The 57,671-nt window shown below is 38.4% G+C and carries 60 protein-coding genes and 1 pseudogene (1 of these 61 running past the window's edge); 47 read left to right on the top strand and 14 right to left on the bottom strand.

From position 1 onward, the window contains the following. Window positions 1–96: IS3 family transposase (locus MMB68_RS13330; RefSeq protein ID WP_251400393.1), on the top strand; the 96-nt coding region annotated here is incomplete at its 5' end. A 57-nt stretch (window positions 97–153) separates the two neighbouring features. Here MMB68_RS13330 and MMB68_RS13335 read toward each other — a convergent pair. Continuing rightward, window positions 154–828, bottom strand: a complete 675-nt coding sequence (locus MMB68_RS13335; protein WP_221786051.1) for a class I SAM-dependent methyltransferase — start codon at window positions 826–828, stop codon at window positions 154–156. A gap of 131 nt (window positions 829–959) precedes the next feature. On the opposite strand from MMB68_RS13335, the gene MMB68_RS13340 reads away from it, so the two are divergent. Together MMB68_RS13340 and MMB68_RS13345 are read left to right on the top strand one after the other, a co-directional pair. After that, window positions 960–1,829 carry a LysR family transcriptional regulator gene (locus tag MMB68_RS13340; protein WP_277548981.1) on the top strand — a complete coding sequence of 290 codons (870 nt, stop codon included), beginning with the start codon at window positions 960–962 and terminating at the stop codon, window positions 1,827–1,829. A 32-nt stretch (window positions 1,830–1,861) separates the two neighbouring features. Beyond that, window positions 1,862–2,215 carry a DUF4181 domain-containing protein gene (locus MMB68_RS13345; protein ID WP_277548983.1) on the top strand — a complete coding sequence of 118 codons (354 nt, stop codon included), beginning with the start codon at window positions 1,862–1,864 and terminating at the stop codon, window positions 2,213–2,215. A 37-nt stretch (window positions 2,216–2,252) separates the two neighbouring features. On the opposite strand, the gene MMB68_RS13350 is transcribed toward MMB68_RS13345, so the two are convergent. After that, entirely contained in the window at window positions 2,253–3,185 is a 933-nt protein-coding gene (locus tag MMB68_RS13350; protein WP_045293165.1) for an aldo/keto reductase, read from the bottom strand. Between the two features lie 184 nt (window positions 3,186–3,369). Then, on the bottom strand, window positions 3,370–4,083 hold the full coding sequence (locus tag MMB68_RS13355; RefSeq protein WP_221786055.1) for a suppressor of fused domain protein: 714 nt from the start codon (window positions 4,081–4,083) through the stop codon (window positions 3,370–3,372). 824 nt (window positions 4,084–4,907) lie between these two features. On the opposite strand from MMB68_RS13355, the gene MMB68_RS13360 reads away from it, so the two are divergent. The 6 genes from MMB68_RS13360 to MMB68_RS13385 all read left to right on the top strand — a co-directional run bounded on the left by MMB68_RS13360 (window position 4,908) and on the right by MMB68_RS13385 (window position 9,706). Next, a complete protein-coding gene (locus tag MMB68_RS13360; RefSeq protein ID WP_221786056.1) occupies window positions 4,908–5,084 on the top strand; it encodes a hypothetical protein in 177 nt (58 codons plus the stop codon). A gap of 153 nt (window positions 5,085–5,237) precedes the next feature. Further along, entirely contained in the window at window positions 5,238–6,020 is a 783-nt protein-coding gene (locus MMB68_RS13365) for a hypothetical protein (RefSeq protein ID WP_221786057.1), read from the top strand. Then, window positions 6,020–6,286 carry a PqqD family protein gene (locus MMB68_RS13370; protein WP_221786058.1) on the top strand — a complete coding sequence of 89 codons (267 nt, stop codon included), beginning with the start codon at window positions 6,020–6,022 and terminating at the stop codon, window positions 6,284–6,286. The genes MMB68_RS13365 and MMB68_RS13370 overlap by 1 nt, the downstream gene beginning before the upstream one ends. Continuing rightward, window positions 6,276–6,722 (top strand): S24/S26 family peptidase, encoded by a 447-nt coding sequence (locus MMB68_RS13375; RefSeq protein WP_221786059.1) that lies wholly within the window; start codon window positions 6,276–6,278, stop codon window positions 6,720–6,722. The genes MMB68_RS13370 and MMB68_RS13375 overlap by 11 nt, the downstream gene beginning before the upstream one ends. 25 nt (window positions 6,723–6,747) lie before the next feature. Further along, window positions 6,748–8,550, top strand: coding sequence for an ABC transporter ATP-binding protein (locus tag MMB68_RS13380; protein ID WP_264408952.1), 1,803 nt, complete (start codon window positions 6,748–6,750; stop codon window positions 8,548–8,550). Window positions 8,551–8,578: 28 nt separating this feature from the next. Further along, entirely contained in the window at window positions 8,579–9,706 is a 1,128-nt protein-coding gene (locus MMB68_RS13385) for a nucleotidyltransferase family protein (RefSeq protein WP_221786061.1), read from the top strand. A gap of 308 nt (window positions 9,707–10,014) precedes the next feature. Here the strand turns inward: MMB68_RS13385 and MMB68_RS13390 are convergent, their stop codons facing one another. Beyond that, window positions 10,015–10,725, bottom strand: a complete 711-nt coding sequence (locus MMB68_RS13390; RefSeq protein WP_221786062.1) for a M50 family metallopeptidase — start codon at window positions 10,723–10,725, stop codon at window positions 10,015–10,017. Between the two features lie 203 nt (window positions 10,726–10,928). On the opposite strand from MMB68_RS13390, the gene MMB68_RS13395 reads away from it, so the two are divergent. Together MMB68_RS13395 and MMB68_RS13400 are read left to right on the top strand one after the other, a co-directional pair. After that, complete coding sequence (locus MMB68_RS13395; protein WP_264408953.1) at window positions 10,929–12,128, top strand: amidase; 1,200 nt, start codon at window positions 10,929–10,931, stop codon at window positions 12,126–12,128. Further along, window positions 12,125–13,009: a fumarylacetoacetate hydrolase family protein gene (locus MMB68_RS13400; protein WP_277548990.1), complete on the top strand. Its 885-nt coding sequence runs from the start codon at window positions 12,125–12,127 to the stop codon at window positions 13,007–13,009. The genes MMB68_RS13395 and MMB68_RS13400 overlap by 4 nt, the downstream gene beginning before the upstream one ends. A gap of 26 nt (window positions 13,010–13,035) precedes the next feature. Here the strand turns inward: MMB68_RS13400 and MMB68_RS13405 are convergent, their stop codons facing one another. Continuing rightward, window positions 13,036–14,064 carry an acyltransferase family protein gene (locus tag MMB68_RS13405; RefSeq protein WP_277548992.1) on the bottom strand — a complete coding sequence of 343 codons (1,029 nt, stop codon included), beginning with the start codon at window positions 14,062–14,064 and terminating at the stop codon, window positions 13,036–13,038. Window positions 14,065–14,303: 239 nt separating this feature from the next. Here MMB68_RS13405 and galE point away from each other — a divergent pair, with 239 nt between their 5' ends. The 7 genes and pseudogenes from galE (at window position 14,304) to MMB68_RS13440 (ending at window position 20,879) form a co-directional block, all read left to right on the top strand. Then, entirely contained in the window at window positions 14,304–15,284 is a 981-nt protein-coding gene (gene galE / locus MMB68_RS13410; RefSeq protein WP_264408955.1) for a UDP-glucose 4-epimerase GalE, read from the top strand. 230 nt (window positions 15,285–15,514) lie between these two features. Then, complete coding sequence (locus MMB68_RS13415; RefSeq protein ID WP_013055747.1) at window positions 15,515–15,697, top strand: DUF3973 domain-containing protein; 183 nt, start codon at window positions 15,515–15,517, stop codon at window positions 15,695–15,697. Between the two features lie 205 nt (window positions 15,698–15,902). Next, entirely contained in the window at window positions 15,903–16,292 is a 390-nt protein-coding gene (locus MMB68_RS13420; RefSeq protein WP_277548995.1) for a PepSY domain-containing protein, read from the top strand. Between the two features lie 257 nt (window positions 16,293–16,549). Then, window positions 16,550–17,222, top strand: a pseudogene (locus MMB68_RS13425) (hypothetical protein). Window positions 17,223–17,475: 253 nt separating this feature from the next. Then, window positions 17,476–17,640 (top strand): hypothetical protein, encoded by a 165-nt coding sequence (locus MMB68_RS13430; protein ID WP_277548996.1) that lies wholly within the window; start codon window positions 17,476–17,478, stop codon window positions 17,638–17,640. A 267-nt stretch (window positions 17,641–17,907) separates the two neighbouring features. Continuing rightward, window positions 17,908–18,681: an EAL domain-containing protein gene (locus MMB68_RS13435; protein ID WP_277548998.1), complete on the top strand. Its 774-nt coding sequence runs from the start codon at window positions 17,908–17,910 to the stop codon at window positions 18,679–18,681. A 224-nt stretch (window positions 18,682–18,905) separates the two neighbouring features. Next, a complete protein-coding gene (locus MMB68_RS13440) occupies window positions 18,906–20,879 on the top strand; it encodes a sensor domain-containing diguanylate cyclase (RefSeq protein WP_221786071.1) in 1,974 nt (657 codons plus the stop codon). 23 nt (window positions 20,880–20,902) lie between these two features. Here the strand turns inward: MMB68_RS13440 and MMB68_RS13445 are convergent, their stop codons facing one another. Beyond that, window positions 20,903–21,217, bottom strand: a complete 315-nt coding sequence (locus MMB68_RS13445) for a winged helix-turn-helix transcriptional regulator (RefSeq protein WP_014461264.1) — start codon at window positions 21,215–21,217, stop codon at window positions 20,903–20,905. A 289-nt stretch (window positions 21,218–21,506) separates the two neighbouring features. On the opposite strand from MMB68_RS13445, the gene MMB68_RS13450 reads away from it, so the two are divergent. Both MMB68_RS13450 and gdh read left to right on the top strand, forming a co-directional pair. After that, window positions 21,507–22,358: a GRP family sugar transporter gene (locus MMB68_RS13450; protein ID WP_014461263.1), complete on the top strand. Its 852-nt coding sequence runs from the start codon at window positions 21,507–21,509 to the stop codon at window positions 22,356–22,358. A 62-nt stretch (window positions 22,359–22,420) separates the two neighbouring features. Next, a complete protein-coding gene (gdh, locus tag MMB68_RS13455) occupies window positions 22,421–23,206 on the top strand; it encodes a glucose 1-dehydrogenase (protein WP_013055759.1) in 786 nt (261 codons plus the stop codon). Between the two features lie 171 nt (window positions 23,207–23,377). On the opposite strand, the gene MMB68_RS13460 is transcribed toward gdh, so the two are convergent. After that, window positions 23,378–24,340, bottom strand: coding sequence for a bile acid:sodium symporter family protein (locus MMB68_RS13460; protein ID WP_277549001.1), 963 nt, complete (start codon window positions 24,338–24,340; stop codon window positions 23,378–23,380). Between the two features lie 201 nt (window positions 24,341–24,541). Here MMB68_RS13460 and MMB68_RS13465 point away from each other — a divergent pair, with 201 nt between their 5' ends. The 7 genes from MMB68_RS13465 (at window position 24,542) to MMB68_RS13495 (ending at window position 31,090) form a co-directional block, all read left to right on the top strand. Continuing rightward, entirely contained in the window at window positions 24,542–24,742 is a 201-nt protein-coding gene (locus MMB68_RS13465) for a DUF3311 domain-containing protein (protein WP_013055761.1), read from the top strand. After that, complete coding sequence (locus tag MMB68_RS13470; protein WP_277549002.1) at window positions 24,739–26,202, top strand: sodium:solute symporter family protein; 1,464 nt, start codon at window positions 24,739–24,741, stop codon at window positions 26,200–26,202. The genes MMB68_RS13465 and MMB68_RS13470 overlap by 4 nt, the downstream gene beginning before the upstream one ends. 85 nt (window positions 26,203–26,287) lie before the next feature. Beyond that, the gene (locus MMB68_RS13475; RefSeq protein ID WP_277549003.1) at window positions 26,288–26,572 is read left to right on the top strand and encodes a hypothetical protein; all 285 of its coding nucleotides are present in this window, start codon (window positions 26,288–26,290) and stop codon (window positions 26,570–26,572) included. 483 nt (window positions 26,573–27,055) lie between these two features. Further along, window positions 27,056–28,363 (top strand): sensor histidine kinase, encoded by a 1,308-nt coding sequence (locus MMB68_RS13480; RefSeq protein WP_277549005.1) that lies wholly within the window; start codon window positions 27,056–27,058, stop codon window positions 28,361–28,363. A gap of 1 nt (window position 28,364) precedes the next feature. Continuing rightward, window positions 28,365–29,288 (top strand): response regulator, encoded by a 924-nt coding sequence (locus MMB68_RS13485; RefSeq protein ID WP_277549006.1) that lies wholly within the window; start codon window positions 28,365–28,367, stop codon window positions 29,286–29,288. A gap of 217 nt (window positions 29,289–29,505) precedes the next feature. Then, window positions 29,506–30,777, top strand: a complete 1,272-nt coding sequence (locus tag MMB68_RS13490; protein WP_028407730.1) for a cation:dicarboxylate symporter family transporter — start codon at window positions 29,506–29,508, stop codon at window positions 30,775–30,777. Window positions 30,778–30,910: 133 nt separating this feature from the next. Continuing rightward, window positions 30,911–31,090 carry a YfhD family protein gene (locus tag MMB68_RS13495; protein ID WP_013055768.1) on the top strand — a complete coding sequence of 60 codons (180 nt, stop codon included), beginning with the start codon at window positions 30,911–30,913 and terminating at the stop codon, window positions 31,088–31,090. Here the strand turns inward: MMB68_RS13495 and MMB68_RS27525 are convergent. Beyond that, window positions 31,036–31,302, bottom strand: coding sequence for a hypothetical protein (locus MMB68_RS27525; protein WP_080564780.1), 267 nt, complete (start codon window positions 31,300–31,302; stop codon window positions 31,036–31,038). The genes MMB68_RS13495 and MMB68_RS27525 overlap by 55 nt on opposite strands. A 287-nt stretch (window positions 31,303–31,589) precedes the next feature. Here MMB68_RS27525 and MMB68_RS13505 point away from each other — a divergent pair, with 287 nt between their 5' ends. The 8 genes from MMB68_RS13505 to MMB68_RS13540 all read left to right on the top strand — a co-directional run bounded on the left by MMB68_RS13505 (window position 31,590) and on the right by MMB68_RS13540 (window position 38,669). Beyond that, on the top strand, window positions 31,590–31,760 hold the full coding sequence (locus tag MMB68_RS13505) for a hypothetical protein (protein ID WP_277549008.1): 171 nt from the start codon (window positions 31,590–31,592) through the stop codon (window positions 31,758–31,760). Window positions 31,761–31,782: 22 nt separating this feature from the next. Further along, window positions 31,783–32,037 carry a C40 family peptidase gene (locus tag MMB68_RS13510; protein WP_277549170.1) on the top strand — a complete coding sequence of 85 codons (255 nt, stop codon included), beginning with the start codon at window positions 31,783–31,785 and terminating at the stop codon, window positions 32,035–32,037. Window positions 32,038–32,234: 197 nt separating this feature from the next. Next, window positions 32,235–33,110 carry an N-acetylmuramoyl-L-alanine amidase family protein gene (locus MMB68_RS13515; protein ID WP_277549009.1) on the top strand — a complete coding sequence of 292 codons (876 nt, stop codon included), beginning with the start codon at window positions 32,235–32,237 and terminating at the stop codon, window positions 33,108–33,110. Between the two features lie 218 nt (window positions 33,111–33,328). Beyond that, on the top strand, window positions 33,329–36,643 hold the full coding sequence (locus MMB68_RS13520; protein WP_277549011.1) for an Ig-like domain-containing protein: 3,315 nt from the start codon (window positions 33,329–33,331) through the stop codon (window positions 36,641–36,643). Between the two features lie 128 nt (window positions 36,644–36,771). Beyond that, the gene (locus tag MMB68_RS13525; protein WP_277549013.1) at window positions 36,772–36,930 is read left to right on the top strand and encodes a hypothetical protein; all 159 of its coding nucleotides are present in this window, start codon (window positions 36,772–36,774) and stop codon (window positions 36,928–36,930) included. A gap of 130 nt (window positions 36,931–37,060) precedes the next feature. Next, window positions 37,061–37,903, top strand: coding sequence for an aldo/keto reductase (locus tag MMB68_RS13530; RefSeq protein ID WP_277549015.1), 843 nt, complete (start codon window positions 37,061–37,063; stop codon window positions 37,901–37,903). 345 nt (window positions 37,904–38,248) lie between these two features. After that, complete coding sequence (locus MMB68_RS13535; RefSeq protein ID WP_075421395.1) at window positions 38,249–38,416, top strand: Fur-regulated basic protein FbpA; 168 nt, start codon at window positions 38,249–38,251, stop codon at window positions 38,414–38,416. A gap of 49 nt (window positions 38,417–38,465) precedes the next feature. Beyond that, window positions 38,466–38,669: an IDEAL domain-containing protein gene (locus tag MMB68_RS13540; protein ID WP_016766443.1), complete on the top strand. Its 204-nt coding sequence runs from the start codon at window positions 38,466–38,468 to the stop codon at window positions 38,667–38,669. A 528-nt stretch (window positions 38,670–39,197) separates the two neighbouring features. On the opposite strand, the gene MMB68_RS13545 is transcribed toward MMB68_RS13540, so the two are convergent. From MMB68_RS13545 to MMB68_RS13560, 4 genes are all read right to left on the bottom strand, one after another. Further along, complete coding sequence (locus MMB68_RS13545) at window positions 39,198–40,553, bottom strand: arsenic transporter (protein ID WP_221782110.1); 1,356 nt, start codon at window positions 40,551–40,553, stop codon at window positions 39,198–39,200. 430 nt (window positions 40,554–40,983) lie between these two features. Then, complete coding sequence (menC, locus tag MMB68_RS13550; protein WP_269870556.1) at window positions 40,984–42,093, bottom strand: o-succinylbenzoate synthase; 1,110 nt, start codon at window positions 42,091–42,093, stop codon at window positions 40,984–40,986. Then, the gene (locus MMB68_RS13555; RefSeq protein WP_277549016.1) at window positions 42,090–42,917 is read right to left on the bottom strand and encodes a GNAT family N-acetyltransferase; all 828 of its coding nucleotides are present in this window, start codon (window positions 42,915–42,917) and stop codon (window positions 42,090–42,092) included. The genes menC and MMB68_RS13555 overlap by 4 nt, the downstream gene beginning before the upstream one ends. Window positions 42,918–42,943: 26 nt before the next feature. Beyond that, window positions 42,944–43,750 carry a MurR/RpiR family transcriptional regulator gene (locus tag MMB68_RS13560; RefSeq protein ID WP_277549017.1) on the bottom strand — a complete coding sequence of 269 codons (807 nt, stop codon included), beginning with the start codon at window positions 43,748–43,750 and terminating at the stop codon, window positions 42,944–42,946. Window positions 43,751–43,940: 190 nt separating this feature from the next. Here MMB68_RS13560 and MMB68_RS13565 point away from each other — a divergent pair, with 190 nt between their 5' ends. The 9 genes from MMB68_RS13565 to MMB68_RS13605 all read left to right on the top strand — a co-directional run bounded on the left by MMB68_RS13565 (window position 43,941) and on the right by MMB68_RS13605 (window position 54,555). Continuing rightward, the gene (locus MMB68_RS13565) at window positions 43,941–45,311 is read left to right on the top strand and encodes a sigma-54 interaction domain-containing protein (RefSeq protein ID WP_155017038.1); all 1,371 of its coding nucleotides are present in this window, start codon (window positions 43,941–43,943) and stop codon (window positions 45,309–45,311) included. A 73-nt stretch (window positions 45,312–45,384) separates the two neighbouring features. Then, window positions 45,385–46,701: an aspartate aminotransferase family protein gene (locus tag MMB68_RS13570; RefSeq protein ID WP_277549019.1), complete on the top strand. Its 1,317-nt coding sequence runs from the start codon at window positions 45,385–45,387 to the stop codon at window positions 46,699–46,701. Window positions 46,702–46,764: 63 nt separating this feature from the next. After that, a complete protein-coding gene (locus MMB68_RS13575; RefSeq protein WP_277549020.1) occupies window positions 46,765–48,171 on the top strand; it encodes a sodium:solute symporter family protein in 1,407 nt (468 codons plus the stop codon). A 130-nt stretch (window positions 48,172–48,301) separates the two neighbouring features. After that, the gene (locus tag MMB68_RS13580) at window positions 48,302–49,639 is read left to right on the top strand and encodes an MFS transporter (RefSeq protein WP_277549021.1); all 1,338 of its coding nucleotides are present in this window, start codon (window positions 48,302–48,304) and stop codon (window positions 49,637–49,639) included. Between the two features lie 331 nt (window positions 49,640–49,970). After that, window positions 49,971–53,000, top strand: coding sequence for an efflux RND transporter permease subunit (locus MMB68_RS13585; protein WP_277549023.1), 3,030 nt, complete (start codon window positions 49,971–49,973; stop codon window positions 52,998–53,000). Between the two features lie 119 nt (window positions 53,001–53,119). Next, window positions 53,120–53,386, top strand: coding sequence for a hypothetical protein (locus tag MMB68_RS13590; protein ID WP_277549025.1), 267 nt, complete (start codon window positions 53,120–53,122; stop codon window positions 53,384–53,386). After that, window positions 53,374–53,547: a Fe3+ hydroxamate ABC transporter substrate-binding protein gene (locus tag MMB68_RS13595; RefSeq protein ID WP_221782120.1), complete on the top strand. Its 174-nt coding sequence runs from the start codon at window positions 53,374–53,376 to the stop codon at window positions 53,545–53,547. Before MMB68_RS13590 ends, MMB68_RS13595 begins: the two co-directional genes overlap by 13 nt. 105 nt (window positions 53,548–53,652) lie before the next feature. Next, window positions 53,653–53,916 carry an autorepressor SdpR family transcription factor gene (locus MMB68_RS13600; protein WP_013082079.1) on the top strand — a complete coding sequence of 88 codons (264 nt, stop codon included), beginning with the start codon at window positions 53,653–53,655 and terminating at the stop codon, window positions 53,914–53,916. Beyond that, on the top strand, window positions 53,917–54,555 hold the full coding sequence (locus tag MMB68_RS13605) for an SdpI family protein (protein WP_277549027.1): 639 nt from the start codon (window positions 53,917–53,919) through the stop codon (window positions 54,553–54,555). A gap of 148 nt (window positions 54,556–54,703) precedes the next feature. On the opposite strand, the gene MMB68_RS13610 is transcribed toward MMB68_RS13605, so the two are convergent. Then, window positions 54,704–55,696 (bottom strand): DUF3231 family protein, encoded by a 993-nt coding sequence (locus MMB68_RS13610; protein ID WP_277549028.1) that lies wholly within the window; start codon window positions 55,694–55,696, stop codon window positions 54,704–54,706. A 152-nt stretch (window positions 55,697–55,848) separates the two neighbouring features. Beyond that, window positions 55,849–56,364: a cupin domain-containing protein gene (locus tag MMB68_RS13615; RefSeq protein WP_277549030.1), complete on the bottom strand. Its 516-nt coding sequence runs from the start codon at window positions 56,362–56,364 to the stop codon at window positions 55,849–55,851. Window positions 56,365–56,626: 262 nt separating this feature from the next. Between MMB68_RS13615 and MMB68_RS13620 the strand changes: the two genes are divergently transcribed. The 3 genes from MMB68_RS13620 to MMB68_RS13630 all read left to right on the top strand — a co-directional run. After that, a complete protein-coding gene (locus MMB68_RS13620; RefSeq protein WP_277549032.1) occupies window positions 56,627–56,845 on the top strand; it encodes a hypothetical protein in 219 nt (72 codons plus the stop codon). Next, window positions 56,842–57,102 carry a hypothetical protein gene (locus tag MMB68_RS13625; RefSeq protein ID WP_277549033.1) on the top strand — a complete coding sequence of 87 codons (261 nt, stop codon included), beginning with the start codon at window positions 56,842–56,844 and terminating at the stop codon, window positions 57,100–57,102. The genes MMB68_RS13620 and MMB68_RS13625 overlap by 4 nt, the downstream gene beginning before the upstream one ends. Before the next feature lie 282 nt (window positions 57,103–57,384). Further along, window positions 57,385–57,671: the start of an EAL domain-containing protein gene (locus tag MMB68_RS13630; RefSeq protein WP_277549035.1), read on the top strand. The gene runs 2,245 nt beyond the window's last position; 287 of the gene's 2,532 nt are visible here — the first part of the coding sequence; its start codon is at window positions 57,385–57,387; its stop codon lies beyond the right edge, outside the window.

The following is a 57,671-nucleotide window of genomic DNA, read 5'->3' on the forward strand; positions in this document are numbered from 1 at the left end:
GCCTATATCCTCTATTACAACCATCTGCGAATAAAAGAAAAATTAAAAGGATTGACCCCTGTAGAATACAGAATTCAATCCTCATTAGCTGCCTAAATAACGTGTCTAACTTTTTGGGTTCAGTTCACAAAGAGACAAGTAGTTTTTAAACCGTTATTTTTGAGCATACATTACAACAAAATTAAAAAATTTATAGATGCAATCCACTGTGCTGAATCCGCTTGCTTTTAACCAATTTAACTGATCATGTAGGGTTGCCATTTTATCTAACTTCGTACGTTCATGAGCAGCCTCAATTTGCTCATGAGTTAATCCGCTTGCGGCAATTCTTTTGCTCCAGTCTTTTTTATATAACTCTTCAATAATAGAAGAATGGCCTAATACTTGATCGGCATTAATAAATATTCCTCCTGTATGCAGCAAATCGTAAATTTGTTCATACAGCTTTTGTTTTTGTTCGTCTTCTAAATGATGAATAGCAAGTGAAGAAATCACAATGTCAAATGAGTGCTCAAATTTGTAGCTTGTTATATCTGATACGATAAATTCTATATGCTGTTCGTTTTTAAAGCGCTCCTTAGCTTTTTCAAGCATTTGATCTGACACGTCAATCAACGTGAAATGAGCATCTGGGTATTTTTCTTTGACAAAAGAAGAAAACAATCCTGTACCTGCTCCGATATCAAGTACGCGAAGCGGCTTGTTTGAAAAGTGAAGAAGAGAAACGGGAATGGAATAAAAATCAAAAAAACAAGGAATAAGTTTGCGGCGCTGCTCATCATACTGAGAAGCATGAGCATTAAATTTTTCTTTCACATTATTTTTCATTTTTACAGCTCCTTTATTTGGTAATATTGAGATACATATATCGTATAGAAGTTTGGTAGAAAAGAAAATAAACAAAAATAAGCAGTATTGATTCCAGTTTGTTATGAATAGAAAGAGATGGAGAGAAGAAAATGGAGATCAAATGGTTAAAAACATTCATCATAGCGGCTTCTTATGAAAATTTCAGGCAAGCGTCTGAAGATTTATTTTTAACACAGCCTGCTGTATCAAAGCATATTCAGCGACTGCAGCAAGAGCTAGGCGCTGAGCTTTTTGAAAAAAAAGGTAAATATATCACGCTGACTGAGACAGGACGCTTTTTTTTGCCTCATGCTCAAAAAATGGTGAGGGCATATGAAGAAGGAGTAGGAAATTTTAAGTTATGGAAGCAAGGATATAACCGAAAACTGACTATATCCGCTGCTCCTCAAATAGCAGCATCTGTTTTGCCGATTCTAATCAAACAATTTGTAGAGAGATATCCCCATATTGAAGTCACGGTTAATATTACAAATTCGTTTCAAGTGGGAAAAGACATCAGCGACAGAAGGTCAGATATTGGATTAACAAGGATGCTTCCGGGTCAGGCAGACGTTTTTTATGAGTTAATACATAAAGAAAAAGCAGTCTTAGTTGCCCCGTTTTCTGCAGGGGCACGTACGGAACAGGAGCTGTTATCTTCCTACCGGCTGCTTACGAATAATCATCCTGTTTATTGGGAAGATTTACTCCTTCAAATCAAGGCTTGTTATCCTCACATTCAGCTGCTTCCTGTGACGCAAGTAGAAATTACAAAGCGCTTTATTGAAGAAGGTTTAGGCGTATCTTATTTGCCATTTTCCATGGTGAAAAAGGAAGTTGAAAATCAAACGTTAAGCGTAATTTCACAGCAAAAAATTATCCGGCCTTCTTCGCATACGTATATCGTAACAGAAGGCGAAACAGAAGAAATAAAGCAGTTTAAGCACTTTGTAGCTGAGACCTTAACAGAAACGAGCTGAAATGATACCATAAAAAGGAAGGAGAGATGACAATGTATATATTAATCATGCTAGTAGCAGCAGCAGTCGTAGTAGATTTTATTTTAAGAAAAGTGCTTGATATACCTCGCAGCAAATTTTGGGGCAAATATGAGTATGAAAGTCTAGCCTTAGGCCGATGGGATAAGTATGTGACGATAGCTTTTGTTCTTTTTCTGTTCCTCGATATGATCTTTATGTTTGTGGAGCCTTATATCGTATCTTTCCTATTTTTAGTCGTGAATATTTTGTTGAAAAGTATAGATGAATGGAAATATAAACAAGAAACGAAAGAGTACATCACAAGCTTTGTACAGCTGGGATTCTTCTTTACAGGATTTGTTTTATTAGCCGGCGGAATTGTATAGAAAAAAGAGCTTTACCTATGGTAAAGCTCTTTTTATATTATTTAAAAATATGATCAATGTCTTTAATTTCGGAAGAAGTGAGCTGAACATCTAATGTTTTTAAATTATCGAGTACTTGCTCAGCGCGTTTTGCCCCCGGAATTAATACATCAATTGAATCGCGCGTTAAGTACCAAGCCAGAACAAGATGAGCTACTTCTACGCCTTTTGCGCTAGAGATTTGACGGAGACGCTCTACTTTTTCTAGATTTTGCTGAAATGCTTCGCCGATAAAATGAGGCATATCTTCGCGAAGGTCATTAAACTTTGTATTTTTATCATATTTCCCAGCAAGTAAACCAGCAGCTAGCGGAAAGTATGGAATAAATGAAATGCGGTTTGCAGCAGTATAAGGTAAAATATCGTTTTCTGCTTCTCGCTGAATTAAGTTATATTGGCCTTGTACCACGTCTACATAACCATCTTTATTTGCTTCTTTTAACTGATCTAATGTGAAGTTTGATACGCCAATAGAACGGATCTTTCCTTCATCTTTTAATTCTTTTAACGCACCGACCGCTTCGTCTTTAGGTGTGTTTTTATCTGGAAAGTGAATATAATACAAATCGATATAATCTGTTTGAAGGCGTTTTAAGCTATCTTCAACCGACTGTTTTAAAAACGCAGGAGAATTGTCTAGCAGTACCTCATCTCCAACAATTTTATGTGCTCCTTTTGTAGCGATAACCGCTTCTTCACGATTCCCGCGTTCTTTTAGCACTTCACCAATTAGTTCTTCAGAACGTTTTGGACCATAAATGAACGCTGTATCAAGTAGGTTTATGCCATTATCTAGCGCCTTATGAACAAGGTCTTTGCCGACTTCTTCGTTTAGGTTAGGATATAAGTTATGTCCTCCTACAGCGTTTGTTCCAAGTCCAATAGGGTTAACGTATAATTCGGATTTTCCAATCTGCACTTTTTCTGCCATGTCTAACGTCCATCTCCTTTTTTATATCTTCTTTTTTACTATAGCAAAATATACCATGAATCAAAAATAGTACGCTCATATGAAAAGCAGCCTTAAAAAAGTATGTGAACTTGAGTTACACGTAAATAAGGAGTATATTCTACAGGGCTCTATTTCAATAGCAGAAACAAAAAAAGAACCTCTTTTAAATAAGAGACTCTCTTTTAGTCATGGTAATATGATAACTTTTTGACAGCTGAAATGTTTCAGCGAGCTGCCTGCGTCCTTGCGCTCCTTGTTCGCGCACATAATCTAATTCGTTTGGTGTAAGAAGCTTCATGCTAATCAGTTTAATAGATTCGTAAGGTAAAGAGAGGCTAGTTGAAACAGAAGGAGACTGAACTCCTAGCAATACACCAATATCTCCATTTTTATTTACAAAATGAGGCGGTACGTCCAAATCCGTAAATTCAATTGAAAGAACATCATGCTTCATGAATAGTTCTAGCATATTAGGATGAGCGGCAGCATTTTGACTCATTTGATAAAGAAGGTCAAATGCCCAGTGATCCTGAATATCAGATAAAGGCCCGCGCAGAGATTCATCATCGCATTCGATATAGAATTCTAACCCTTTTCCTTGCTTTCGGCTCTTTTCTTCAGGGGATTGAAACGGATCGGACAAGCCGTCGCTTGCGAGAATAACCGTCTCTGTTTTTTGAACACGAATAAATGTTTGACGTCCAGATGGCCAAGCAGGTCCGCCAAAAAACATGGGATTTAACAAATGAGTTAATACGTCTCCGTCTACATGTCCAATTGTGTTCCAGTAGTCTTTTCTTTTTGAGATTGATTCCTCAAGAACACGCTCTGCTTCTTTTTCCTGCTTCTTTTGCTTCCACTTTAAAAATAATGACAAGTATCCCACACCTCTTTACGACTTCATAGTACCCAATATATACCTCATTTAGGGAACTGGTAAACCACTATTTAACAATAGTGTATAAATTATTATATATTTACTTTCAACTAACCAGCTTAGAACCTTTTAGCCCTTAATTGTTTTAAGTGTACTTATGTCTACTAGAAGGGGTGTTTTTTTATACATAATAAGCGTAACCAACTAGGTTGAAAATTTATATATTTATAGTTGCTAGATACATATACGATGGTTTACTACTTTCACTCATCTACCACATAAATTTGCTTCTATTCCAATAATAAGCAAAGATAAATAAAATAAAAAAAAGTGATGTTCTTAATAAAGGTACGAATTTTGTAAAAATTCATATCTTTTTGTTCTTAATAAAGGTTTACTATTTTTATTTTGTTCTTTATAATAGAAAACAACTAGTTATTAAGTATTATGATTCCGGGTTTAATAGGTTTAAATGACTAGTCAGGGATATCTGTTGAAGTTTTGTTCTTTATAATGAACGTTATTATGAAGTATGAAAGGAAAGCGAGTAGTGTCACAACTGTCTTTTATCCCCTTGTCTAAAGGACATATAAAAATTTTAAAAAGAATGTATAGAAGCGTGAAATTCATGTGAAACAAATTACTTTTTGTGAAGTGTTTTTCTAGTTACTAGGTTAATAGTTGAGGGGAAACCTTATCACTTTGCTTCTAGGAGTTGAGGTATAGTAACCTCTTTAATCCTCGAGGTCAAGGAGTTAAAAAAGAACCCTCAAATTATTATATATAATCTGAATAATATGACGAATTGGAAGGAGGACTACATTATGAAAATGACAAAAAAACAACCAGGCGTATCATCTAAGCGCCCAATGGTTATGGATCATCAGCCTATTAGATTTGAAACTGCTCAAAGTTGGAATCCTGGAAAAGGTAACCAAGACCACCCTGGACATGGTAATGGGGGTGTTAATTTTCCACCAAACAATCCAAATAGACCGTAAAAAAGGATATAAAAAGAGGTTCTAAACCCACTTGTTAGGCATCTTAACAAAATCTATTATTTTTAAATCAATGTTGAATGCTACATATAGATGATTGTATAGATGCCTAACATTTACTTGTTTTTCTCTATTTAAAAATTGAAGGAGCATATTATGGAAAAAGTTACAATGAGAATTGGAGAGCATCAAGCTTTAATTGTTTGTCATTCATTTCAGATTTTAAATTTAATTCAAAAAAACTACGAGCCTTTTTTTTCTAAAATTGAATGCCCAGATATGGTTATACATATAGAAAGTGGATATGGAATTCCTTTTGTAGACTATCAAGTAGAAGTCGAACAAGAGGCAGATACTATATCTTTTCAAAGAGCTGATTATAGAATTCAAGCAAATTTGAGCGAGGGAAAGGCTCAAATTCAAATTTATGATGAATTAGCTTTAAAGCATGCGCTTATGAATTTTTATAGTTCTTATATTGTTTATCACAACTGGGGGCTGCTTATTCATTCCTCATGTGCAACTGAAAAAGGAAAGGCCCATTTATTTGCTGGCCAATCCGGAGCAGGAAAATCAACTTGTGCACAATTGTCCGCTCCAAGACCTGTTCTTTCTGATGAAGCAACTCTTCTAAAGGTTGAAAAAAATAAAATTACTGTGTTTAATTCTCCATTTCGGAGTGAGCTCTCAGCTCCATCTATTGAAGGAACTATTCCACTAGCAAGTATTCAGCTGCTGCATCAATCTTTGAACAACGAGAGAATAAAGCTGGGTAAAGCAAGTGCTTTGCTTCAAATAATGGATAAGGTCTTTTATTGGAATAAAGACCGAGAGGAAACAAAAAAAATTGTACAAATGATAAAAGAGGTATTAGATCATGTACCTGTATATGATCTTTACTTTCAAAAAAATAATACGTTTTGGGAGTTGATATCCTAATGAAGCAGTTTGTTCGAAATCAAGATATGGAGGCCGTTCAGCTTGACAGTGAATGGGTGATTTTAAATACAGAAGCGTATACAGTAACAAAAATTAACGAATTGGGAGGTTACTGCTGGTCTTTACTTGAAAGGCCTTGTACAATTCCTTCGCTGATTAAATCTTTGCAAACGGATTATCGAATAGAAGACGAACTTTCGTTTGAAGATATGGAAAGCTTTCTATCTGAGTTGATAAAATATGGATTGATTGATCATGTCAATTAACCAAGAAAGCGTACTATTGTTGAAGAATGTTATAGAAAAAAAAGGGTATGTTCATTTTCCTTCTGAGGGGTTCAGCATGTACCCTTGCATTCGTCAAAATGACCTTTGCACCTTTGAAAAAGCAACTGTTTTAAAAAAAGGTGATATCGGTCTCTTTCATACGGAAAGCGGGCAATTGATTGCTCATCGATTAATTAAAACAGGACACAAGAACGAGCAGTTGCACTATATATTTAAAGGAGATACTAATCTTTACTGTGATGAGCCTGTAATGAGAGAACAAGTTATTGGGAAATTGACGGCAATCTCTAGAAAAAATCAAAAAAAAGTTTATATGGCTGCTCCTTTTGACTATATATGGTGCTGGTTAATGCTTTTTTTTCCTTTTAGCTCCCGTTTCTTAAAAAAATATATCAATCAAAAAATAGTTAATTAAGCTAATCGCTTATTTTTGGAGTGTTATGATGAAATTAAACCGAGCTGATATAAAGCAGTATTTTGACAGAGAGGAAATGATAAGCGCTTTTTCAATTGTATCCCCTTTACTTAAAAAACATTGGAAAGCTTACGCAGGGCTAATGCTTTTTTTATTGACGGACATTTTAATTACTCTTGTCTCCGCATGGTTTCTTGGAGATCTTTCAGACGCTGCCGTTCAAGGGGACTTTACCCGCGTTAAGCACTTGCTGCCACTTGCTTTTGGTCTAATACTAATAAGCTTTCTTACCATCTATTATGATACGTATATTGAAACGATTGCAACATCTTCTATTAAACGAGATTTAAAAGAGCAGCTGCTAAGGCAACTGTTACTTTCTCCCGTTCATAAAATTCATAGAACCCACTCTGGAGAATTTATTTCTCATTTTACCAATGATATTAACAGCATAGACGGAATGATTGGGCGCAATCTTATTAACCTTATAAAACTACCGTTATTATTTATTGCGATCTTTCTTTATCTATCCCATATCAGCCTATTACTTTCATTTGTAGGTTTATTTATTATACCTATTGCTGTCATTGCAGGTGGTATTTTTGGTTTTTTATTACGCAACAGCAGCAGGGAAATTTTGAAGCTAAACAGTGAAATGACCAGTAGTTTATCTGAAATCTTTCAAGGGTTTATTGTCATTCGATCTTTTTTATTAGAAAGATCTTTCTTTAGTAAATACCGTCAGCAAAACCAGCAAGCTTTAGCATTAGATTTGTATAATGGAAAAATGAAGGGGTTATTTTATGCAGGAGGCGAAGCTATTGCATTAATAGCCTTTCTAGTCACTCTCTGCTTCGGCGCCTTAATTGTTTCAAAAGGGATGTTAACGGTCGGTTCCCTTCTAGCGTTTGTAAGTCTCAGCAACCGTCTAATTTATCCATTAAATGGACTGGCAGGACAGTGGGCTGCATTTCAACGGTCTATATCAGCAATTGAACGAATAGCCCATATACTAAAGCAGCATGAAACTATTGATTTTCCTGAGTTTTCTCAAGAGAAGCCAAAGCAAAAAGCTATTTATTTTCAAGATATAACCTTTAGCTATGACGGGATAAGGTGTATTTTTGAACATTTTAATTTACAAATACCGGCAGGGAAAAGTATAGCTATCGTTGGAGCGAGCGGTGCTGGTAAATCGACTCTATTTAACTTATTACAAGGTTTTTATCACCCTCAAGCCGGAAAAATTTATATAGATCAAACACCGCTTAGTGCTCTTACTGCATCTGAACTGCAGAACTTAATTGCATATGTCCCACAAGAAACTTTTCTTTTTACTGGTACTATAAGAGAAAATCTGCTTTTAGCCAATCCTCAGACAACTGAAGAAGAGCTAGTCATAGCTGCAAGAGCTGCTCATATTCATGACTTCATTCTGTCACTTCCTCATGGGTATGAGACGAAAATAGGCGAAAAAGGGGTAACATTATCGGGGGGGCAAAAACAAAGGATGGCAATTGCTCGCGCCATCTTGAAGAATGCACCTATTCTGTTGCTTGATGAAGCAACGTCCGCATTAGATAACGAAACGGAATATTTAGTGAAAGACGCGCTGCAAGGAATTATGAAAAATCGGACAACGATTGTAATTGCTCATCGCTTATCAACCATTCAAAATGTTGATTCTATTGTTGTTATTGATAATGGAAAACTGATTCAATCAGGAAAGCATGAAGAGCTGATTCAACAGCCAGGTTTATACCGAGACCTTGCTCATGTCAACACATCACAGCTTTCTAATAACGAAGAAAGAGCAATCATGCTGTAAAGAAATATAAATTAGGAGGATTTCCATAATGTTTATTGAATTTATTCAAGCATTATATGATCAAAACCGTCCGTTACCAGAAAATCGGAATGATTACAACGCTATATTAGAAGATATCGAATACTTTCACTTATCAGCAACGGTATATTCCTTGTTAAAACAGCAGGGAAGAATCGAGCAAACGCCAACATATTTTCAAAATCAGCTAAAGACAGAATACCAAGCTATTTTGTATAACAACCTTTATATTAAAAATCAGCTGAAGCTCATTTTGGATACGTTTGAAGCTAACGATATTTCTGCCATTCCCTTAAAAGGAATTTTATTTAATGAAACGTATTTTGGTCATTTTAGTGCAAGACGGACAACGGATATTGATATATTAATTCGTAAAGAGGATATGGAAAAAGCGATAGGGTGTATTCAAGAATTAGAATACGATACAGAAGGAGAATACTCATCTCATCACTTTCATCGTTCGTTTGGTAAAGCGATCCCTCATTCACCTGTTCCGTTAGCTATTGAACTTCATTGGGATCTTCTTAAAGAGGAGAGTTCCTCATTAGAAATTGAGCAATTTTGGAAGCACTCTACTCCGTTAGAAGGTTACAAACATATAAAACAACTGTCTGAAATACATACCTTTTATATGATTTGCCTTCATGGGTGGAAGCATGGAATGGATTCTTTAAAATATTTTATCGATATTATACAAGCTATACATGTCTTGAATCATAAAATCAATTACGATGCGTTATTTAAAATGGCAAAGAACGATCAAACTTTAAAACGACTAACAAGCACATTAACAGTTGTTTATAATCAATTTCCACATCTGGATCAAATTAATAGCCTTCCTTTTAATAAAAAACCAAAAATATGGTGGAATTATCAAGAAATACGTTATGGAGACAGACAAAGCGTAAAAGGATTTAAAAATCTTATTCGTGTCCATTTATCTGAATATGACCGGTTTAAGCATTCAATGATCTTTTTTAAGAGATGGCTTTTTCCAAATAAATCGGAGATAACTAATCTTTATCAACCTTCAACAAAATATAAAAAATATAGTATCTTTAGAGGGTATATTAAATTTTATAGGAAAAAGTTTCATACATTATTTCGTGCGTTATTTTATTCAAAAGTTAAAAGTTAACAAAAATATTGAAAGATTATTAATGTAGTTAAACGTGTTTTTTTGTGATTTTACAAGACTTTCAATAATTGTTGAGTCAAACTTTAAAAAGGTAGCTATAATAAAGCGTCTTTCTACTTAGAAGGTGCTTTTTTGTTTTAGACAAAACATTAAAACGTCGGGTTTCTTTTATCAAGGTGCTTTTAGATAAAAATCCATTGCAAGGAAAACGTAAATAAAGAATGCTATCTCACAAAACGAGAAGCATCCTTTGTTTAAATATATATGTTTGTGAAGCAACAATTATATTGTTTCTTCTGCATCGTTTCCTAATAAATCAGTTGAAAAATCAAATAAGCCACATACACGGCCTGTGCGAAAAATAAAAAACCCCAAAAGCGTGCTGAAAGATGGGTAAGCTGCTTTAAACTCGTAGCGTCACCTGCATCGTGTGGATATCTGATGCTTAACACAAAAATGATAAAGGCAGAAAATAGAGATTCTACAAGTAACAGCGCACCAACAAACATCATGCTGTAGCGCGTAAGCTGTGGGTCTTGTAAATAATAAATACCTCCGAGGATCAAACCGATAGAAAAAAGCCACACAATTCCGTATCCGTTACGTACCCAAAGCAGTAAATTAATAACAACCACACTTCCTAACCCGTAAAAAAGCCAGTCGTAGTGATGGTGAACGAGCAGGTAGAAAAACAAATAAGCCATTGCTGAGCTGAACGGGTAGCCGGCTAAAGCAATAATGACGCGCGGCAGCCATCCACGGGATCCCGCGTAGGTGGCAGTCACAGCTACGCCTTCATTATTGGTATACAGCTCAATGCGGTTGACGCCTTTTCCGACAATAAGCCCCATTAACGCGTGGCCATCTTCATGAAACATCGTATTTAAATTTGAAAAATAACGTCCAATATGCCGAAGTAGCTGATTAATGCTAGGAGCAAATGAACCTATAAAGGGAATGCCTCTTGTTAGCACAAAAGCTAATAAAATAAATAAGAAAAGCGTAGTAGATTGTTCCATCGCGATAGTCCTTTTCATAAAATGATATGTTTCTACTTTACTCGCAAACGTGCTAAAAGGGAAATGAAACGGCTAGTTTCTCTAGGAAAAGGGAAACTGGAAGATTTGCATAATATTAATGTTAACAGACCTGACACATTCATTGACCAGCTTATTCCAAATTTTATATTCTAAACAGATATAAGAAATGAGGAGATGGTTGAATGAAAGATACGTGGAACGCATTTGTAGACAGTGATCTTTACGTACCTCCAACGGGAACGGGAATGTTAAATAACTTGAGTTTTGCGTTAAAAGACGTATTTGATGTACAAGGACATATATCAAGTGCGGGAAATCCAGATTGGCTCTCCACGCATCAGCCTGCAAGTGAACATGCAGACGTAGTAGCTGCTCTTTTAAAAGAAGGAGCTGCACTAAAGGGAGTTACGCATACTGACGAGCTTATGTACGGATTAAATGGAGAAAATGCGCATTACGGAACACCGGTAAACCCAAAAAGCGCAGATCGAATTCCGGGAGGTTCTTCAAGCGGATCAGCGGTTGCTGTCGCAGCGGGAATAACTGATTTTGCGATTGGAACAGATACGGGAGGATCGGTTCGAATTCCTTCAAGCTACTGCGGTATTTTTGGGTATCGTCCTTCTCACGGACGCATTTCTACAAACGGTCTGATTCCACTGGCTCCAAGCTTTGATACAGTTGGTGTAATGGCTAGAGACGGCCACACTCTGCAAAAAGTTGGAGCGGTTTTATTGAATTCAACGTCGCGTGCTAGTGGATTTACACGGCTGTATGTACCAACAGATGTGATGGAACTTGTGGATGAACAAAGCATGCGAGCTCTTGCGCCGTCTATTAACCACTTAATGGAGTCTTTTTCTACTATAGAAGAGATAGCGATTGCTCCTCAGGGTTTTTCTACATATATGGAAACTTTCCGTTTGCTGCAAGGAAAAGAAATCTGGCAAACGCACGGAGAGTGGATTCAAAAAGAAAATCCAACCTTTGGAGAAGACATCGGAAGCCGCTTTCAGTGGGCCAGCACTCTTACATTATTAAATATGAATTATATAGAAGAAAAGCGTCGTGAACTTCGCTATTTTATGTACTCACAGCTTGGAGAAGAAGGAATATTAGTACTTCCTACAGCTCCAGGACCCGCGCCTGTAAAAGATGCAAAAGGACCAGAGTTAGAAAACAGAAGATTGCGAACACTTCAAATGACGTGTATTGCCGGTCTGAGCGGTCTTCCCCAAGTTACGATACCTGCAGGAGAACTAGACGGTTTGCCAGTCGGTTTATCTTTTATTGCAGGATACAACCAAGATGAAAAATTATTAAATTGGGTAAAAGAAAACAGCGGTCGTATCATTCAAGCATCGGTAAGGAGCGTATCATGAAGTTAGTAAATATAATAGAGCAAGGGAAAGAACAAGCAGCTATTTTAGACAATGACAGCATTCTGCTTATAGAAGATATTAATACTAAATATTTAACAAACTGGTCTACAACAATTTGGGATCTTATTCAATATAAAGAACTTCGCCACCTTGAAACATGGTACGCCCATAATAAATTTGGTATGAACAGCTCTTTTCCCGTACTGCACTTGCAGGGCAGAAAAACAGCTCCTATCATTAGTAACCCGTCGAAATTGTTAGGCATTGGGTTTAATTATGCGGCTTCTGAAGAAAAACTAAGAGACTACGACCGTGCCATTGATCCAGTTAGTTTTTTAAAACCCGCAACCGCCATTATTGGACCAGATGACAGCATTCGTATTCCAAAGCAGTCCTACAAAACAACGGCTGAAGCGGAACTAGCGGTGGTAATCGGCGAAACGTGTAAGGATATAGAGCCAGATGAAGCCATAAATGTAATTGCTGGTTATACGTCAGCAATTGACGTAACCGCAGCTGATATTCACGCGGCGAATCATCGTTACTTAATGCGAGCGAAAAGCTTTGATACATTTTGCAGTATAGGCTCAGAATTTATCACAAAAGAAAGTATATCAAACGTGAAATCACTTCAAGTGCGCACATTGCTAAATGGAGACATGCAGCATGAAAATACAGTGTCTAATATGATTTACGACGTCGCATACTGTGTTTCATTTTTCTCAAAAGTCATGACGCTGCATCCAGGTGACATCATCCTCACCGGAACGCCGGGACCGGCTGTTATTGAAGACGGGGACTGTATTGAATGTCATATTGAAGGGATGCTTCCATTAAAAAATAAAGTAAAAGATATGAAGAAAGTACCTCAGCAAATCTAGCAGCGTAGCCCCTGTTTTTGCAGGGGTTACATTGCTGTTTCCTTCGAAGCTGGAAGCGTTTGTCCGCTCTCTTTTTTTCGAATAGGAAACGCACCCAAAAATAATGCGTTAGTAAGCAGAAATTGTTTGAACAATAGATGAAACATTAAAGGAATCAATGTTCCCATTACTATGTATAAAAAGACGGTAGATATGCCGGTGTATTTTTCTATTAAAATAGTAACCGGGACGTGCAAAAACATAATGGTAAACGAGGATCTTCCTACGTATTCAAAAGGTTTACTCCACTTTGTTAAGCTCATTTTTTTGCTTATATATACAAGAATGCTTGCTGCGCAAAGAGGAATAATCAAATCAAGCAGCCATGTATAAATGTTTGCTTTAATATCTAATGTATAAGAAAGAACGTTGAGCTTTTCTAAAGCTACAATCAATAAAATGATCAAGCTGCTCAATATTACAGTGCTTTTTCTCTCAACAAACGAAAAAGCTTGTCTGCTGTAATATCCAATTGCGTAATAACATATGGATAGCAAAACAGAATTGGCGCTCCATATAATGTTTTTTTGTTGAAGAAATGGAAAGCTTACATAAACATGAGCGATAAAATAGCATAAAACTAAGAAAAGAACCATTGACCTTTTTCTCTTAATTAGTAGAGCTGCATAGGCAAAAACAAGGTGAGTTAAGAATAAACAAGTGACAAACCAAAAAACGCCGTAATAATATCCGAGAGTTCTCCCGCCAATACATAAACGGTAGATGTTCAGTAACACTTCCCCAACATTGAATGTTTGAAGAAAAATAAGGGCTGCAATTAACAGGCCAAAAGAAAAATAAGGAACAAGTAAACGTATCCATTTTTTCAAAATCCATTTTCGTACTTCTTGTATTCTAGAACGTGGGTGAAACAGATAGCCGCTAATCATAAAAAAGAGAGGCATGTGAAACCAAAAGAAATAATGATGAAAAAAAGGGCTGCCAGAATGCCCTGCCACTACTGTAAGGATACATAATCCTTTTAGCGCATCCAGCCATGAATGGTGTTTGCTCATTAAGCTTTCATTCCTTTAATAAGTAAATTAGTTCCTGCTATATTATCTAATTCTCTGTAAAAAAGAGCAATAAAAATTTACTTCACTCTTCTTCATAATGAGTTCATATTAAGTGTCTATACTAATAAAAAATATAACCGTGTCGCTGCAGGATACTGAAAAATGAAATATTTACAAATGGAAAAGAAACGGGTACGATATCTGTAGCGACACTTAATAAAAAGGAGCTGACTGACAGTATGATTTTAGTCATCGGAGGAGCAGGCTATATCGGAAGCCACCTAGTAAAAGAATTAGTGAAAACAAATGAAGTTGTGGTACTTGATAATCTATCAACGGGTCATCGCTGGGCAATCGATGAGAAAGCGGTATTCGTAGAAGGAAATCTAGGTAATGAGAAAGATTTAGAAAGCGTATTCACAAATCATAAAATTGATGCTGTCATGCATTTTGCTGCTAATAGTTTAGTAGGGGAGTCAGTAACAGATCCTCTTAAATATTATCAAAATAACGTAGCTGCGACGTTAACCCTTTTACAAACGATGATGAAGCACAATGTGAAAAAGTTTATTTTTTCATCTACTGCTGCTACATACGGGATTCCTTCTGTAGATATCATTACAGAAGATACGGCAACAAACCCAATTAATCCGTACGGACGTTCAAAGTTAATGATCGAACAGATTTTAGCTGACTTTGCAAGTGCCTACGATATGGAATATGTGGTGCTTCGTTACTTTAACGCAGCGGGTGCTTATGAAACAGCAGAAATTGGTGAGTGTCATGATCCTGAAACGCACTTAATTCCAATCATTCTTCAGCACCTGCTTGGTGAACGTGAAAACATCTCGGTATTCGGCTCAGACTACGATACTGCAGATGGAACGTGTATTCGTGACTACATTCACGTAACGGACCTAGCAAATGCTCACATTTCAGCGCTTCAAGCACTGTTAGACGGCACGAAGAAAACAGCAACGTACAATCTTGGAAACGGCCTTGGCTACTCTGTAAAAGAAGTAATTGAAACGTGTGAAAAAGTAACGGGTAAAAAAGCGAATGTTGTGATGGCAGACCGTCGCGCTGGAGATCCGGCACGCCTAGTTGCATCTTCTGATAAAATTCACGCAGAATTAGGCTGGAAAGCGCAAATTTCATTAGAAAAAATCATCGCATCAGCTTGGAACTGGCATCAAAACAGCGCAAACGTAACAAAGTAATAAAAAGTGCCTCTTTTCTTTTTGAAAGGGGCTTTTTTATTAGAATTAAACTGATTTATGTTCTAAATAATCATTTTGAAAAGCCAGCGGTTTAGCCCATGGACAAGCCTTCTTCTTTTCGGACATTTTCCCTAAACAAGCACGACTTTTGTTCTTTTCCATATGATGTAGGTAAATATACCATTCAAAACTATCCCCGTTTATAAAATAGTCCGCAAGGAGGTTATGATATGTATTACTGTGTAAGATGCTCCAAATTTCACGACGAACAGGAAAAAGAAAACATCTTTCAAAATGGTTTTTACATTGATCCCTATTTGCTTCAAAAAGTTCATTTAGGCATGTGCGTACACAAATCCCCGTCAATCAAACAAATGAGAGCCGTAGAACGATTCGAAACGAAAAAGATGTAGAATTCACATTCACCAATAAGAAGCTAGATCTAACCAGGTCTAGTTTTTTCAGTGAATAACAGCTTTCTTCAGCTATCTTTCATGTAATATTAAGAGAAATTTAAGACAAGCCCGCTATACTAGTTAGTAGACGTATACATAGGATATGGTACGTTAAGAAATTGAAACAGCAGTCCGTTTTATAAACTAGAAAGGATGGCGTCAAATGATTTCTGAAAAACGATCTCTTTTGTTGAAAGAACAAGCAAAGCTTCTCGCATTAAAAGAATATAAAGGCATTGTCAAATCCATATCGCTGAGTAAAATACTCACTCTTCCTATTTATATAGTAGACATCCTTACGTTAAACGGAGAAGAGCATAAAGTGAAAATTAACGCCCAAACTGGGAGTATTTTGAAAGAAAAAACGATTCCTTTAACCAAAAGCCGTGCAAAAGCATACGCGTTAAGACAGCATAAAGGTATTATCGAATCGGTTGTTCTTGCTAACAAGCAATATGAAATTGTGATTCTTGGACTTGATGGAAAAAACCACAGCGTGAAGATTGACGCTGAAATTGATGTGCTGGCGCAAGAAGAGAGAAACATTCAGTAAATGGCTTATATTATGTAATCAACCTCACTTTGTTGAAAGTGGGGTTTTCTTTAGTTGGAGAAATCATTAATAAGGGTAACAATAATAAAAAAGAAGTGATTATTTCTTTAATAGAAAGGGTAAGTGATAGTAAAAAATAACCACTTCCTAATTATGGTTCTTTGATTCGTTCTGCTTATGACTCTCCCATTATAAGTATGATAGTATCGAACATGTATAAAACATAGATTATAACATAACTAAAAGGGTGTGCGACAATGAAAAAACGTACGAAGACCATTATTGCAGTCATTGCAGGAGCTGCTATTTTAATAGGAGCCGTATGGTTAATAAACGAAAGCCGCTACCCCAACGTTCAAGCTTTTGATGATCACTTTACACGTAAGTTCTTGAACAAAGATAAAAAAGTGGACGACGGATTTTATGAGTTTAAGTCAAAGACAGGACAGTATACGATGTGGTTTCCAGAAGAGTATCAAGTTTTACATAAATACCACGAGGATTACACTAGAAATGGCGAATCATATGAAAATTGGTCAGCCGCTTATATTAAACCCTACGAAAATGATCAACAAACGTACGCTATCAAGGCTGAATTTTCCGAGAACGACACAAAATCAGAATTAATTTATGTAGAGAGTTTATTTAAAGAACAATTAGGCAGTAAAAAACCTAAAAAGTTAGAAACCTCTAATACAAGAATTTATTATGATTATGCCTATACATATTTTCGTGGTACTAACCAACATATAGTACATGAAAGAAAATCACCCCAACCTTTATGTCGCATATGTAGCAGATAAAAGCTCTGATAAGGTAATCAAATTAACATACGATAGTGTAGGAGAAAATACAGAAACAAATCAAATGGATAGAAAGAAATGGTTTTTAAAAATGCTAAAAAACATTCGTTTTAATGAGGGGAAATAGTAGAGAATTTATAGAGAAGAAGAGGTAACAAGTTAGATGAAGAAAGTTATAGGATTTGCTTTAGCTGTTAGTATATTAGCTGTAGGTATAATGTTTTTTGGTAATGCTGTATATAGGCTATTATCGTTAATTTTCCAACTAGCATCTATTTATCAACATGAGCAATTTGTCTATGATTACAAACTAACGATAAGAGGTTATTGTGCCAAGTATATGGTAAACGTAAATTTCACATATTAGGTGCTTCTAGCGATTGATTGGAGGGCAAGGCGAAGACTCCTGCGGGAAAAGCGGAACAGGTGAGACCCCGCAGGAGCGTAAGCGACGAGGAGGCTCAGCGGCCGCCCGCGGAAAGCGAAGCCATGCACGGAAATCAACCGTGGTGTCACGAGCAATCTATACTAGCTCCTTTATCTAATTTGCTCATCTTTAGACGAAATTGAGTTACTTATGTCTCAATCTTTTTTTTGAAACATCCTTTACAGCCTATCTATCAAAAGCATAAAAGTCTCTAAAACACTTCTTTGTTGCTATCATAAGCCTCCAGCAAGTCTCAAAATACCTAAATCGCCTAATGGAATATCTTACTTTTAATGGACAATTAGCTGTTTTTAGGATATATTTTTATAAGTTTAGGTTATGGAAGAAATAGTATATTGAAAACGAAAGGTGATTAAACGAAAGAATGGATGCTCATGTTTTAAAGGAACTGACGTATGAAGACTTTCAGTTTGTATATCAGCCTATTTATGCGTTGAATTCGTGGGAGACGCTGGGTTTTGAGGCTTTGCTGCGCACAGCTTTCGCAAAAAGGCAAATTGAAGAGTTGTTTTCACTGGCAAGACGCCATAATTATTTGTACAAGCTTGATACGATGGCAATTGAAGGGGCTATAAAGAACTTTCCGTTTGAGGTATTGAAATCTGAAGATTTATTTATCAATGTGTTTCCATCTACTCTTCTCCACCCGCATTTTCAACTGTTTTTAACGTATCTGTTGAACACCTATAAAAATGCGAAACATCGTATTGTATGGGAGTTAAATGAAACGCCTTATGAAAAGATTTTATGGGAATCACCTGCTCTTTTTGCCCGAGTAATGAGTTTGAAAGAGGCCGGTTTCAAAGTTGCGATTGATGATTTTGAAGCAGGGGCTGCAGCGATGAGACAAGTGAGCATGTACGAACCTCATTATATGAAGCTGGATCGAAGCTATGCTGAAGGGCTAGCCGACTGCAAGCAAAAGAAAGATCTGATTGATTTGCTTGTTAACTATTATCCGCATACGAATCTTATTTTAGAAGGCGTTGAACGAGATAAAGATTTAGCTGCAGCGATTTCGTTAAACCTACATGCTGCTCAGGGTTATTTGCTGGGCATGCCGCAGTCGATCTCTTCCTACTTAACTTATAATAAGTACCGCAGTTTATTCAGACGAGAAAGGCTGCTGAACTCTTAAACCATACACTTCACTAAATAGATAATTTATCGTAATATAAAAGTGAGTAATTAGACCTATATGAAACATAGATGTCTTGAATTTTTATAAAATTATGTGATTTTGTGCGATTGTTAAAATATTTTAAGGGATAAAGAAGATGTGTTGGTTTGGGAGAATGAGTGAATTGCATATGAAAACAAGACGTTTAGTGAAATTCCAAAGGCAGATGGAGGATATTTAGTATGTATAGTGAAGGGGTATTCCAATTTTATTTTATGAATATGCCGCAGCCTGTTATTTTAATTCAGCAAGAAAAACATCAGCTATATTATAAAGAATGTAACAAAGCAGCTCAGCAATTCTTTGACAAAATGGAAGACAAGATAATCAATAAAGAAGAAAATCTGCTTTTTTACACACTTTGTGAAAAGGCCATTGCCACGAAAGAACCGATTCAATATCAATACATACAGCTTTTTCAGCCCGACCGGCATGCATATGAAGTAACATTTACTCCTCTTTTTAATCAAGCGACAGCCCCTTCACATGTCCTTGTCATGGCTCAAGAAATTCATTATAAAAAAACACAGGAAGAGAGCACGCGTTTGCTCGATGCATTTCTAGAAAATACGGTAGACGCCATTTTAATTGCTGATTGTGATGAGAAGGTCTTAACAGTCAATGGAGCATTTGAAAAGCTATTTCAGTGGAGAAAAGAAGAAGTTATAGGAAAAAGCCGTCAAGAGATGAACATCGTGTCAAAGAAAGAGGAACAAGAAAACCTTAAATTAATCGAAGAATTAAAAAATGGTAAGACGCTGCCTCCTTATGAAACAGTCAGGTACACCAAAAGCGGCGAAGGCGTGTGTGTATCTGTCAGCTGTTCACCGATTTATGACTATCAAAATCAACTGGTCGCCTATTCAGTGATTTACCGAGATATCACAGCTATTAAAAGATTAGAATTAGAGCTCATAAAAAGCAAACAGTGGTACAAATCGCTATTTACCAACCACCACCACGCGGTTTGTATGCTGAATTTGGATGGCACGATTTTAAATATCAACAGCGCATTCTTAGAAACGCTGCAGCTTTCTGCAAGCGATGTGCTGCACCAAAATTACAGAGATATTGCTAAAAGACTGGGAGCCTGTAATTATAAACGCTGGAATGTATATGAAGAAATCAGCTATAGCACAGAGCTAACGTTTTGTAGAAGCCAACGTTCCATACAGCATGTGTATATTACAACGATTCCTGTCAAAGTAAATAATCAAACGGTTGGCGCCTATGCAATCTTACACGATATTACGCCTCAAAAAGAAGCAGAAGAACAGCTGGCTTATACGCTGAAAGAACTTGAAAATATAAAATATGCGCTTGATGAATCAGCTAGCGTTATGATTATAAATGCAAGTGGAACTATTACCTATGTAAATGATATGTATGTACAGTATTCAGGTTATGAAAAAGAAGATTTAGTAGGGAAGTATTATCGAGATGCAGGGCTTAATCATGACCATCATGAGCTGCTTGAAACAATAAAAAGCGGAAAAGTATGGCGAGGGCAGCTTGAAATGGGGACGAAGCATCATCAGTCATACTGGGTATCGAAAACAATTGTGCCGTTAAAAGATATAGACGGAAATATTACTCATTATGTATCCATTCATAATGATATTACTGAACAAAAAGCGCTAGAAAATAAACTTCATTTTGAAGCCACTCACGATAGTTTAACAGGTCTTCCCAACCGGGCGATGTTATTAAAAGAGTTAAACAAAGTAATTGAAAAAGGGCAGCAAAAAAGCGATGAGTTTTTTGCGCTTTTGTTTCTCGATTGTGATAATTTTAAGCAGATTAACGATGAATATGGCCATCATATAGGCGACGAATTTCTAAAAGCATACACGAAGAGATTAAAAAGCTGTGTGAGGAAAGGCGATCGTATTTATCGTTTGGGCGGAGATGAGTTTATCATTATTTTAAACGTAACAAATGGACGAGAAATTGAACAAATTGCTAGGCGAATTCACGTATCCCTTCAGCAAAGCTGGAATGTACGGGGCTATTGTTTGCGCACAACAACTACTATCGGCGTCTCTATTTATCCAGAAGACGGGGAATCGGCTGCTTTATTATTAAAGAATGCAGATGATGCGTTATATAAAGGAAAAAGAGAAGGGAAAAATAATTATATCCTCTACCAAACGTAAAAAAAGCCTCCAAAGAGGCTTTTTTATTTTATCCATGTTTTTGCCCACTTGCTGACGGGCCCTAAGATCATACCAAGCTCTGATCCTTTTTTAGTTAAGATATATTCAATACGAACCGGACGTTCAGGAATAACGTGCCGGATTACAATGCCTTCTTCTTCTAACTCTTTCATTCGTTCGGTTAACATTCGTTTACTCAAAGAGGGAATGCTGGTGTGAATTTCACTAAAGCGTTTAGGACCGCTCATCAAGACATAAATAATTAATCCATTCCATCTTTTTCCTATTATATCAAACGTTTTCCACACTTTTGGACATAACTCATCAAATTCATTCATTCATGCCACCTACTTTATCGTATATAGGATATTAAAAGTAACTCTTATAATGTTATTATATACTAGCATTTGGATAATGAAAAGGCTATCTTTTTTTATTTTCAAAACTTTCAGTAGCTTGGAAACGCTGTATTGTAAAGTTTTTAAAAAAAGTCACAAAATCGACATATTATTATTGACGTATCAAGAAAAAAGGTCTAAGATTGGTTACATAAAGTTACCTAGTTAAATAAAAGGTACTTTAAATTTACAATTACATCAAGAGTTTGAGAAAGAAGGTTAGTATCAAATGGATATCCTTTTGGCTATTCTTCCTGCGATTTTCTGGGGAAGTATTGTCCTGTTCAACGTTAAACTGGGCGGAGGTCCTTACAGTCAAACGCTTGGGACTACAATTGGTGCGCTGATCTTTTCAGCCGTTATTTATTTCGTAGTTCATCCAGTGTTGACGCCGCTTATTTTTATTGTCGGAATCGTTTCAGGATTATTTTGGGCAGTTGGGCAAAGTAATCAGTTGAAAACGATTGATTATATTGGTGTTTCAAAAACCATGCCAATTTCAACTGGTATGCAGCTTGTGACGACATCACTGTTTGGTGTTATCGTGTTTCACGAGTGGTCAACAACAACAACCGTTATTTTAGGCGTGTTAGCTCTTATTTTCATTGTTATTGGTATCGTGCTAACATCACTAGAAAGCGAAAAAAACCCAGAGCAATCTGGACAATTCAAAAAAGGGATCATTACCCTTATTATTTCAACAATTGGATACTTAGTGTATGTAGTTGTCGCTCGTTTATTTAATGTAGACGGCTGGTCGGCACTATTCCCACAAGCAATTGGTATGTTAATTGGTGGACTTATACTTACTTATAAACACAAACCGTTTAATAAATACGCAATTCGCAACATTATTCCAGGGCTGATTTGGGCAGCTGGTAACATGTTCTTATTTATTTCTCAACCTAAAGTAGGGGTTGCAACAAGCTTCTCATTATCACAAATGGGAATCGTTATTTCAACGCTTGGCGGTATCTTCTTACTTGGAGAAAAGAAAACAAAGCGTCAGCTTATTTCAATTACGATTGGTATTGTGCTCATCATTTTAGGTGGCGTATTCCTCGGAATGGCTAAAAGTTAACGTTTACGTAAAAGTTAATGATAGTATGTATGAATAAATGAAAACACTAGGAGGATTTTATTATGTATACAGATTTAAAAGATAAAGTAGTTGTAATTACAGGTGGATCAACAGGTTTAGGACGTGCAATGGCTGTTCGTTTTGGTCAAGAAGAAGCAAAAGTTGTTATTAACTATTACAACAATGAAGAAGAAGCTTTAGATGCGAAAAAAGAAGTAGAAGAAGCAGGCGGACAAGCAATCATCGTTCAAGGCGATGTAACAAAAGAAGAAGACGTTGTAAATCTTGTTCAAACAGCTATTAAAGAATTCGGTACATTAGACGTTATGATTAACAACGCTGGTGTTGAAAACCCAGTTCCTTCTCATGAGCTATCTTTAGATAACTGGAACAAAGTTATTGATACAAACTTAACAGGTGCATTCTTAGGAAGCCGTGAAGCAATTAAATATTTCGTTGAAAACGACATTAAAGGAAACGTTATTAACATGTCTAGTGTTCACGAAATGATTCCTTGGCCATTATTTGTTCACTACGCAGCAAGTAAAGGCGGTATGAAACTAATGACGGAAACATTGGCTCTTGAATATGCGCCAAAAGGTATCCGCGTAAATAACATTGGACCAGGTGCGATGAACACACCAATTAACGCTGAAAAATTCGCAGATCCTGTACAACGTGCAGACGTAGAAAGCATGATTCCAATGGGTTACATCGGTAAACCAGAAGAAGTAGCAGCAGTTGCAGCATTCTTAGCATCATCACAAGCAAGCTATGTAACAGGTATTACATTATTTGCTGATGGTGGTATGACGAAATATCCTTCTTTCCAAGCAGGAAGAGGCTAATAGTTTTTAATCGATGTAGAAAAAAGAGACATGGCAAAATCGGCCATGTCTCTTTTTTTTATACCTAAGCGAATGCCACCCCCCTTGCGGGGTTGGTGGCATTCGCCTAGGTAAAACCTTTTTGGGAAGGTTCATGGGAGCTTTTTGTGCTTCCCTTATAAGTTTCTTATATTAGCCAGCCATTTTTTTGTTAGACGAGGGCTGGTTTTTGTCTTTTAGTTTGCTGAAGATAAAGGCAAGAACTGAGCCTGAGATGTTGTGCCAGACGCTGAAGATGGCGCTTGGGACAGCGGCTAGTGGCGAAAAGTGAGTGGAAGCAATGGTAACGCCGAGCCCTGAGTTTTGCATGCCAACTTCCATTGCCACTGCTTTTTGTTTGGCTAGATCCATTCCGCATAAGCGGGCAAAGAAGAAGCCGATTGTGAAACCAAGAATGTTGTGAAGAACAACTACGGCAAAAATGATACCGCCTGTTTTAGCAAGCTGTGCTTGGCTTCCTGCCACAACGGCAGATACGATCAAGACAATCGCGACTACTGAAACAAGGGGGAGAGCTTTGGAACTTGCTTCTGCAGCTTTTCCAAAAAACTTTTTGATTGTAAATCCAAGAGCAAGTGGAATGATGACAACTTGTATAATGGAAATAATAAGAGACATGATATCAATATCGACCCACTTGCTTGCAAATAATAAAATGAGAAGCGGTGTAACGATCGGTGCTAAAATGGTTGAAACAGAAGCGATGGCAACTGCGAGCGCAACGTTTCCTCGAGCCAAAAAGACCATTACGTTTGATGATGTGCCGCTTGGACAGCAGCCTACTAAAATAACGCCCACTGCTATTTCTTTTGGTAAATCTAAGCCAATCGCCAAACCGAATGCGAGAAGCGGCATAATGATAAAATGTCCCACCACGCCTAGTGCTACTTCTTTCGGTCTTCGAAATACTTCACTGAAATCAGACGCTGAGAGCGTTAATCCCATTCCAAACATGACAATTCCTAAAAGCGGAACGATATACTTTCCAATCCATCCAAAGTGCTCTGGGAATGAGTAGGCAATAACGGAAATTAAAATAACCCAAAGCGTAAACGTTTTTCCTGCAAATGTACTGATTTTCTCTATTGTTTTCATCTGTACGATACCTCCTGCGAACTATAAGAAGAAATTATACTATTTATTCAGAAAAATTAAAACAGTATTTTTGTAAAATAGTACAGAATATTTTATCTTTTGGAGATTATTTCAGTTTAAATGCAAGCATTCCTTCATTGAATACACAGAATATGTGGTAATATAAAGAAGTTAGTTTTAGAAAGTCGGAGGAGTTTAGTCATGAAATTTATCTATATTTTGTCTGTCCTTCCGTTCGTAGGCATATTAGGTTTTCTCCCTTTTGTTAATCGAGTGACTCCGTTTGTTCTCGGTATGCCGTTCAATATGTTTTGGATGGTGATATGGGTGGTGCTTACGTCCATTATTTTAGGGGTTATGTACAAGCTTGATCCCAGAAATCGGGAAGGGGAAGAAGAATGAATAGTGCACTTATTATTATTTTACTATTTTTAGTCGCTGCTATTTTTCTTGGCATACGATCAACCAAAGGCAAGGATATGAACTTGGAGCAGTGGACGGTAGGCGGACGCGGTTTCGGGGCTATTTTAGTGTTTGTGCTGATGGCCGGAGAAATCTATACAACGTTTTCGTTTCTAGGCGGAAGCGGATGGGCTTATGGAAAAGGAGCTCCTGCACTTTATGTCTTAATTTATATTAGCTTATCATATGTCTTATCATACTGGCTTCTTCCTGTTATTTGGAAGTATGCAAGAGATCATAAGCTCGTCTCGCAGCCTGATTTTTTTGTAAGCAAATATAAAAGCCCTTACCTTGGTGTGATTGTAGCTGCTGTAGGAGTGATTGCCGTCATTCCTGTTATTGTTGTGCAGTTAAAAGGATTGGGGATTATTGTATCACAAGCATCATACGGCGCCATTTCAATGCCGGCAGCCATTTGGATGGGAGCTATCAGTTTAACGCTGTATGTGATGATATCCGGTATCCACGGTTCTGCATGGACGGCTGTTATTAAAGACATTATGATGCTTGCTGTGATTGGATTTTTAGGCATTTATTTACCTTTTCATTATTACGGAGGATACGGTCCAATGTTTGAGGCTGTGAATACAGCGAAGCCGGGGTTTTTAAAGTTTCCTGAGCAAGGATTAAGCGTCTCGTGGTTTATTTCGACCGTTATTTTACTAGTACTTGGTTTTTATATGTGGCCGCAGGTGTTTAGTTCAAGCTATACAGCGAAAAATGCAAAGGTATTTCGTAAAAATGCAATCATTAGTCCTCTTTATACGCTGATGCTGCTCTTTGTATTTTTTGTTGGATTTGCAGCTATTTTAAAAGTTCCTGGTTTAAGCGGGGGAGACGTGGATCTTGCGCTATTACGGATCTCAATCCAAACCTTTGATCCTTGGTTTATTGGAATTATAGGAGGAGCGGGTTTGCTGACAGCGCTTGTGCCGGGGTCGATGCTGTTAATGAGTGCGTCAACGCTGCTGGCGAAAAACATTTACAAACCGTTTGCTCCTCAAGCAAGCGAAGCGCGTATTGCTCTTTTAGCGAAAAGCTTTGTACCGGTCGTGGCCCTTATTTCCGTTTACTTTACGCTAAACGGAGGAACGACGCTTTCAACGATTATTTTAATGGGCTATAGTCTAATGACACAGCTGTTTCCATCTCTGCTTTTCAGTTTGAAGAAAAATAACTTTGTAACGAAACAAGGAGCAGCGTGGGGAATTGTTGCTGGAATTATTGTAGTGGCCTATATTACAATCAGCGGATCTACGATTGGTACGTTATTTCCGTCACTGCCTCAGCAAATGAAGGATATCAACGTCGGATTTATTGCGTTGCTTGTCAACTTTAGCGTAATGTGGGGAGTCAGTATGCTCACAAAGCAAAACGAGGCCGGGACAAAAGTATGTTAGACGAAGTGAAAAACGAACCATTGATCAACACGTTTGATTAGTGGTTCGTTTTTTTCTCAGGGTCAACGTTAGACCCTTCTAGCAGTTGATTGGAGGGCAAGACGAAGACTCCTGCGGGAAAAGCGGAACAGGTGAGACCCCACAGGAGCGCAAGCGACGAGGAGGCTCAGCGGCCGCCCGCGGAAAGCGAAGTCTTGCACGGAAATCAACTGCGGTGTCACAAGCAGTTCAGCTCATGTCTCCCGTTTGTTTTTATATTAGATTCATCTCATTATGTCTCAGCCTCGTTTTTTCTAGTCAAAAAGCAAAGAGCCAAAGGAATAGGACCATCCTTTGGCTCTTTACGTGGCTTTTAACCGATAATTTGTAAAATTTCCTACATCAACTGATTTACGCTAAAGCGGGAACTCGGTCGTTATAGTAAATAACTTCCGATAGGATCTTACACCCTTTAATCTCCTGAAATGTCTTTTTCGCCTCTACCTCTGATTCAAATTCAAACATAGTCGGACTTTGGTTTTTCGAGTAAACGGTAATGATCCACATTGTAAAATAAGCTCCCCCTATAAAATAATAGTTTTCCTTTTTAGTGTAGCTATCAGGTGATGTAATAATTGAATAGTTGTGATACAGCCTCACATTTTAAAAGGTACTTCTACTATACAACAAAAATTACAAAATAAAACAAGAAAATCTAAAAAACTACAGAGAATAATGAAAGAGAATAAATAACTGTTTATATATGGGCTATATTTATAAATGGAAGTAGGAATGTAAAAAATATAGGGAAGAGCGATTGTCTTTTAGATTGCTAAACTATATACTTATGTTCAAAAAGTGCAGGAAGTGAACGATGAAAGTTGATACGGTAGTAAAAAAAGATGTTTTACTCATTCTGGTGATGATAGTCGTTGTGCCGCTAGCAGGAGAGCTTAAATATTATCCTTTTCATGATACGTATAGAGTCAGCTTTGCTGTGCCCATTTTTTTCTTTTCACTGCTGCTTTTAAGAAAGGTATCTCCTGTAATACCAGGTATTTTAGTTGCTAGTGCTATAGTGGGTTTTCGGGTGTGGCTTGATTGGTATAACTACGAATCATTTGATTTTCTCCATTCTTTGCAGATCCGGTGTTCAGCAGGGATTTATTATCTTGTTTATGCGATTGCTTTTTCTTGGTTTAAGATTAACGATTTTCATTCAAAGCCGTGGATTATTGGCATATGGAGCATCATCATCGAAACGGTTTCTGGCGGCATGGAATTGTTTTTTATGTATGTGATGGTTCATCATCACATTGTGTTTCCAGAATTCATGCAGATTTTTATTGTAGGCGTCTTTCGAAGTTTCTTTGTTTTATGCCTGTTTAGCATGATCAAACTTTACGAAGGGCAGCTGAGAGAACGGCAAATCTCTCAAAAAAATGACCAGCTGCTTGTTGTGCTTTCAAATTTATATGAGGAATCTATTCATTTAAAAAAAACGCTGCAAGACGCTGAGAGAATTACGAAAAAGTCGTATGATTTATATGAAGAACTACACGAAGCAGATATAAATCAGCTTACTTCGCTGCACGAATTTAGCCAAAAAGCATTACAAATTGCAGGAGAAGTACACGATATTAAAAAAGACAATCAGCGGATATCAGCAGGACTGTCCAAGGTCATTACAAAAGAAGAATTTTCTGAGTATATGGAAATCGAAAGTCTGCTTCAAATCGTCATGCGCAGCAACGAAAAATATGCGGGGATGTTAGCAAAAGATATTCATTTTTCATATTCGATTTTAGGAGAGCATCCTCGCTATCACGTGTACTTGTTTTTATCATTAATTAATAATCTAGTAACGAATGCGGTCGAAGCGATTGAAAAAGAAGGCGCGATTGTGATCGACGTCTGTCGAGAAGAAGACCGCATTCTATTGTATGTAAGAGACAGCGGTCCCGGAGTGAAAAAAAGGCATGAGCGCCTCATTTTTAAAGCAGGATTTACATCCAAATATGCAAAGGACGGAACGCCTTCTACGGGCCTTGGGCTTGTCTACGTTAAGCAAATGACCGAGCAGCTGGGGGGGAACATTCAATTTGTTAATCTGTCTCCAAGCCCCGGTGTTCAATTTGCTATAGATTTACCTATTTCTACGTTAATGGGGGATAAGGACTAATATGCGATTTTATATCATAGATGATGACGAAGTCTTTCGTTCAATGTTAGCCGAAATTATTGAAGATAATGATCTAGGGGAGGTTATAGGAGAAGGAGAAGACGGGATCGTGTTAAATGATCAAGTTTCTTTATTGCAACAGATCGATATTTTATTTATTGATTTATTAATGCCGATTCAAGACGGAATCGAAACCGTGCGCAAAATAAAGGATACTTTTAAAGGGAAAATTATTATGATGTCACAGGTAGAAACAAAAGATTTGATTGGAAAAGCCTACTCGCTTGGCATTGAATACTATATCACGAAGCCGCTTAATCGTATGGAAGTGCTCATGGTCATTCAAAAAGTAATTGAACGAATTCATGTTCAACAATCAATGGAGAAGATTCAAGAATCGTTAAATACCGTACTTAATGTGGGAAATCAGCACAAAACGCCTTCTTTTGGTAAAAAAGAAAGCGATCCGGCAGAAGCGTGCAGGCTTCTTTTAAGAGAACTTGGGATTTTAGGAGAAAGCGGAAGTAAAGATTTGATTGAAATCATCAATTACTTGCATCAAACGGAAAAAAGCACGATGTATGAACAGCATTTTCCTTCTCTCAAAGAAATTTTTGAGAAAATTACCGTGAGAAAGCTTGGTTCATCTTTTTCAGAAGACGTGCTGCAAAAAGAAATGAAAGCAGCCGAGCAGCGAGTAAGAAGAGCTATTTATCAGTCTTTAAATCATTTGACCTCTCTTGGTATGGTTGACTTCTTTAATCCTAAATTTGAAAATTACGCTTCTAAGTTTTTCGATTTTTCAATGGTGCATCAGCGCATGAGAGATATAGAAAAAGGGACGGGAAAAAGCAGCACTCCGAGTCGTATAAACGTAAAAAAATTTATTCAAATGCTCTATTATGAAGTCAAACAAACGCTGTAGTAAAAAAACTACAGCGTTTTCATTTTGTAATTTTCTAAAAACTTTTTTGTTAGTTTCAGTAGGTTTTTGTTAGATTTTGTGATGCCTATGATAATGTAATCTTATGAATAAAAGAACTACTTAATAAACAGTTCTTAATTGAATTGTATCTGTTGAATACATTAAGTGCAAATAAACAGCTTTGAGCTGTTAGAAAAAAGAAGGAAGGTGCAAAGATATGTTCAAAAAGCTTGGATTAGCAGGACAAATTCTAATTGGTTTGATTGCAGGTATTATTGTAGGGGCTATTTTTTACGGAAATCCTAAAGCAGTTGAAGTGCTGCAGCCAATTGGAGACGTATTCATTCATTTAATTAAAATGATCGTGGTGCCGATTGTTATATCTAGTATCATTGTGGGCGTTGCGGGTGTTGGTGATATTAAGAAGCTTGGTAAATTAGGCGGAAAAACAATTCTTTACTTTGAAATCATTACAACGGTTGCCATTGTTGTAGGCTTATTAGCAGCTAACTTGCTTCACCCTGGTACTGGTGTGGACCGCAGCGGTCTTGAAAAGTCAGATATCAGCAGCTACACATCAACGGCAGAAGCTACAGAGCAAAAAGGATTTGTAGAAACATTTGTTCACATCGTTCCAACGAATGTATTTGAGTCAATTGCTGCAGGCGACATGCTGCCAATTATTTTCTTCTCGGTCCTATTTGGACTTGGAATTGCATCAATCGGTGAAAAAGGCAAGCCGGTTTTAAGATTCTTTGAAGGCACGGCAGAAGCGATGTTTTGGGTAACGAATTTAGTTATGAAGTTTGCACCGTTTGGCGTATTTGCATTAATCGGTGTAACCGTATCAAAATTTGGACTAGCGTCTCTGATTCCGCTTAGTAAGCTTGTAATTGTTGCTTACGGCACAATGATTTTCTTTGTATTAGTTGTACTAGGACTTGTAGCTAAATGGGCTGGCGTTAACATCTTCCACTTATTAAAAGTGCTAAAAGATGAATTGCTGCTAGCATTTTCAACTGCAAGTTCAGAAACGGTATTGCCGCGTATTATTGCGAAAATGGAAAAGTTCGGATGTCCTAAAGCGATTACATCTTTTGTTATTCCGACGGGATATTCGTTTAACTTAGATGGATCTACTCTTTATCAAGCGCTTGCTGCGATTTTTATCGCGCAAATGTACGGTATTGATATGAGCATCACACAGCAAATTTCACTGATATTAATTTTAATGGTTACATCCAAAGGAATTGCAGGAGTTCCGGGCGTATCGTTTGTTGTACTGCTTGCAACGCTTGGATCTGTAGGACTTCCGGTAGAAGGACTTGCTTTTATCGCTGGAATCGACCGTTTGTTAGATATGGGACGTACAGCGGTAAACGTAATTGGAAACTCACTTGGTGCAATCGTCATTTCGAAGTGGGAAGGTCAATTTAACGATAAAGACAAGGAAGCTTATATTAACGAAGTAACGAAAAAAGTATCGTAATTACAAACGTATTTTAGTTGAAGGAAGATCCGAACGAGTAATCGTTCGGATTTTTTCGTTTGAATTTGCTTTGAAAAGTTGGGAATAGTAACTAAAGATGAAAAACAAATGATTGATACAAGGAGGTCTCAACATGGGAAGAGCAAATAATCACAAATCATCACATAACAACAAAGGGTCACTGCCTCAAACACCAAAAGAGTTAAAAATTGCTCCGGATCAAGCAAATGAAGAATTTTCACGCGAGTTAGCGCAGCATCATGATGCTAAAGCGAAACAGGACTTAATTTTGAAACAACAAAAAGAAAAGTAAAAGAAAAAAAACTGAGACATAATGAAATGAATCCAGCCTAAAGACGAATAAATGAGATACATGACCTGGACTGCTTGTGACACCGCAGTTGATTTCCGTGCAAGGCTTCGCTTTCCGCGGGCGGGCGCTGAGCCTCCTCGTCGCTTGCGCTCCTGCGGGGTCTCACCTGCTCCGCTTTTCCCGCAGGAGTCTTCGCCTTGTCCTCCAATCAACTGCTAGAAGGAACGAAACAAATAATACTATGTTCACAACCACAAAAAAACGAACCACTAATCAGACATGCTGATTAGTGGTTCGTTTTTCCCTAAGTGAAAAATGCTTTTGTCCCACCCTCTTTTTTATAAACAACTAAAGATAAAAATTCCTAAGTAACCATTTTGTAACATTATTTAATCATAGCGTAATAGTTTTTGAGGCTTTTTTCATTATAATTAAACCGAACATATTGAAAAATAAGTTCATAGAAACGTAACGTTAGGTTACATAATGGAGGAAAAAAATGAAAAAAGCCATCATTGGGTCTATAACGGCAGCGACAGTCTTATTTAGCGGAGCCAGTCCGTTTATTGCACCTGCTCAAACAGTGGAAGCAGCGTCATATTCATACAAAGACACGGCTATTGCTACTGGTAAAAAATTAATGGGGAGGCACAACAACAAAAGGTTTTGACTGCTCAGGATTTATTCAATACATTTTCAAAAAAGCTGGGAAAACACTTCCGCGCACAACGGAACAAATGTATCGAGTAGGGACAAGCGTTTCAAAAGCAAAGCTTCAAAAAGGAGATTTAGTTTTCTTTCAAACGTATAAAAAAGGTCCTTCACATGTAGGTGTGTACTTAGGAAATAATCAGTTTCTTCAAGCTTCTACGTCTAAAGGAGTGACGATTACATCTCTTAGCAACAGCTACTGGAAAGCACGTTATATTGGTGCAAAACGGATTTAACCATCCGTCATTTTTTTGAAAAACAACACTACGTTATGTAGTGTTGTTTTTGTTTGCGTATATATAACATATTGCCGATATTATTTTTTAACGCTTTATACAAAAAAAATCCATATTCTGTGAGATAATAACGTTAACACATTTTGCACTTTAACATAAGGAATATCCCACTCTATTCGAAAGTTTGGTGAGCGAAGATGAAGCGCTTAGTATGGAGTTATGGAATAGGTATTGTTGCAATAGTAGCAGTACTCTCATTTTTCTTTATGATAAAAGGTCAAACAGAGAAAGCCGTCGTTAGCGGAAATGTACCAAAAGCTCATGCGGAGGGAGAAAGAGTGAAGCAGCCCATCTCACAGTTCCAAGCAGTACAGCCTCATGAAGCAGGTAATGAAATGAAAAATGTAAAAAACAACATGCCTGAAAAAGCGGATCCTCCTCCATTTTTGGTCTACATTGACCCTGGTCATCAAGCTCATGCTAACCTAGAGAAAGAGCCAATCGGACCGGGAGCAGCAGAAACAAAAATAAAAGTTTCCGGAGGCACATCAGGTGTGGTGACCAAGAAGCCGGAATACAAGCTGACGTTGGAAGCCTCTATGATATTAAAACAGCTGCTCGAAGAAAAAGGCATCACCGTAAAGCTTACTCGTAGTTCTGATAATGTAGATATCAGCAATCGGGAACGAGCGGAGCTTGCGAACAATTCGAAAGCTGACTTACACGTGCGGATACATGCAGATGGTTCTGAAAATGCTTCTGTAAAAGGATTTTCTGTGCTTACTCCTGCAGAAGATAATTCCTATACAAGGTCTATTTATCAAAGCAGTCTGCAGGCATCTCAAGCTATTCTGACAGAGGTGAAAAAAGATCAGTTTGTCGAAGCAGACGGCATTCGCTATCGCAGTGATCTTTCAGGATTTAACTGGTCGACTGTACCCGTAACGCTAGTTGAACTGGGGTATATGACGAATCCAGAAGAAGATCGGAACCTGTCCGATCAAGCTTACCTTACAAAGCTGATGAATCATATTGCAGATGGTATAGCGGCATATGAAGAAATGACAAAATAAAAGGTGAAAAGACCTATAAAAGCGTGTGACTAAATCAATTGATTTATGTCACACGTTTTTTTTTGTCATTCATATGATATAAAAAAGCGTTTTTTCGACAAAAAAATGGACGAGCAGAAAAGAAAACTAGGTAAAATGCTTTAATTTTTATAGAACTGTGTCGATATAACGAGTGATATTAAAATGCGTTAGACAGTACATGAAAATGGGGGAACAAGATGAGAAAGTTAACGGCATTAGCTTTAGTACTAAGCGTACTGCTGTTTCAATTCACGCCGCTTGCTAGCGTGAAAGCTGAAACGGTAGAACCAGTTGTGTCTGTAAAATTAGTAAACTATTTAGGAGATCAGCATGCAATTACAATTAAGCCGTCTTATTTATACACTATTAAAAACTCGGATTTGGTCTTAAAGGCAAATACAGAGTATACGGTAACGGCAACAACTCAAGGTGTCACTCTAAAACAAGGGACCACTGTCTTAGGTGATTTTACAAGCTTTGAAATTACACCGTCTCTTTATAAAAATCCCGTATCTATTAACGGCAGACAGTACTTAGGAGACGTTGCGTTTACAAATGAAAAAGGAACGTACGTCAGACCTGTTAATACGCTGCCGATTGAAGACTATTTAAAAGGCGTTGTGCCAAATGAAGTCTATACATCTTGGAATCTGCAAGCTTTAAAAACTCAGGCAGTAGCAGCGAGAACATACGCAATGAGCTATGCAGGAAAAGTAATCAATGACACGGTAAGCTATCAAGTATACGGTGGCTATACGTGGTACGACAGTACAAACAAAGCAGTAGATGAGACATTCGGACAAGTAGTAACGTACAACAACAAATTAATCAACGCCGTTTTCTCATCAAGCAACGGTGGAAGAACCGAATCAAACAGCAATGCCTGGGGAGGAACTCAGCTTTCTTATTTCCCGGTGAAAGAAGATCCATACGACAAGCAGACGCCGTGGACGTTAGCTATTCAAAAAACGCAAATTGATTTAACAGGAAAAGATTTAGCTAACTATAGCGCTTGGTGGAATACGGTTTCTGAAAAAGATAAAACCGTTACGGATAATTTGAAGTCATGGTTAGTAGCCAATAAGCATCCTGGTAAAACGATTAAAATTACCTCTATTCCAAAGGTGAGTTTTTATGCTCCTTCATCAGGAGGCCGTGTGACTAAAGGTGCGATTACAGTGGACTACCTTGTTAAAGGAGATGTAGACAGTTCGCAAAAACTAGTGGTTCATCATTTGGAATTAACAGATTTAACATCGACGAAGCTAAAATCGATGTTAAACAGTCGTGCGATGCTTAGCCTGCTTGTAACGGAAACAAATGAAACAAGCACATCAACAACTTTTAATGGCAAAGGAAATGGCCACGGTGTTGGAATGAGTCAATACGGTGCTCAAAAAATGGCAAGCCTAGGGAAAGACTATCGTGAAATTTTAGATTTTTATTATCCAACAACTACTCTTTTAAGTTTTTATACAACAAAATATCCGCGAAAAGAGCAGGAGCAAGAAGCACCAAAAGATACGGTTGCGCCTGATGCACCTTCAGTTAATGCACTAGGAGATAACGAAACATCGCTTACGGGTGTAACAGAACCAAATGCTTCTGTTATTGCAAAAGTGGAAAATGAAGTAATTGGAACGGGTCTTGCTGACGAAGCTGGAAAATTTGCAATTACGATTGCCAAGCAGCCAGCAGATACAAAAGTATCGGTAACGTCTAAAGATGCAGCTGAAAATGAAAGCACGGCCACAGTAGTGACCGTAACGGATCAAACGCCGCCTTCTGTTCCAATCGTAAATGAAGTAAGTGACCAAGATACGACCGTAACAGGCGTAACAGAAGCAAACGCCGCCGTGACGGTAAAAGCAGGCGATGCAACGTTCTCTGCAGTAGCGGATGCCAACGGTACATTTACTGTTTCAATTCCAGTACAAACAGGTGGAACAACAATAGTGGTAAGTGCAAAAGATAAAGCAGGAAATGAAAGTCAAGCTCCTTCTTTTGCGGTTAAATCTACGTTAAAAGCACCGCTTGCACCAAAAGTAAATGCAGTAAGTGATCAAGACACAATGCTTCAAGGAACGGCTGAAGCAAATGCGACGGTCATCGTTAAAAACGGAAGTCTTCAGCTTGCAGCAGGCAAGGCAGATGCCAAAGGAAATTACAGCATCTCGATTGCAAAACAAAAAGCAGGAAGTAAGCTGTCTGTAACGGCTGGAAACGCAGCGGGCGTAAGTCCAGTTGTAACCGTAACCGTGCAGGATAAAACAGCACCCGTTACACCAAAAGTGAACGGCGTAAGCAATCAAGATACAGTAATAACGGGAAGCACGGAAGCAGGAGCAGAAGTGCATGTGAAAATTGATAAAAAAGTAATCGGCAAAGGAACTGCAAAATCGGATGGAACGTTCAGCATCACCATTCCAAAGCAGCCTGCTGCTACAAAATTAGCTGTTATTGCAAAAGATGCAGCCAATAACTACAGCTCCAACACGTTTGTAACAGTTAGTGCCGCGCAGACAAAACCGGCACTTCCAGCCGTTAATACGCTTACTGAAAAAAGTACAGCGGTAACGGGAACAGGAGAAAAAAATGCGTCCATTTATATTAAAGTAGGCGGAAAGATTATTGCGAGTGGAAAAATTGATGGAAACGGCAAGTTCAGCGTAAAAATTCCTGCTCAAAAAGCAGGAACGGAAGTGACGGCAGTTCTGCAAAATAAAGTAGGATACAGTCCGTATAAAATTGTAAAAGTACAGGACACAACGCCGCCGGCACCTCCGGCAGTTGATGCCGTTACGTCTTTGTCCACATTTCTCTCTGGAAAAACAGAAGCAAATGCTCTGATTACGGTTAAAAACGGCACAAAGCTAATCGCGTCAGGCAAAGCAGATAGCAAAGGGCAGTTTAAAGTAACGATTCCAAAACAAACAGCAGGCGTAAAGCTAGCTGTTACAGCAAAAGATGCAGCTAATAACTACAGCTCCAACACGTTTGTAACAGTTAGTGCCGCGCAGACAAAACCGGCGCTTCCAGCCGTTAATACGCTTACTGAAAAAAGTACAGCAGTAACGGGAACAGGAGAAAAAAATGCGTCTATTTATATTAAAGTAGGCGGAAAGATTATTGCGAGTGGAAAAATTGATGCAAACGGCAAGTTCAGCGTAAAAATTCCTGCTCAAAAAGCAGGAACGGAAGTGACGGCAGTTCTGCAAAATAAAGTAGGATACAGTCCATATAAAATTGTAAAAGTGCAAGACACAACCCCGCCGGCACCTCCGGCAGTAAATGCCGTTACGTCTTTGTCCACCTTTCTCTCTGGAAAAACAGAAGCAAATGCTGTGATTACGATTAAAAGCGGTACAAAAGTAATCGGATCAGGCAAAGCAGATAGCAAAGGACAGTTTAAAGTAACGATCCCAAAACAAAAAGCAGGCGTAAAGCTGGCTGTGACGGCAAAAGATGCCGCTGGAAATACAAGTTCAGCAACGAACGTAAGTGTTAAATAGAAAGAGGCTGGAACAAAAGTAGTTTAGTTAAAGTTAAACACGAACTATCTATCGAAAACTGATAGATAGTTCGTGTTTTTTTATGATTATGGTGAACGTAGGTTTCAGTAGGTAGGTGCTTCTAGCTGTTGATTGGAGGGCAAGGCGAAGACTCCCGGGGAAAGAGAAGCCTTGCACGGAAATCAACAGCGGCGGAAAAAGCAGTCCAGATTATTTATCCAGGTTGTTCGTCTTTAGGCTGGATTCATTTCTTTATGTCTCAATCTCTTTTAGCGGTTTTTAAGTAAAATAGCAGGTTACTTCTAAGTTACCTTAGAACTTTGAAGTGCCTAACTTACTTTAAAGTGGGTTCTATCTTTTTCTTTTTTTCTGTTTCATAATAACAAATGTAAAGAAATTAGCAGGGGGGTTTTTATAATGAGTAATCATTTGCAAGATACAGTAACACTTCACAACGGAGTCAAAATGCCTTGGCTTGGATTAGGTGTATTTAAAGTTGAAGAAGGGCCTGAATTAGTGAACGCGGTGAAAACAGCTATCGTCAAAGGCTATCGCAGCATTGATACGGCAGCTATTTATGGAAATGAAGAAGGTGTAGGAGAAGGAATTCGCCAAGGTCTGAAAGAAGCAGGTCTTTCACGCGAAGACATTTTTGTTACATCAAAAGTTTGGAACGCAGATTTAGGCTATGAAGAGACGCTGGCTGCTTACGAAACAAGCTTACAAAAGCTTGGCTTAGAATATTTAGATCTATACTTAATTCACTGGCCGGTAGAAGGTAAGTATAAAGCAGCGTGGAAAGCATTAGAAACGCTGTATAAAGAAGAAAAAGTAAGAGCTGTGGGTGTAAGTAATTTTCAAATTCATCATTTAGAAGATTTAATGAAAGATACAGATGTTAAGCCTGTTATTAACCAAGTTGAATATCATCCTCGTTTGACGCAAAAAGAGCTGCATGCTTTTTGTCAAAAGCACGATATTCAGCTAGAAGCATGGTCTCCGCTTATGCAAGGAGAATTGCTAGATAACGATGTGTTAAAAGAAATTGCTGAAAAACACGGTAAATCAGTTGCTCAAATTATTCTGCGATGGGATCTGCAAAACGGAGTTGTAACGATTCCAAAATCCACAAAAGAACATCGTATTGTTGAAAATTCATCGCTATTTGATTTTGAATTGGATGCTGAAGACGTAAATAAAATTAATGAATTAAACCAAAATTACCGAGTAGGTCCAGATCCGGACAACTTTGATTTTTAATAGAAGAACGAAGAGGCTGGGAGAAAAGTATTTTAGCCCAAGTGAAAAACGAACCACTGATCAACTAGTTTGATGAGTGGTTCGTTTTTTTTTTCTGGTGAATACAGCTTCATCTATTTCGTCCTTTCAATCAACTGCGGCGTCATAAACGGTTCAGCTCATGTATCTCATTTGTTCGTCTTTAGGTTGGATTCATTTAGTTATGTCCCGGCCTCTTTTTATGCATTATTACATAAATTTAACATTTTATTCACAGTAAGCTAAAGGACGGGCCGTATGATAAAGAAAGGTCGTGAAAGATAGAGAAATCATTTCATTTTTAAGTGTAAAATAGGCGGTGTAACGATGACAAAACAAGCTTACTCTCACATACAATGTAAAAAAACATCAATGATTGATTTATTGCTGGATGCAGGGGTTTATAAAAAAGGAAACAAGCAGCTATATGAGCTTACGCTTCAAGAGCTAGAAACAGAATATGAAGCTATTTCACAACAGCGCATATCTCCATGAAATTTTGATACATTGCTAGAATTTGTTATAATAGAGGAAAGGATAGGAGTTGATTTATATCGAAAAGCACCCGACAGACTCGCAGCCCATCCGTATGGATATCCTCGATTCTATATTTGCTAAAATGGTATTAAATAAAGCTATCCGAGATTTTAGAAGAGATCAAATTTTACGTGAAGTCGATCAAACATTAGAAGAAAGAAACAAAGAGAAATTTTTTCAATTAATTGAAGAATTAAAATCAATTTCGTAAAGGGCGTTCGCGCGCTAGAATTTGATTTTATCATTTTAGCATATAAAAACAGGTAAGAAGCGGCATGCTTAGTTACCTGTTTTTTTGTTGTCTTATTGTAAACGAAGGCCTCACATAAGAAATGAACCTTATTACTGAACAGACAAAAAGAGCAAGTCTAATGTACTCACTCTTTTCAGAAAGGTATGGGTGTTACTGAGAAAATGAATGTCACTCTCTAAATGTTGCGTGTGGGGTTTAGAAAGTTCTATGCAACTGCATATTTTCTAATTCATTCGCTCTATGTATTGTTAAAGTAACAATATAACCATATCTTATCACATGAACGAAATTCGATTCAATATATTTATTGATTTTCTTTTTAAATTGTTCTAAATAATTAGTGAATGTAAAAAAATGTTTTTATTGGGTGAATGTGTATCTATAAAAAAACAATAGAAAAATCTAGTGGGTTTTTATGAAAGACATTTGTTTATTTCTGACGGACTGTAAGCTTCAAAAGAGTACAATCCGTCCTGTAAATCAGTATTAAGAAAAAATGAGCTGAACCCAGTAGAATAGGAGGAAAAGCGTAACGATGGTGGTAAGCGGGATAACGATAAGTGATACTTTTAAATAATCTTTCCATTTTACCTTGATATGATTTTCTTTTAAAATATGCATCCAAATAAGAGAAGCCAGTGTTCCAATCGGCAATAAAAGCGAGCCCATATCACTTCCAATAATATTAGCAAGGTAAATAGTTTTAAGAGTAATAGGATCGAGCCCCATTTCAGTCAAGGTAATGGTTCCGACCATTAAAGCAGGGTGATTGTTAAACAAGTTAGAGAGAATGGAAACAAGTCCTCCCATGATAAAGCTTGCTTCAAAAAGCCCTCGATTCACAATTGGTTCGCAAATTTTTACAAGTAGATCTGTCAATCCTACGTTATGCAATCCGTAAATAATAACGTACATCGAAAATGCAAAAACGAAAATGTGCCACGGCGTTTTCTTTAAAATATCAATCGGGTTTGTACGTAAGTGATACCATCTCCAAATAAGTAGGATCAGTGAGCCCAGTACAGCAACCAATTCGATTGGTATGCCGAAATAAGAGGCGACAAATAGGAGACAGCGCATAACAAACACAAATAATAAAACTTTCAGCATAAATTGTGTGCGTTTACGTTTTGTTTCAACAGAAATGCTTCCTTTTAAGGGGTGAAATTGTTTCGTAAAGAAACTCTCTTCTATATCTTTTGAAGCATGCGGCAGTTTTTTTGGCAAATGGCGTTTTACGACCGTATACATGAGCCAAGACATAAATAATAAACCAAGTGTCGCCGGTACAAACATCATCGCCGTGTGCATATAAAGCGACATATGAACAATTTTTAAGGCAATCAAATTGACAATATTACTTACACCTATAGGCGCGCTGGAAGCGGTAGCAATAAGCGCTCCACTTAAAAGGTAGGGGATCTGCTGATGGGGTTTTAGCTGAAGGTTTTTCAAAAGTAGAATTAAAATTGGAGTGGTAATTAAAATACTGCCGTCATTATTAAATAGTAAAGTCATTAAAAAGCAAAGCAGTTGAATGTACCAATATAGCCGGTACCCTGAGCCTTTGGATAAACTCACTAGTCGTGCAGCTGCCCAGTGGAAGAATCCAAAACTTTCTAATATGACGGCCATGACAATGGTGGCAATAATGGTGATAGAAGCGCCACTTATTTTCCCGAGAATATCAACGATGTCTGATTTGGATACAATGCCTGTAAGTAGGATAATGGCTGCTCCTATGGATGCCGGCCATGCTTCGTTGATGCCGTTTGGCCTCCAAAAAATGACGAGCATTGTCATTGTAAACACGAAAATGGCAATTCCAATTTCAATATTCATCAGTATGCTCCTTTCTTCTAAAATTTGTAATGAATATACCCTTGCATGTCCCTTACACTCTATTTATATTCATTTATTCCTAGAAGGATTGTGCATAAGACCATTTTTGCTAATATGTTTGTTTATCTTGTCAAGGCACGTGTCATATCGAGAGAGGAGCCTATGAAAAAAGGCTGGGACATAACTAAACCCATCCAATCTAAAGAGAACTCAATTGGATAAAGGAACTAGTAGGCATTGCTTTTTAAAACGCTGTTGATTTCCAGGCCAGACTTTGCTTTCCGCTTGTCCCGCATGAGTCTCCGTCTTGCACATATAAAAGCCACTATATACATGAAACCTACGCTCACCATATCAATAAAAAAATCCGAACCATTCATCGTTCGGATCTTCCTTCAACTAACATACTTTTGTTCCAGCCTGTTTAAGATTAGCAAGTATAGACTTTTTCGTGTAAAGTTAGCGCTTTTATCTGATCGTGATCAGGTTCATAGCCGATGCCTGGTGTATCAGGAACGGAAATAATCCCGTTGTCGACCGTGATTTCCGGATGAACGATATCACGCGGCCAGTATTTAGATGATGCGGCCGTATCTCCGGGAAGCGTAAAATTGGCAAGTGTGGTAATGGCAATATTATGTGCTCGTCCGATACCGGATTCCAGCATACCGCCGCACCATACTGGCACGCCGTGAGTTTGACAAAGGTCATGAATTTTTTTGGCTTCTGATAGTCCGCCTACTCGTCCAATTTTAATGTTAACAATTTGTGTGCTTCCAAGTTTAATAGCTTTTCGAACGTCTTCAGCTGAATGAATGCTTTCATCTAAGCAAATGGGCGTGCGCATGCTGATCTGCAGTTCAGCGTGATCAATTAAATCATCATGAGCCAACGGCTGTTCAATCATCATTAAATCAAACTCATCAAGCTGAGCAAGGTGATCAGCATCTGCAAGCGTATAAGCAGAGTTCGCATCAACCATCAGGGGAATAGAAGGGAACTCGTTTCGAACTGCGCGCGTCAAGTTAAGATCCCAGCCCGGCTTAATTTTAATTTTGATCCGCTTATATCCTTCATTCAAGCCGGCTTCAATTTTGCGAAGCGTTTCGTCAATCGTAGGCTGGATGCCAACGCTGAGACCAACTTCAATTTGACTTTTACTGCCTCCTAACGCTTTAGATAGAGAGAGGTTTTGCCTGCGCGCATGCAAATCCCAAACTGCGCCTTCTAACGCCGATTTTGCCATGTAATTGCCTCGAATATGAGCAAAGCGTTGAGATACTTCATCAGGATGCTGAATTTCTTTCTGGTGAAGCAAAGGAATTAAAAAATCCTCCATAATGTGCCAGTTTGTTTTGAGCGTTTCTTCTTTATAAAAAGGATCGGCGCACGCTACGGATTCAGCCCAGCCGGATCGTCCGTCTTCGTCTTGAATTTCTACTAAAATAAAGTCTCGATCCACTTCTTTGCCAAGACTTGTGGTAAACGGATGAAGTAAATCCATTTTTAAATGCCGTAAAATGACGTGTTTGATCTTCATTTTTGCACCTCTTTTTTCGTTAAAATGTAAAAATGAACGGGTGCGCTGCTCTCTGGATGCTTCATGAAGCCTGTTACTTCCAATCCCTTTGCAAAACACGTTTGAAATACGTATCTTGTACGCATACGCCAGTCCAATGCAAGAGAAGGAGAGACTTCTTTCATTTGCTGAAAAGCAGATGGGATAGCTACAGCTACAACCTCATCATTTAACAGTTTTTCATCAATACCTGTAACAGAAGGAAATCCTTCATCCGTTAACGTCCATTGAGTGAGCGATGCGTCCATTATTTGATCTGGCGTATAGAGAGGCTGAGCTCGTTTTGTATCCTCTAAAGATGCCCATTCTACAACGAATCGATCAGAAGGCAAGTCGGCATTTAACGGATCATTCATGTCTCCGTAGCAGTTTTCAATATATGTAGAACAAACGGCTCCAAGCTTTCCAATATTTAAATACCCGTTGGCGCTTTCTAACGGATCGTACGTCCAGCTGATATATGAATAACCCTTTTTTTTACTTTCCTGTCGCTGTGCATGCTTAAGTTTGGCACCAATGCCCATGCTGCGATAGGCAGGGTCAACTGCTAATATATGAGAACATAAATAGACACATGTTCCGTCAAACCCGGGAAAGCTATATTGAAAGCCAATCAGCTTTTCATCTAGAAATGCACCGAGAACAAGACCTCCGTTTTTAACAGCGGTCAAAGTTTGGTGAACAGGTGTTGCTTCTTCTTCTCCCCAGACGCGGCTTTCTAATGCGCGTACTTCTTCTAGTTCATTGGTTGTTGTAAGTGAACGAATCGTTAAGGCTTCAGTCATTTGTTTACTTCCTTTCTTTTGATCATTTATTCTAAAAAGATGCCTTGCTCGGCATAGAGCTTTTCTAAGCTTTCCTGCCTTTTTCCAGCCGTTTTTTCATCTCTTTTTTGCATGCTGCTAATTACAACTTGAGATAGGGCAAGAAGCGATAAAATATGTTCGGTTGTGCCGGCTAAAAGCGTGATATCAGCGATTTGGCCTACCGGAGACAAACGGCGGTCTGTAATGGCAATTACTTTCGCTCCTTGTTTTTTAGCCTGCTGAGCTACTTCGAGCGCTTCTTTTGTATAGCGCGGCAGTGAAAATACAACAACAGCAGATTCACTAGTAAGATTGCATAGCGTTTCAAGCAAAAATCCTGTTGGAAAGGATAAAAGAACATGATTGCGAAGCTGATTCATTTTATAATACAGCCAGTAGGCCGCCGTATGAGATTCACGGAAACCTGCAATATACACTTGATCACTTTTGATAAGCGCATCTACAGCTTGAGATAATTCTTTTTCGTCAACAGGGGAAAGCCATTCACTAAAAGGTTTCTTTTCTTCCGCTGCAGAATCAGCTGCAGGCTTGCTAGCTGATTCTTTTGATTCGGCAGAAGAAAGCCATTCTTTTCGCATTAGCTCCTGCAAATCAGAAAAACCATTTAACCCAAGTGCGTAAGCTAGACGAATAACGGTTGTTTCACTGACACCCGCTTCTTTTCCAATTTGCCCAGCCGTGTACAGCGAGCCTTTTTCCGTAAAATTAACGAGAAACTCAGCTACTTTTTTTTGACCGCGAGAAAGGTCAGGGAATTTATGTTTAATTAATTCTTGAAATAATTGATTCATATACCCTCCTAATAAAAGAAGTTATAACTTCATAAAAATATATTAATGCATTTTTAACTTCATTTCAATTGCTGTTTCAAAATAAAAAAAGCCCTCGTGATATAATAAATTGATTATTCAAAAATAAATGCCGTTATTCAAAAACGAATTGTATTTTATTCAAAAATGAATAAGAAAGCAGGGAACATACATGAATTCAGAATGGAATGAAAATCAGTGGATCCTTCATTCATTAAAAGATGATTTGCTTGTGACGGATGAAAAAGGCATCATTGTCCGAATACATGAAGGAACGGGAAACATTTACGATGTAAAAGCTGAAAAACTGTTGGGAAAGTCTGTGTATGAACTTGAAAAACAAGGGCTGTTTACACCAATCGTCACGCCAATTGTGCTTGAAACAAAGAAGAAAATTACGCTTGTCCAAACAACTAAACAAGGCAAGCAAGTGCTCGTTACGGGCATTCCTGTCAAAGATGAAAAAGGAGAGATTAAAAGAATCGTCAGCTATTCTCATGATGTGACGGAGCTTATGGAAATGAAGACATATCTTGATGCGATGGAAGGCGAGATGCAGCGCGTAAAGAGCGAGCTTATGCTGCTACGGAACCAAAACCTATCAACAGAAGGAATTGTATGCAACAGCGATAAGATGCAGCACGTTCTTCGTACGGCCGTTCACGTTTCGAACGTGGACGTAAATATTTTGCTTTTAGGGCAGTCCGGAGTAGGAAAAACGCACTTAGCCAAGCTGATACATAACAAAAGTACAAGAAGCAAAGGGCCGTTTATTGAAGTGAACTGCGGAGCGATTCCAGATCATTTATTTGAGGCTGAACTGTTTGGCTACGAAGCGGGTGCTTTTACCGGTGCATCTAAAAATGGAAAGGTTGGGCTGGTCGAATTAGCAGATGGGGGTACGCTTTTTTTAGATGAAGTGGGAGAGCTGTCACCGGCTCATCAAGTAAAAATCTTAAAGCTCATTCAAGAAAAACAGTTTTATTCCGTTGGAGGAAGAAAGCCTAAAACTGTGGACTTTCGCTTAATTGCAGCGACGAACAAAGATTTAGAAAAAGCCGTTGCTGAAAAAGAATTTCGAGAAGATTTGTATTTTCGTTTAAGTGTTGTACCGATTACCATTCCATCTTTGAATGAGCGCCCTGAAGATATTTTTCCGCTGCTCACACATTTTGCCGAGCAGTTTGAAAAGAAATACAACCGAAAAAGAACGTTTGATAATGCGGTTATTCACGCACTGCTTGCACATGAGTGGAAAGGAAACGTACGAGAATTAATCAATGTGATTGAACACGCCGTGGTTGTGTCTTCACAAACGCTGATTACAATGGAGCATTTGCCGCATTCTCTGCATAGAAAAAAACGGATTCAGCACGTTGAAGAACATGGGGAAATGAAGCTTAATGACGCGTTAAACGAGCTGGAAAAAGAGATATTAGTAAAAGCAAAAAAACAGTATAAAACGACAACAGAAATAGGTGAAGCACTCGGAATCAGTCAGCCTTCAGTTGTTAGAAAATTAAAAAAACATTCCGTTTTTTAACGTCTTTGGCACGCTCTTTGCATGTAAAACAAGTACAAACACATTACTTGATAGATTGCGAGGAGGAAGTCAGATGACGCAGGCATCACTTACACAGTTAATGAACAGTTTACCGGATTTACTAGCACCAAGCATGGCGAAAGATCACCCTAATTTACCCGTGGTAAAAGCAGAGGGCTGCTACTACTACGGAGCTGACGGAAAAACGTATTTAGATTTTACATCAGGTATTGCAACAGCGAATACAGGTCATCGTCACCCTAAAGTTGTACAAGCGATTAAAAATAGCGTTGATCATCTTATGCACGGCCCGTCGGGTGTAATTATGTACGAATCTATTTTACAGCTTGCTGGAAAATTAAAAACAGTATTGCCAAGAGGATTGGACTGCTTTTTCTTTGCCAACAGCGGAACCGAAGCAATTGAAGGAGCGTTAAAGCTAGCAAAATACGTGACGCAAAGACCTTATACGGTTTCGTTTATGGGCTGCTTTCACGGCCGTTCTCTCGGAGCGCTTAGTGTGACGACATCAAAAAGCAAATACCGGAAATTTCTTCAGCCATCGGGCTTAACGTATCAAGTGCCTTATGCAGACGCGACTCAGTGTCCAAAAGGAGAAAATCCGGAAATCTACTGCGTGGAAAAGCTGGAAAGAGATTTTGCCACTTTGTTTAAGCATCAAGTCACACCGGAAGAAGTAGCGTGCATGATTGTAGAACCGGTTCTTGGAGAAGGCGGTTACGTGATCCCTCCGAAAGCGTGGCTGCAAAAAATAAGAGAAGTGTGTGACAGACACGGAATTCTGCTTATTTTTGACGAAGTGCAAACCGGCTTTGGACGCACCGGCGAGTGGTTTGCAGCTCAAACGTTTGACGTGACGCCTGACATTATGGCAATCGCAAAAGGCATAGCATCAGGACTTCCGTTAAGTGCTACCGTAGCTTCCAAACAGCTAATGGAAAAGTGGCCAATTGGTACACATGGAACAACTTTTGGAGGCAATCCCATTGCTTGTTCAGCAGCACTTGCGACGCTAGAGGTATTAAAAGAAGAAAAGCTGATTGAAAACTCAAAATCAATGGGGAAATATGCAGCGGATCAGCTTCAGCATTTAAAAGCGAAGCATGAAGTGATCGGAAGCATTCGTTCAGTAGGACTAATGATTGGAATTGAAATTATTAATCCGAAAACAAAGCAAGGTGACGGAAATCTTCTTCTTGAGATTTTAGACAAATGTTTGGAAAAAGGGGTGCTGTTTTACCTTTGTGGAAATAGCGGAGAAGTGATTCGAATGATTCCTCCTTTAACAATTACAAAAGAAGAAATTGATGCCGGGCTTCGCGTGTTAGACGAAGCATTGACAGAAATCACAAGCCTTCACGTGATCTAAAGCTTTAAGAAGCTCTTTGTTTCAATAAAAGATAAATTGACCCATACTAAGGAGGAATCTGTTATGAACGGACTGGATATGACGGTTATGTTTGTCTATTTTGGCGTATTGGTTGTAGCGGGTATTATTGGCTCGTTAAAAGCAAAGTCATCAGAAGATTTTATTTTAGCCGGACGAAACTTAGGGATGTTTATGTATTTAGGGTGTTTGTCTGCCGTTATTTTAGGCGGAGCGTCGACGATTGGAACGGCTCAGCTTGGCTACGAGCACGGGCTGTCTGGCGTTTGGTTTGTAACGATGATTGGACTTGGAATCATTACGCTTGGCACGATTTTTATCAAGCGGATTTCGTCTTTGAAAGTGACCACTATCAGTGAGCTGCTAGGAAAAAGATATAACGCTCAAGCGCAAATTATCAGCGCCGTTGTTGCCGCGATTTATACGTTAATGGTATCAGTCACTCAAGTGATTGGCATGGGAACAATCATTCATGCGCTGCTTGGGTGGAACATGACGGCCTCGATGTTAATTGGCGGTTCAATTGTTTTGTTCTACACGATTTTAGGCGGAATGTGGAGCGTAACGGTCACTGATATTATTCAGTTTGTTGTGATGACGGTAGCGATTTTTGGATTTATGCTTCCAATGAGCGTATCAGAAGCAGGAGGTCTCAAAGCACTTGCCGGAGATTTGCCATCATCTTATTTTGATTTTTCATCGATTGGATACGGTCAAATTTTTCAGTATTTCCTGTTGTATACGCTTGGTATGGCAGTTTCTCAAGATATTTGGCAGCGGGTATTTACAGCGCGAACAGAAAAAATTGCGCGAAACGGCTCCATTTTTGCAGGCGTGTACAGCATTGCCTACGCGATTGCGGGAAGTGTAATTGGAATGTGTGCGTATTTGCTGCTGCCAAACGCAGAAAGCAGTCAAAGCATATTTGCGACGCTTGCAGTTCAAATTCTGCCTCAAGGGTTATTAGGTCTCGTACTAGCAGGCGTTTGTTCGGCGCTGATGTCAACTGCTTCAGGAACGCTGCTTGCGTCTTCTACGCTGATTAGTAATGATATTATTAAAAAAGTGTGGCTTAAGAATATTTCAGAGAAAAATTATTTAATTTTAACGCGCGTAAATACACTTATTGTTGGCTTGGTTGCTATTATTTTTGCTCTTTGGATTCAAGACGTGCTTGTTGCTCTAGACGTGGCGTATGCCATTTTATCAGGAGCGATTTTTGTTCCGTTTGTTGTGTCGCTGTTTTGGAAAGACATTCATCCAAAAGCCGGAGTTTCAGCGATTGTTGTTAGTACGCTAGTAGTACTTGGAGGTCTATTGATTGAAGGACTTTCTTCTACTACGCCAATTCTATACGGCATTTCAAGCAGCATTATTGTAATGGCAGGGTTTGCGGTTATGGCACGAAACAAAGAACTGTCTGATCAAGAGAAGGTTCAAGAAGATATGTGAATAAGGGGGTAAAAAGCTTCTCATAGTAAAGTGAGAAGCTTTTTAGCATTTTGTGTGCATAAGTATAGACAACAAATGGCAAGGAGGAGTACACTAGACGCTCAGATTATAGAGATAAGGAGATTGTCAAATGAAAAGCAGAACGTCCGTAATGGTTAGTATTGTACTGGCAATGCTAGTGGCTTCGCTTGATTCAACGATTATGAATACGACGATGCCCGTTATTGCAAAAGAGCTTGGAAGATTTGATTTGTACGCGTGGTCGTTTGCTTCGTACATGATTGCAAGCACGATTTTATCTCCGGTAGCGGGAAGATTATCGGATTTATTTGGCCGCAAAAAAGTATTTGGGTTTGGAATCATTGCTTTTTTAATTGGTTCGATGCTTTGCGGCGTGGCAAATACGATGATTCAGCTTGTTCTTTTCCGTGCGGTTCAAGGAATAGGAGCCGGATTTATGGTGGCGTTTCCCGCTATTATTGCCGGAGACTTATTTCCCGTAGAGAAGCGAGGGAAAATTCAGGCGCTGTTTACAACAATGTGGGGATTATCAGCTGTGTTGGCTCCGCTTTTAGGCGCTTTTTTTGTGGATTATTTGACGTGGAGATGGATTTTCTTTATTAATTTACCGGTATGTATCGTGTCATTTCTGACGTTAATGCCGTATCAAGAAAGCTATGAGCCAAAAAGAGCAAAAGTCGATTACATCGGTGCTATTTTATTTGGAGTGGGTGTTACGTCACTGCTACTCGTGACGGTAGTGGAACAAAACCGAGTTGTGTATACAGTCGCTGGACTTATTTTACTAGTCATTTTTTATCTGCATGAACGAAAACATGCTTCTCCGATTGTACCGCTGTCTATGTTCCAAAACAAAACGCTGTCATGGATTAATATCAATGCGTTTATTGGAACAGTAGCTTTATTCGGCACGTCGAGCTACATTCCGTTATTTTTGCAGCGAGTAGCGCATTTGTCACTGTTTATGAGCGGAGTAGCGCTGTTAGGAACGGCGGTCGGATGGATGTCTGTATCCGTGCCGGCAGGCAAATGGATTTTAAAACACGGCTACAGAAAGCTGTTGTTAATTGGAAATGTGCTGCTGGTTGGCTCAGGAACACTTCTGCTTATGCTAAATGAAAGTCACGGCTTCTTCTACGTGTTTTGCGTCATGATTGTACAAGGGCTATCGTTTGGTCTGCTGTCTACGGTTGGAGTCATTGGTGTACAGCAATTAGTAGGAGGACATGAAAGAGGTATTTCAACGTCATTTTTTATGTTTTGCAGAAACATGGGAACAGCAATCGGCGTTACAATTATGGGTGCGTTGCTGACTTCAGGCGGAAGCTTTATGGCAGGCATTCATCACTTGTTTTTATTTGGCTTTGCCGGAAGTATCGTGGCCTTATTAACGTCGTTAAAGATTCAAAACGATACGGAAACAAAGCACAGTCGAGCTGTTAGTTAAGGGAATTTATGCTAAATATGTTTATTTCATAAAAAAACGGGAAGAAACCAAATAAGGTCATAGAATTGCCTGGCAAATCGTAGGCATATTCTTCTTCTTCTTTCACTTACTACATGTGGGACGCCGGGTATCGGCGTCTTTTTTTTGTGCTGTAAAGGAGCTGTTTATATAATCAAACGCATACAAATAAACGATTTTGTTCAAATAATGGAACTTTTTATAAAAATAAGTCTTTAAATGGTAAGGAACATTAGGTATAATTTAGTGGTTATTTAGCATATTTTAGAAATGTTTGACTGAGTTTGTACGAAAAAGTGAAAGGGGATATTTCATGTCATGGCTCACCAAATGGTCGTTTAAAAACAAAGCGGCTATTACCATTATGTCTATTTTAATTTTAGCTTTAGGAGTCATTAGTTATTTTACACTTCCGATGGAGTTCCTGCCGACCGCTGATCAGCCTCAAGTGTCAGTAGTGGTTATGGGGCAAGGAACAGATGCAGACTCGATGGAAAAACAAGTTACGTCACCGATTGAAGAAGCGGTAGCCGGTGTTAAAGGAAAAAGCAACGTGTATTCAACGACCGGAGACGGCTATTCCAAAATCGATATTTCATTTGAATCCAAAACGGATATGAAAGAAGCAAAAACAAACGTCCAAGAAGCGCTGTCTTCGGTGCAGCTTCCAGTCAGCGTATCAAAGCCTAATGTTATTCAATTAAATACCTCTATGATTCCCATCGCAGATATTTCACTCACATTTAAAGAAGGATTAACAAGAGACAATCTGGATCTTGCAGAGAAAAAACTGATCCCTAAATATAAAGATATTAAAGGCATTGCCAGTGTTCAAACGTATGGAACAGCGGATTCCTACGTGTCTATTAAAGTTGACAATAAAAAATTATCACAAAAGAACGTGACTATTGATAAAGTCATCAGCGTGTTAGAAGGAAAAAACACGTCGCTTGCAGTTGGAGAAAAAGTCATTAATAACAAGTCGAGCAATATCAACGTAACTGGTAAAATTGACAGCTTGGACAAAGTGAAAAAGCTGCCGGTTGCACAGAACGTAACGCTAGGCGACCTTGCAAAAGTAGAGGTGAAAAAGCCTGAAGGCGTCGTGACGCATATTAACGGAAAAGATGCACTTTTACTTATTGTTACAAAAGACAGTCACTCAAACGCCGTTAGCATCACAAAAGAAGTAAAAAAACTGTCTCAGCAAATTAATAAAGACTATAACAATGTGGACGCTTCCATATTTTTTGCAACGGGGGACAGCGTACAAAACTCTGTTCATTCCATGATGAAAGAAGTGTTGCTAGGCGCACTTTTTGCGACCGTTGTCATCATGCTGTTTTTACGCAGCGTTCGCTCTACGTTTATCACAATTGTATCCATTCCGTTATCGCTTTGCTTTACGCTTTTTTTATTATCCAAATCAGGCGTAACGCTCAATATTTTAACGCTTGGAGGAGTAGCGGTAGCGATTGGGAGATTGGTAGATGATAGCATCGTTGTTATTGAAAACATCTTCCGGAAAATGCAAAAAGAAGAGTTTTCGCTTGGACTGATTATTGATGCCACAAAAGAAGTAGGCTCTGCTATTACCGCTTCTACGTTAACGACAGTAGCTGTCTTTTTACCAATCGGCCTTGTAAATGGAGGGCTTCAGGACTTTATGCTTCCGTTTGCTCTAACGCTGACGTATTCGCTGCTGTCTTCATTAATTGTGGCGCTTACTGTTGTACCGTTAATGAGTGCGGGATTATTAAAAAATGAAAAAATTCGCAAGCACAAGCAGCCGGTTCGTTTTACAAAAGTCATTACGTGGTCGCTTAATCATAAATGGGTTGTGCTGCTGCTTTCGCTGCTTTTATTTGTCGGATCCATTGGCGCCTATACGATGATGCCTAAAGGAGCGGTTGATAACTCTTCATCTGATTTTGTAGGCACAACGTTAAGCTATCCAAATAATACGCCAATTAAAACCGTAGAAGAAAAATCACTGCAGCTTGAACGCTATATTTTAGCTCAAAAAGAAGTAAAAGAGGTATACATGCAGCTTGGCAATACGGCTGAAGGAGCCAAGTGGGGAGACGTTGGTTCACCTACTGAAGCTACGTATACGATCACCGTAAAAGATGGTGAAAACACTGATTTGCTAATGAAACGAATTCAAAATCAAAAGAAACTCTATGACGGAGGAGATCTTAGCGTCAGTGCTGCTTCATTAATGGGAGCTTCTACTACTTCCGTTACCATTGATGTAATTGGAAACGACATGAACAAGTTAGAAAAAACGGCAAGCAGCATTAAGAAAGAAATCAGCGATATAAAAGGAGTAGACAAAGTTTCTACGAACCAAGACGAAAAGAAAACCATTTACTCTTTAGACGTAGATCCAACAAAAGCAAACACGCAGCAAGTAGCGCAGCAGCTTGGCGTTATGCTGAATAAAACGCCGATTGGAGCGATAGATTTAGAAGGCAAGCAAGCAAACGTACTTCTTGAATCTGTCTTAAATCCAACGTCACCAAAAGAGCTAAAAGATATTTCTATTATGACAGAGACAGGACCGTCACCTGTTTCAAAAGTGGCTTCGCTAACGCAAGCTGAAAAGCCAACAAATCAGTTTCATAAAAATGGAGACCCATATATTCAAGTAACAGCGGATGTCAACCCAGAAAAGCTTTCAGAGATTAATAAAGACATTCAAACAACCATTTTTGGAGACGGTAAGAGTAAAGGGTTATCCATTTCAAAAGATGTGGACGTTGTAATTGGAGGAGCAAGCACTCAGCAGGGAGAAGACTTCTCTGACTTGTTCATTACAATGCTTGTGTCGATTGGCATTGTGTTCTTAATAATGGTGATTACGTTCAAAACAATCCGCACGCCGTTTGCGATTTTATTTTCGCTTCCGCTTGCTGCGATCGGTGCCGTTTTAGGGTTATTAATCAGCCGTATCCCAGTAGACGTAACAGCTTTACTTGGAGCCCTGATGCTGATTGGTATTGTTGTAACGAATGCGATTGTACTATTAGACCGCGTGAAGCAAAATGAAAAGAAAATGATTATGCGCGATGCCATTGTTGAAGCAGCCGCTACGCGTATGCGTCCAATTGTTATGACGTCTGCTGCTACGATTTGTGCGATGCTGCCGCTTTTATTTAGACAAAGCGAAAGCGGAAGCCTCGTTTCTCAAAGTCTAGCAGTCGTTGTAATCGGAGGATTGGCCGTTGCGACTCTTCTTACGCTCGTAGTCATTCCAGTTGTATATGAACTGCTTCATTTCAGAAAATCGAAAAAACAGAGAAGACAGCAAAAACAGCAGGAAAACGTAACGCCGCTATAATGTTTAAAAGAGGTTAGGACATAAGTATGTTAGATGAAGGAAGATCCGAACGATAAATCGTTCGGATTTTTTATTGCTAGAATGAACGTAGGTTTCATGTCTCTAGTTGCTTCTAACTGGTGATTGGAGGGCAAGACGAAGACTCCTGCGGGAAAAGCGGAACAGGTGAGACCCCGCAGGAGCGCAAGCGACGAGGAGGCTCACCGACCGCCCGCGGAAAGCGTAGTCTTGTATGGAAATCACCAGCGGTTCAGCACATTCCTCCCATTTATTCATCTTTAGATGGAATTGATTTGGTTACATTCCAGCTTCTTTTTTATGAAACCTTTTGGCTAGTAAAACGTATAGTTATACAAAGGGACGGAGGGATAGTATGTTCGGAATAAAAGAGCGATGTTCTGTTTGTCAAAAAGAAATTCAGCCGAATGAAGAATTATGGATGCGGATGAAGTATCCAAGTAGAAGAGGCATGACCGAAATCAAAGCTTTTCTACATCAAGAAGCGCAGTTTGTATGCATGGACTGCTTTGAAAAAACAAAAAAATGAGTCAAATGCACGTGTTCTCTTTTCAAAATATTGACATATTATACTTTATAGTTTAATATTTAGATAATTATCTAAATACTTAAATATGGTGGAGATGAACTTCAATTGAATGAAACGTTTAAAGCCTTAGCGGATCCTACTCGCAGAAAGATTTTAGAGCTGCTAAAAGAGCGGGATTTAACCGCAGGAGAAATTTCCGAGTATTTTAATATGACCAAACCAAGCATCTCAAATCATTTAAAAATCTTGAAGCAAGCGGACCTCGTTCAAGATGAAAAAAGAGGGCAGTTTGTGATTTATTCGTTAAATACAACCGTTTTTCAAGATTTAATCGGCTGGTTTTTCAGCTTTCAGAAAGGAGAGAGTTAAATGAAAAAGCACGTATTTCCTTTAGGCATTACCCTTTTCACACTAATTGCATGGCTGATTGCACTGCCGCATCTTCCAGCTACGATGCCCATTCACTGGGGAGCAAATGGAGAAGCAGACGGATTTGCCACAAAGATAAATGCAATGATTTTAACAGTAGGAATCATGGTACTTATTTATTTTGTCATCGCATTTGTTCCGCGAATTGACCCGCGTAAAGAAAATTATAAGTACTTTTCAAAAACATATAACATCCTGTTAAACGCCGTACTGCTATTATTCTTTTTTGTAAATATGAGCACTATTTTACAGGGGCTTGGCTATAACGTGCCGATGTCGTACATTGCTCCGATTATGGCTGGACTCGTTTTTATCATTATCGGAAACTACTTGCAGCGCGTGCGCTCTAACTATTTTATGGGGATTCGTACACCGTGGACATTGAGCAACGAAAACGTATGGAAAAAGACGCACCGGTTATCCGGAAAGATCTTTTTTATCGGCGGACTGCTGATTCTTATTAGCGCTTTTTTACCTGATGGATACAAGTCAGTTATCATGTGGGGTAGTATCGTTCTGTGCGTGGCGATTCCTTATTTGTATTCGTACGTGGCGTATAAAAAAGAAATGAATATGTAGTCATACCAAAAAATCCGGTGAACACACCGGATTTTTTATGGATAAAATATCAGCCGTAACGCCACCGTTCGTGTCACGCCGGCTGATGAGAATAAACAAAGCATAAAGTATGAAACGCGTTTCAGGTCAAGACGTAACGTAAAAAAACTTACATTTCTTTACGGTCGCTTGCTTCAGGCGGCTTTTCAATCCACCCGTTTTTAATCATCACTTCGCTGCAGCGCCCCGCTACTTTTAAATCCCGTAAAATACACGCTTCACAGTGCCCGACAATATCAAGCCTCATGCTGGTTGTCATTGCCGTTGCGTAGTAAGTAATGGCTACTTTAAACATTGCGCCTGCATGAAACGTCATGAGCTTTTCTGAAAAAGGCGCGTGCGTAGACGTGGTGATTTCATTATCCAAAAGCGGAGGCGTATGAAGGTTTTCTTCGTGCATGATGGAAGAATAAAGCTCAATATGCTTGTGGGCCACATCAAGACCCGTCTCCATGACTTTTCGCACGTCTTTTCGTTTGCTCACTTGTTTGAAGGCAATTAAAAGCGCTTTGGTGGCCATGCTTTTTCGTAAATTAAAATAAATATTCCCGGCTTCATTTGCGTTTAAAAGGCGCTGCTTGCCGACAAAATCAAGAGCGTAAGTCAAATCTGTGATTGGCTCTTGTTTTTTTGGGTTTGAAAAATAAGGAGCCGGCACATAAAGATTTTTTGCTAAAAGCAGGTCAAGCGACCGATTATAGATCTCCATCGCATCTAAATTGCACTGATGATAATAATCTCGAAGATCTCGGCGAACCGAAACGCTAAATGAAATGCCATACCCTGACAAGCCGTGAATCGTCATGTCATGAAGATACTTCAGCCAAAACGAGTCTGTAAAAAGCGGAGGTGCGTGCAAGTCCACATCTTCATCTGTAAATCCATTCGGCAGCGGAAAATGTTCGGCCTGAAAAATGGCAGTCAGTATCTCAATATGCCTTTCAGATAACTTTAGCGAAAAGCCAAACAGCGACCGAATCTCGGCATCCGTCACCGTTGCAAGAACGTGTTTTGCGACACAAACCGCCAGCGTATCCTGATGGTACTGCGCGCATAGACTCGTTATTTCAGTTGAAGTCAAACGCTTGCTTTCTGCGTTCAATGAGCTTTCCTCCTATCTATAAAAATGGTACTTATCTACGAAAAACAGATAAGTATAGTGTGGACAAGGTTGTGTTAAATTATTCCATGAGTAAATTGGAATCAAAATAGAAAAAGATCTGCCCGGTAAAGAGCAGATCCTTATGTATTGGTTTATTTTTTATTCATTTCTTTTTCAATTTCAGGATAAGTAATGCCGTATTTTTTAGAGACAGTAACTAAGCCGATAATTTCTTCTTCAGTAGGTGGTCCCACTTGCGGCAGAGGAGCATTTTCGGGAACGGAAGTACCGAGTTCTTTAACGAATGAATCAAAGCCGGCAGGAGAAGCAGTAAGGATAAATTCTGTTTCTTCTGGTCCGGTCACAAAGCGGTGCTGAATACCTCGAGGAGCAAAAACATAATCCCCCGCTTTTGCTTCAATTATTTCTTCTCCTACGTAAAAAATCATGGAGCCGCGCTTTACATAAAACGTTTCGTCTTCATGTTCGTGAAGGTGAAGCGGGGGACCTTGGTTTGCTGGTTTCACTACGTGCGCCACGGCGTAAGCTCCGTTTGTATCTTCACCTGATACAAGAAGCGTTACTTTTTCATCAAGAAAATGAAATGTGTTTTGATCGTGTGGTGTACGGTGAAAAGCGTTTGTTAGCTGATTATGAGTTGTTTTCATCCTTTTATCTCCTTAAAAAACATATTTTGAGATTATTGTATACTAATATGAACGTTTTGTGTGCAAAATAATAGTTAAAAAGAATTATTTATTTACATATATTATACTTTTGTAGTTCTATTGTTGTTGATAGGGGACGCTAAATGGGATTTTTATCCAATTTATACACTAAGAATTTCCTCTATCTATTTTCCAAAACCACCCAATATGCTAGCATAAATATAGACTCGTTAAATGGATAAGGTGTAAAAGGAGAGTTTTTATGAAGTTTTTTAAAGATGCATCAACACAGGAGCATCGAAATTGGAATAAAGCTGTGTCAGCAGGTTTTTATATACTTTTATTGCTGCTGTTTGTGAACATAATAATGTATGCCTATAATGGGGCCGAGTTAGTGTCGTCATTTTCGATGTTTTGGACAGGGATTATTGTGACGTTTGGCTATCAGTTTATTTTAAATCGAAAAAGTGAGAAAAAATGAAAAAACAGCCTTGGTATCGTTCAGAAAAATTTCTCATGCTACTGTGCTTTTTTGCACCACCTATTGGTTATATAGCGGTGGTAGTGAATAAGAAAAAGCTAAGCCGAGAACAGTGGCTGAGTAACTTAACGGTAGCCACTATTATCATGTCCATATGGCTGCTGAAGTTTTTACCTCATCAGTGGGGAACGATTATTTTATTCACGGGCGTGGGAATCTATTGGTATCACCGAATATTGAAGAAGTTTAAGAAATAGCAGTTGAGATAAAGAAAGTTAAATTTTCCCCCTTTGATATTTTTAAAAAAGAAGTTAAAATATTATAGTAATACAAATTTGTTCTACCCATGTAAATAAAAGTATGTATTTAATATATTTGATGATTAGTTAAGAATAGAGCCAACCAAAGCGGTTGGTTTTTTGCATGAGTTCATTCTTTTTTTTTGTAGAAATTGAAGAATAGTATCCGATGTAAAGCTAGAGCATATAGGCAGGTTTTAAAACTGTCGGATCAGTTCTTTAAACAGGAGGCCATCACTAGTGTCGATAAAGAAAAAGTTGTCCGTATTCTTTACTTTGCTGGTATTGTGTATTCTACTAGCGAATAACACCTTGCACTACATTCGATCAAAAAATAGATTAACAGAGTTTAATCAAAGGGAAATCACGCTGGTCACAGAAGAAATTGCGTACGAAGTCGAAAATTCTAAAAATAGTGCTTCCTATATGGAAGATCGGATGGCACAGGAATTACGAACGGCTTCGATTGCGATTCAACAGTCTTTGCCTGCTGATTACCATGACATCAGCAATGATGAGTTAAAACG

The organism is Priestia sp. Y58, from assembly GCF_029522095.1.
In the GTDB taxonomy this organism is placed as follows: Bacteria; Bacillota; Bacilli; order Bacillales; family Bacillaceae_H; genus Priestia; species Priestia megaterium_E.

Coding starts and splice junctions, on each gene's coding strand:
- MMB68_RS13585 (WP_277549023.1), top strand. CDS start 49,971: ATGTCATGGCTCACCAAATGGTCGTTTAAAAACAAAGCGGCTATTACC.
- MMB68_RS13555 (WP_277549016.1), bottom strand. CDS start 42,917: ATGACTGAAGCCTTAACGATTCGTTCACTTACAACAACCAATGAACTA.
- MMB68_RS13400 (WP_277548990.1), top strand. CDS start 12,125: ATGAAGTTAGTAAATATAATAGAGCAAGGGAAAGAACAAGCAGCTATT.
- MMB68_RS13385 (WP_221786061.1), top strand. CDS start 8,579: ATGTTTATTGAATTTATTCAAGCATTATATGATCAAAACCGTCCGTTA.
- MMB68_RS13450 (WP_014461263.1), top strand. CDS start 21,507: ATGGATATCCTTTTGGCTATTCTTCCTGCGATTTTCTGGGGAAGTATT.
- galE (WP_264408955.1), top strand. CDS start 14,304: ATGATTTTAGTCATCGGAGGAGCAGGCTATATCGGAAGCCACCTAGTA.
- MMB68_RS13465 (WP_013055761.1), top strand. CDS start 24,542: ATGAAATTTATCTATATTTTGTCTGTCCTTCCGTTCGTAGGCATATTA.
- MMB68_RS13345 (WP_277548983.1), top strand. CDS start 1,862: ATGTATATATTAATCATGCTAGTAGCAGCAGCAGTCGTAGTAGATTTT.
- MMB68_RS13615 (WP_277549030.1), bottom strand. CDS start 56,364: ATGAAAACAACTCATAATCAGCTAACAAACGCTTTTCACCGTACACCA.
- MMB68_RS13515 (WP_277549009.1), top strand. CDS start 32,235: ATGAAGCGCTTAGTATGGAGTTATGGAATAGGTATTGTTGCAATAGTA.
- MMB68_RS13390 (WP_221786062.1), bottom strand. CDS start 10,725: ATGGAACAATCTACTACGCTTTTCTTATTTATTTTATTAGCTTTTGTG.
- MMB68_RS13595 (WP_221782120.1), top strand. CDS start 53,374: ATGTTCGGAATAAAAGAGCGATGTTCTGTTTGTCAAAAAGAAATTCAG.
- MMB68_RS13505 (WP_277549008.1), top strand. CDS start 31,590: ATGAAAAAAGCCATCATTGGGTCTATAACGGCAGCGACAGTCTTATTT.
- MMB68_RS13360 (WP_221786056.1), top strand. CDS start 4,908: ATGAAAATGACAAAAAAACAACCAGGCGTATCATCTAAGCGCCCAATG.
- MMB68_RS13335 (WP_221786051.1), bottom strand. CDS start 828: ATGAAAAATAATGTGAAAGAAAAATTTAATGCTCATGCTTCTCAGTAT.
- MMB68_RS13420 (WP_277548995.1), top strand. CDS start 15,903: ATGATTTCTGAAAAACGATCTCTTTTGTTGAAAGAACAAGCAAAGCTT.
- MMB68_RS13460 (WP_277549001.1), bottom strand. CDS start 24,340: ATGAAAACAATAGAGAAAATCAGTACATTTGCAGGAAAAACGTTTACG.
- MMB68_RS13375 (WP_221786059.1), top strand. CDS start 6,276: ATGTCAATTAACCAAGAAAGCGTACTATTGTTGAAGAATGTTATAGAA.
- MMB68_RS13620 (WP_277549032.1), top strand. CDS start 56,627: ATGAAGTTTTTTAAAGATGCATCAACACAGGAGCATCGAAATTGGAAT.
- MMB68_RS13485 (WP_277549006.1), top strand. CDS start 28,365: ATGCGATTTTATATCATAGATGATGACGAAGTCTTTCGTTCAATGTTA.
- menC (WP_269870556.1), bottom strand. CDS start 42,093: ATGAAGATCAAACACGTCATTTTACGGCATTTAAAAATGGATTTACTT.
- MMB68_RS13565 (WP_155017038.1), top strand. CDS start 43,941: ATGAATTCAGAATGGAATGAAAATCAGTGGATCCTTCATTCATTAAAA.
- MMB68_RS13605 (WP_277549027.1), top strand. CDS start 53,917: ATGAAAAAGCACGTATTTCCTTTAGGCATTACCCTTTTCACACTAATT.
- MMB68_RS13470 (WP_277549002.1), top strand. CDS start 24,739: ATGAATAGTGCACTTATTATTATTTTACTATTTTTAGTCGCTGCTATT.
- MMB68_RS13625 (WP_277549033.1), top strand. CDS start 56,842: ATGAAAAAACAGCCTTGGTATCGTTCAGAAAAATTTCTCATGCTACTG.
- MMB68_RS13495 (WP_013055768.1), top strand. CDS start 30,911: ATGGGAAGAGCAAATAATCACAAATCATCACATAACAACAAAGGGTCA.
- MMB68_RS13365 (WP_221786057.1), top strand. CDS start 5,238: ATGGAAAAAGTTACAATGAGAATTGGAGAGCATCAAGCTTTAATTGTT.
- MMB68_RS13545 (WP_221782110.1), bottom strand. CDS start 40,553: ATGAATATTGAAATTGGAATTGCCATTTTCGTGTTTACAATGACAATG.
- MMB68_RS13395 (WP_264408953.1), top strand. CDS start 10,929: ATGAAAGATACGTGGAACGCATTTGTAGACAGTGATCTTTACGTACCT.
- MMB68_RS13370 (WP_221786058.1), top strand. CDS start 6,020: ATGAAGCAGTTTGTTCGAAATCAAGATATGGAGGCCGTTCAGCTTGAC.
- MMB68_RS13380 (WP_264408952.1), top strand. CDS start 6,748: ATGATGAAATTAAACCGAGCTGATATAAAGCAGTATTTTGACAGAGAG.
- MMB68_RS13405 (WP_277548992.1), bottom strand. CDS start 14,064: ATGAGCAAACACCATTCATGGCTGGATGCGCTAAAAGGATTATGTATC.
- MMB68_RS13340 (WP_277548981.1), top strand. CDS start 960: ATGGAGATCAAATGGTTAAAAACATTCATCATAGCGGCTTCTTATGAA.
- MMB68_RS13445 (WP_014461264.1), bottom strand. CDS start 21,217: ATGAATGAATTTGATGAGTTATGTCCAAAAGTGTGGAAAACGTTTGAT.
- MMB68_RS13480 (WP_277549005.1), top strand. CDS start 27,056: ATGAAAGTTGATACGGTAGTAAAAAAAGATGTTTTACTCATTCTGGTG.
- MMB68_RS13415 (WP_013055747.1), top strand. CDS start 15,515: ATGTATTACTGTGTAAGATGCTCCAAATTTCACGACGAACAGGAAAAA.
- MMB68_RS13560 (WP_277549017.1), bottom strand. CDS start 43,750: ATGAATCAATTATTTCAAGAATTAATTAAACATAAATTCCCTGACCTT.
- MMB68_RS13530 (WP_277549015.1), top strand. CDS start 37,061: ATGAGTAATCATTTGCAAGATACAGTAACACTTCACAACGGAGTCAAA.
- MMB68_RS13520 (WP_277549011.1), top strand. CDS start 33,329: ATGAGAAAGTTAACGGCATTAGCTTTAGTACTAAGCGTACTGCTGTTT.
- MMB68_RS13580 (WP_277549021.1), top strand. CDS start 48,302: ATGAAAAGCAGAACGTCCGTAATGGTTAGTATTGTACTGGCAATGCTA.
- MMB68_RS13570 (WP_277549019.1), top strand. CDS start 45,385: ATGACGCAGGCATCACTTACACAGTTAATGAACAGTTTACCGGATTTA.
- MMB68_RS13535 (WP_075421395.1), top strand. CDS start 38,249: ATGACAAAACAAGCTTACTCTCACATACAATGTAAAAAAACATCAATG.
- MMB68_RS13490 (WP_028407730.1), top strand. CDS start 29,506: ATGTTCAAAAAGCTTGGATTAGCAGGACAAATTCTAATTGGTTTGATT.
- MMB68_RS13350 (WP_045293165.1), bottom strand. CDS start 3,185: ATGGCAGAAAAAGTGCAGATTGGAAAATCCGAATTATACGTTAACCCT.
- MMB68_RS13575 (WP_277549020.1), top strand. CDS start 46,765: ATGAACGGACTGGATATGACGGTTATGTTTGTCTATTTTGGCGTATTG.
- gdh (WP_013055759.1), top strand. CDS start 22,421: ATGTATACAGATTTAAAAGATAAAGTAGTTGTAATTACAGGTGGATCA.
- MMB68_RS13440 (WP_221786071.1), top strand. CDS start 18,906: ATGTATAGTGAAGGGGTATTCCAATTTTATTTTATGAATATGCCGCAG.
- MMB68_RS13435 (WP_277548998.1), top strand. CDS start 17,908: ATGGATGCTCATGTTTTAAAGGAACTGACGTATGAAGACTTTCAGTTT.